The sequence below is a fragment of the Paracoccus rhizosphaerae genome (genome assembly GCF_026162645.1).
Lineage (GTDB): Bacteria > Pseudomonadota > Alphaproteobacteria > Rhodobacterales > Rhodobacteraceae > Paracoccus > Paracoccus rhizosphaerae.
Map to the genome: position 1 here is coordinate 1 of NZ_JAOTBE010000022.1, position 51,994 is coordinate 51,994.

Sequence of the window (51,994 nt, forward strand, 5' to 3'; positions counted from 1 at the left end):
CCATCAGCAAGCTGGACAGCTTGGGCTATGATGACGCGGCTGACGGACTGCGCGCGGCGTATGGCGAGATGCAGACGCTGGTCGAGGCCTTCCGCGACGGCGAGGTGTCTGGCGAGGACTTCACAGCCAAGCTGGGCGACATCGAGGACGCTGCGGCATCCGCCTTCGATCAACTGGACGCCGGCGATCGGGTGCAGTTCTCGGGCGTCATCAGTTAGCTTGAGCGCTTGGGCGGCGTGATCGGCGGCATCATCAGCCTGGCCAACAGCATGGGCGCAGCCCTCTCACGCGCCGCAGGGGTGGCCCCGGACCAGCAGGCGGCGCAGGCCATGCGTGATCGTCATGCAGCCGAGGCGGCCAGCCTGGAGAGCCTGGAGGCACAGCGCGCAGCCACGGAAAGCTTCACCGCGGCCGAGGAAGCCCGCAACAGCGCCACCGAGGAACAGCTGCGCCTGCAGCGTGAGGTCGAGGCCGTCAGGAAGCTCGCAGGCGAGCGCGGCGCCACCCTGACCACCCAGCAGGCCACCGACTTCGCAACCGCCTCTCTGGCTGCCGAGGAGGCCCGCAGAGCCGCAAGATCGGCCGGGGGCGGGGGTGGCGGCAGTCGGTCCCGTGGTGGCGGTGGGGGCGCTGCCCGCGAGCGGCTGGACGACTACCAGCAGGAGGCGCAGGCGATCCGCGACCGCACCCTCGCCCTGGAGGCAGAGGCTGCCAGCATCGTCGCGGCAGCCGCCAGCAACGAGCAATACGGCGATGCCCTGGAATACGCCCGCACCCGCGCCGAACTGCTGCACGCGGCCCAGCAGGCCGGCAAGGTCATCACCCCGGAACTGTCGGCCGAGATCGACCGCCTGGCGCAGGGCTACGTGACCGCCGGCCTCAACGCCGAGCAGGCGGCCGAGCGGCTGGAGAAGATCAAGGACCAGTCGGAACGGGGCAAGGCGGCGCTGTCGGATATGTTCGGCTCGATCAGCGACGGCTCCATGTCGGCCAAGGAAGCGGTCGGCAACCTGCTGATGCAGATCGCACAGGTGCAGATGATGAAGGCCGTGATGGGCCTGCCGGGCATGGGCGGCATCGCCAGCGGCCTCGGCGGGCTGCTGACGCCACGCTTCGCCACGGGTGGGATGCACCAGGGCGGGCTGCGCATCGTGGGCGAGAACGGTCCCGAACTGGAGGCCACGGGGGCGGCGCGGGTGTGGAACGCCAGCCAGACGCGCAACATGCTGTCTGGATCCGGCAGCAATGCTGGCGGCGGAACATCGTCCATCATGGTGGATCTGTCACCGGATTTGATCGCGCGGGTTCTGTCCGAAGCTGAGGGGCAGAGCGCGCGCATCAGCCAGAAGACGGCAGCGGCGCAGGGCCGGGCGTCCGCCAACATGATGAACCAGAAGACCGGCAGCAGGCGGAGGACATGATGAGCAAGCTCCAGAAGATCCTCTGCGCCGCGCTGGAAGCCAAGCTGCAGGGCAAGGCGCACCGGATGCCCGACGTGGGCGGCGACATCCTCGACGCCTTCCTGGCGCTGTCACGGGCGCGCAGCCACCACCCGCACGGCCCGAATTCGATCACCTGGGAAGCGCTGGCCGCATGGTCGCAGATGATGCGCCGCCCGCTGCCCCCGCATCATGCCGAGATCATCATGGCGCTGGACGAGGTGTGGATGCGCGATGCCGCCCGCCGGATGGGCAATGCCGCCTCGGGCGCATCTGCACAGCCGATGGTGAGCGACACACCGCTGTCGGCCGGACTGTTCGACGCGATCACCGGGGGATGACGAGATAGGGCCACCGGATCGGACCGTTGGCCGCCTGAAAGTTCATCGCTCAGTGATGCGATAGACGTCGTAGTTGCTACCGGTATTGCCGGTGCAGGAGGGAGAACCTTCAGTGCCCACACATGCTGCGCGCCCGACGAAAGCCGCAGCACAAAGAAGCGCAGACAAAATAGCTAACTTCATCGCATCCTCTGGGAAACAAACCCCACTGCCATACTTTGAAAAAGTTCCGCAGGACACGAAAAAGTGCGTCATGGTTAATGGCGCGCGTGATGCCGCCGGGGCCTTTAGCCGCGCACCGGGAGAGGAGGTGGCAGATCAAGTGCCACGAACAGCGCGACGAATATGGATGCAAGAATAAATGCAGTCATAATCCTAAATGAGTCTGTCATAGCTGCTGCCTTTCCGCTGCCTGACTGTCCCACGATCTTTTATATCACGGTCACCTGTCATCGGACCGTTACATATTTAGACAGGGTGAGGCATTCGACAGGAATGGCTCAGGCCTCAGCAGTCAATCTCTGACAACGACCTGGCCGCGCCGTTCCTCTAAGTAGATGCGCACCAACTCAGGCCGCGAAGGCTGAGGATCCAGCTTGCTTCGTTCGTCATCTATCCATGACAAAAGGTCTGGCTGCAGACGAACTCCAACAAGAGTACCAGTGACCGGCGGGCGTTTGGATGATTTCATGTTATCACGAGTTGACGGCAATATGTGTTCGTGTTAACACGAAAGCAGGCCGAATGAAAGGTGCAACTTCCACTCGGCCCTAACCGAAACCCGATCTTAGAGGAGATCGTGAATGGCTACTCATTGCCATAACACCCCCGGCACGTCTGATGAAGCCCTGCGCCAGCATTGTAGCGGCGTGCAGACGACTGCCCTGCAACTCTGTGGCGTCATTGAGGCGATCGAGATCCTGGACGATGCAGGCACTGCTGCAAACGCTGTCACCTGCCTGATCCGCATCGCCCGGTCATTGGCTGATCAGGTCAACAACGACTTGGACAGTGTGAACCTGCCGAAAGGCGGTGCAGCATGCTGACCGACCGCAAACTGGATGAGGTGCAGGCGGAGATCAGCAAGATCGAGCAGCTGATGTCGGCACTTAGCATCATTGTTGACGATGTCGACGAAGCCGCTACTGGCCATCGGCGACGTCAACTCGACGCTCTGATCGGGGTGACTGCCGCCGCGACGTCACAGGTGCAGAAGGCTCAAGACGCCTTCGAGACCCTCTTCGAAGCGCTGCGTGCAACGGAGAATGCAGCCTGACCCATCAACTATCTTCCCAGACCATCCCCTAGCTTCCTGTGCAAGGTGGGGGACGGCGCGGGGGATAATGCTCCACAGTCGTAGTCTAAGGTGCTGTAAACGCTATGGAAAACATGACAGATTGGCGCCCACGGGAGGACTCGAACCCCCAACAGCCCGATTAGAAGTCGGATATTCTATCCAGTTGAATTACGTGGGCGCGTCAGGGGATGTTTATCCCGCGGATGGTCGTGGCTGTCAATGAGCGCAACGACGTGCCTTGCCGTAGGGAAATGACGACCTTTCACGAGAGGAATGGTATCTACGGCGTATGGACGGCGGAGGAATAGATCAGTGCTATGGCCACTGCGACAACCACGGCCAGGATTATGTAGACTGCGTTCTTGTCGCGATTTTTCATGCTCACCTCATTTTTGCAAAGCTGTTCGGGGGCCGTCAAGCCGACCGATTGGCGACATAGCACCTGACGCGGGGAGTTTCGCCACGAGTGTCGCGGCTGATGTGCCCGGTAGCTTCGTCCCGCTGATGCGGGCGGACTGACGGGCTTTCATAGGTGTCGGCGTCATCGTCCCGCGGGTTGGTATAAGCCATGTCGCGCGTCGTGCCACGAACGGGGTCTGGCAAGGTGCCTTGGGAAAGCCCGGTCCAGCCGTCGTCACGCCATTCCGCCTCGCGCCTGTTCATGTCGACCGCAGGCATCGCGGACAGGATGGCGACGGCCTGGGTGGCCTCGGCGTTGGTCAGGCCCTCGGCCAGCACGGCTGCGGCACCGCGCGACAGCGCTTCGGTTAGGGCATGCTGATCCGCATCGGGAAAGGAAAGACCCGACGGGAGCGCAGGTTCGTCGGTTGCCGAGGGCGAAAGGTCTTGGGGCGCGCGCAGGATCTTCGCGGCGGGCAGGCCGGCCTCTCGAAGTGCGGCGCGTGCATCCTCGGCCTCCTGATATTCGTCGAAGACCGCCAGGACAAGGCGATCGCGGCCTGCCGTTGTGTCGGGATGAGAGCCGGCTGTCATTTCATGTCCTCCTTCGCGTGCGGTCGATGATGCGACCCCAGGCTGAACCGCGCGGGCGTCGCAATGTTCCTGAGATGATCACGGCGCCTTCACGCTGTCGGCTGCTGAGACCACGTCTCCGGGCGCCGGTGCGAACCCGGCACCGCTGCGGCGGCCGACGGTTTCCGTTGCCCCTGGCTGACGCTTCAGTCGCAAGCCGTCAGCGGCGCGGGAACGGCACCAGCGCCAGTCTGGTGCCGTCGTGGTCGGTCAGAGGGACTCGACTTGATCAAGGGCCGCCCGGCAGGCGTCTTCGTCACCGGCGGCAAGGGCGGAGCGGGCCTCCTCGATCAGCGCGTCGCGATCGGGCGAGGATCCGGAGGCCATGTCGGTTTCTGCATCCGCATCGCCGGCTTCGGCCTCTTGCGCGGCCGTCGGATTACCCTCTTGCTGCTGTGCCGCGTCCTGGGCGGACATGGCGACATCGGTTGACGCGTCACCGCCCTCGGTCTCCAGCGGCGCCAGCGATCCGTCCTTGGCGATCGCCTCTCCGCTGGCAGCGTCCTCATCCGACGCCATCGCGGCGCCGTCACCCGCTTCTGTGTCGGCATCCGATGCCATCGTGGCGCCATCATCCGCCTCAGCGCCGGCATCGTCGGCCATGTCGCCTGGATCCGACGCGGGCGTGGTCATGTCGGAACTGCTGCCCGACGCCGCCATGTCGGCGTCATCATTGGAATCGGCCTCCATGTCCGTCGCGGCCGTCGCCTCCGCAGTGTCCGGCGTCTCCAGCGGCGCGAGCGAGCCGTCCTTGGAGATGCCGGCGCTGTCGCCGGCCGTGGCGGGTTCGCCCGTCAGGCGGGCAAGATCCTCGGCACAGTCGGCCTGCGCGGCGGTGGCAAGGGCGCAGATCGCGCAGCCTGCCAGCATCGTCATCCTGAGTTTCATTCTTCTCTCCCGTGAAGCGACGTTCCCTCCTCCGGGAACAGGGCAAGAACCTGCGGCGGCGTTCGAATGTTCCCGCACCAAGCCTCGGACCATCGGATGAGAAACGCGGCAATGGCGGGTCGAGGAACCTCGCCGCGGCATTAGTTCTTGATCATGATGACAATCTGCGCCGTCATGGATCGACGGCAGGTTTCCGCCCGCCATCCCGATGAACAAAAGGTAACTGCATGGCCTCGATCCTCGTCTTCCTGCAGATCGCCGGGGCAGTCGCCTTGCTGCTGTTCGGGCTCGGGCTGGTGCGGGACGGCGTAACGACGGCGTTCGGGTTGCGGCTGAAGACAGCGCTTGGGCTTGGGACACGGACGGGGCCGCGCGCCTTCGCCTCGGGGCTGGTGGCGACTCTGGGGCTGCAATCGTCGACGGCGACCGCGCTGCTGACGGCATCATTCGTGGATCGCGGGCTGATCCGGGGGCGCATGGCGCAGATCGTGCTGCTGGGCGCAAACGTCGGCACGGCGATGACGGCGTGGATCGTGTCCGCAGGGATCGGAGCCGTCGCACCGGCACTGATCCTGATCGGCATGGGCGCGGCCCGCCGCGAAAGGCCCGCGATCAGCGGCAGCGGCCGGGCGCTGATCGGACTGGGCCTGATGCTGATCTCTCTGGAGCTGCTGGATCAGGCAACGGCCCCGCTGCGCGAGGCGCCGCAGATGGCGGCGTTCCTGGGCATGCTGGACGCGGCCTGGCCGGTGGCGCTGGTCTTCGCGGCAGGCATCGCGGCTGTCTGTTCATCCTCGCTGGCGGCGGTGCTGCTGGTCCTGTCGCTGGACGTGCCGGCGGCGCTGGCGGTGGTGCTGGTGCTGGGGGCTAATATCGGCGGCGCGATCCCGCCGGTGCTGGTCACGCAGCGGGCCGGGGTGGCCGCACGCCGGCTGACCGTCGGCAACCTGATCGTGCGCGGGGCGGGGTGCCTGGCGGTCCTTCCCTTTGCGGGTGCCGCCGCCGAGGCGCTGGCGCCGCTGCAGGTGACAGGCCTGGCGGTCGAGGCGCACCTGGCCTTCAACCTTGTGGTGGCGGCAGTGATCTGGCCCTTCGCAGGCGGCTTGTCGCGGATCGTGGCGCTGATGCTGCCGGACGAGGCGCCATCCAAGGATCCGTCCCCGCGCTGGCTGGACGACGCCGCGCTCGAGACGCCGCCCCTGGCGCTTGCCGGGGCCAGCCGGCAGGCGCTGGCCATTGGCGACGACGTGGCGCGGATGCTGGAGCAGACACGGCTGGCCTTTCGCAAGAACGACCTTGCCCCCCTGGCCGAGGTCACCAAGCTTGAAGATCGGGTCGACCTGCGCCAGCAGCAGGTCAAGACCTATCTGTCGCGGCTGGGTCGCGACGCCGATGAGGATGACCGCCGCCGGTCCATCGCGATCCTCGATTATGTGATCAACCTGGAACATGTCGGCGACATCATTGAAAAGGGGCTGGCGGCCGGGGTGCGCAAGAAGGTCGGACTGGGCTTGCGCTTCTCGGACGCCGGGTATCAGGAACTGGACGCCATGTTCCTGATGACCGAGGAGACCCTGGGCATCGCGCAGACCATCTTCATGACCCGCGACCGCAACCTTGCCCGTCAGATGATGGAGCAGAAGGTCGAGATCCGGAACTTCGAACGCCAATCGGCGCAGCGCCACCTGATCCGGCTGCGCGAAGGCCACAGCCAGAGCCGCGAGACCTCGTCCCTGCACCTGGACTTCCTGCGAGACCTCAAGCGGATCAACGCGCATTTCGGGGCGGTCGCCCATCCGATCCTGGACGAGGAAGGCCTGCTGACCGAAAGCCGATTGCGCGGCGGCTGACGCCACGGCGCCCCCTCTTGCAAGCCTGCGCGGGTTCGGTCAACCTGCAGGGCATGCAACCCTGCACCAAGCGGGGATCATCGAACAATGGGGATCTTCGACATGACATTCCATCTGACGACGCGGGCCGCGATGCTGGCCACGGCGCTGGCCATAGCTCCGGCGGCATTCGCCGAGACGCCCGCCGACACGCTGGTCGTGGCCCATACCATCGACGACATCATCAGCCTGGACCCGGCCCAGTCCTTCGAATTTTCAGGCAACGATGTCAACAACAACACCTATGACCGCCTTGTGGACTTCGATCCGCTGAACCCGGATGCCGGCTTCCAGCCCGCCCTGGCCGAAAGCTGGGAAGTGTCCGAGGACGGCCTGTCCATCACCTTCACGATGCGCGATGGCGTGACCTTCCATTCCGGCAACCCGGTCCGCGCCGAGGATGCCGCATGGTCGCTGCAGCGCGCGGTCAAGCTGGACAAGACTCCGGCCTTCATCCTGACGCAATTCGGCTTCACCCCCGACAATGTCGAGGAGAAGATCACCGCCGACGGCAACAAGCTGACGCTGACGCTGGACAAGCCCTATGCGCCGTCCTTCGTTCTGAACAGCCTCACCGGCAACGTCGCCAGCATCGTCGACAAGGAAACCGTGCTGGCCAACGAACAGGACGGCGATCTGGGCAATGCCTGGCTGAGCACGAATGAGGCCGGGTCCGGCGCCTACGAGCTGGCCGCATGGCGGCCGAACGAGGTCGTGCAGCTGACCGCTTATGAGGATTACTGGCAAGGCGCGCCCGAGATGAAGCGCGTGATCGTGCGCAACGTCGCTGAATCGAGCGCGCAGCGGCTGCTGCTGGAACAGGGCGACATCGACGTGGCCCGCAACCTGACGCCGACCGATGTCGAGGCGATCTCGGCCGCCGAGGGCGTCAAGATCCAAGAGGAGCCGCGCGGCCGCATCCTCTATATGGGCCTGAACCAGAAGGACGAACTGCTGTCGAACCCGGCGGTGATCGAGGCGATGAAGTATCTGGTCAACTATGAGGGGATGGAGCAGAGCTTCCTCAAGGGCCAGTTCATCACCCATCAGTCGTTCCTGCCACGCGGCTACCTTGGGGCGCTGGACGAGCAGCCCTGGACCTATGACGTCGAGAAGGCGCGCCAGATCCTGCAGGATGCGGGCATCGAGGGCGGCACGATCACGACCCGCGTGCGCGACCTGCGCGAGTATATCGACGTGGCGCAGACCCTGCAGGCCAGCATGGCCGAGGTCGGCCTGAACCTGGAGATCGAGCAGATGACCGGCGCGCAGGTGCTGGACGCCTATCGCGCGCGCGAAGTGCCGATCTTCCTTGGCGAATGGGGGCCGGACTATTCCGACCCGAACACCAACGCGGCGACCTTCGCCTATAATCCCGACAACAGCGACGAGGCGAATGCCGTGGGTCTTCTGGCCTGGCGCAACGCCTATGCCGTGCCAGAAGAGATGAACGAGGCCACCGTCGCCGCCACGTTGGAACAGGACACCGACGCCCGCGCCGAGATGTATCGCGAGATCCAGCGACAGTACCAGGCCGAGGCGCCCATCGTGCCGCTGTTCCAGCGGGTCGAACAGGTGGGCCTGCAAGACGACGTCCAGAACTGGTGGAGCGGCGGGGCCGTCACCTCGGTCATCTACCGCCAGGTGACGAAGGGCGAATAACCGGTGGCCATGACCGACACGACCGGCGCCGGGGGTACACCCCCCGGCGACGACCGTCCCGACCCCTCGGCGCGCCGGGCCTTGCGTCGGCGGCGTGCCCGCAGCGTGGCGGGCACCTTCATCTCGCTGGCGCTGACCCTGCTGGGGCTGCTGCTGGTGACCTTCATCATCGGCCGCGTGATGCCGATCGACCCGGTCCTGAAGGTCGTGGGCGACCGCGCGACGCAGGCGCAATACGACGCCGCCTATCAGGCGATGGGCCTGGACCAGCCGCTGATCGTGCAGTTCCTGCGCTATATCGGCGACGTGCTGACAGGCGACTTCGGCCGCTCGATCTCGACCGGGCAGCCGGTGGCGCAGGACATCGCGCGGGTCTTCCCGGCCACGGTCGAGCTGGCCGTGCTGGGCACCCTGGTCGGCGTCCTGATCGGCGTGCCGCTTGGCGTCATGGCCGCGGCGCAGCGGGGCGGCATCTTCGACCAGGTGGCGCGGGTCGTGGCACTGGTCGGATATTCGATGCCGATCTTCTGGCTGGGCCTCATGGGTCTTCTGATCTTCTACGGCAACCTCGGCTGGGTCGGTGGGCCCGGGCGGCAGGGGATCATCTATGACGGCATGGTCCCGTCGGTCACGGGGCTGATCCTGGTGGACAGCCTTCTGGCCGGCGACTGGGCCGCGTTCCGCGACGCCTTCAGCCATATCGTCCTGCCGGCCAGCCTGCTGGGCTATTACAGTCTGGCCTATATCAGTCGCATGACGCGCAGCTTCATGCTGGAGCAGTTGTCGGCCGAATACATCATCACGGCGCGGGTGAAGGGCCTGTCCGAAAGCGCGGTAATCTGGCGCCACGCCTTCCGCAACATATCGATCCCGCTGGTGACGGTGATCGCGCTGTCCTTTGGGTCGCTTCTGGAGGGGTCCGTCCTGACTGAGATCATCTTCAGCTGGCCGGGGCTTGGCAGCTATATCACCCGCGCGCTTCTGTCGGGCGACATGAACGCCGTCCTGGGCGGCACGGTCGTCATCGGCGTCTGCTTCGTGGTTCTGAACCTTCTCAGCGATATCCTCTATCGCATCCTTGATCCGAGGTCGAAATGAGCGCCGTTTCCCGTCGCGAGTGGCTGCTGTCGGACGCGCCGCAGACCCGCCGCCAGGCCCGGCTTGGTGCGATCTATCAAGGATGGCTGACCTTCCGGGGCAACAAGCTGGCGATGCTGGGCCTGATCATTCTGGTCCTGCTGATCGCCATGGCGATCTTTGCGCCGCTTCTGGCGCCGCAGAGCCCCTACGCCCAGAACCTGGCTGACCGGCTGCAACCGCCGTCGTCCGCGCACTGGCTGGGCACCGACGCGCTTGGCCGGGACATCCTCTCGCGCCTGATCCACGGGTCGCGGATCACGCTGTTCATTGTCGGCACCGTCGCGCTGATCGCGCCGGTCATCGGGCTGTTCATCGGCACCGTGGCTGGCTTTGCCGGGGGCTGGGTTGATCAGGTGCTGATGCGGATCACCGACATCTTCCTGGCCTTTCCCAAGCTGATCCTGGCGTTGGCTTTTGTCGCGGCGCTTGGTCCCAGCATCGGCAACGCGGTCCTGGCGTTGGCGCTGACCGCTTGGCCGCCCTATGCACGCCTTGCCCGGGCCGAGACGCTGACCATCCGCAACGCCGACTTCATCGCCGCCGCGCGACTGCAGGGGGCGGGGCGCTTGCGCCTGCTGATCCGGCACATCTGGCCGCTCTGCGTCAGTTCGCTGATCGTGCGGGTGGCGCTGGACATGGCGGGGATCATCCTGTCGGCGGCGGGCCTTGGCTTCCTGGGCTTGGGCGCGCAACCGCCGCTGCCGGAATGGGGGGCGATGATCTCGGACGGGCGGACCTACATCCTGGATTACTGGTGGGTGGCGGCGATGCCGGGCATCGCGATCTTCACCGTCTCGATGGCCTTCAACCTGCTGGGCGACGGGCTGCGCGACGTGCTGGACCCGAAGGGGGACAAGTCATGACCGAACCTCTTCTGTCGGTCCGCGACCTGCGGGTCACCTTCCCGACGCGCCAGGGCGAGTTCCAGGCCGTCCGCGGCATCAGCTTCGATCTAGGCCGCGAACGTCTTGGCGTCGTCGGCGAATCGGGCAGCGGCAAGTCGATGACCGGCCGGGCGATCCTTGGCCTCGTCCGGCCGCCCGGCCGGGTCGAGGCGGAGCGGCTGGACCTGGGCGGGAAGTCAATCCTGAATCTGCCCGACCGCCAGATGCGCAAGATCCGCGGCGGGCGCATCAGCATGGTCATGCAGGACCCCAAGTTCAGCCTGAACCCGGTGATGCCCATCGGCCAGCAGATCATCGAGGCCTATCGCCTGCACGCCGACGTACCCCGCAACCGGGCGCGGCAGAAGGCGCTGGAGATGCTGGAGGCCGTGCAGATCCGCGACCCCGAGCGGGTGATGAACGCCTATCCGCACGAGGTGTCGGGCGGCATGGGCCAGCGCATCATGATCGCCATGATGCTGGCCCCCGACCCGCAGATCCTGATCGCTGACGAGCCCACTAGCGCACTGGACGTCTCGGTCAGGACCGAGGTGCTGAACATCATGGACGGCCTGGTGCGCGACCGCGGCATGGGGCTGATCTTCATCAGCCACGATCTGAACTTGGTCGCGCAGTTCTGCGACCGCGTGCTGATCATGTATGCGGGCCGCGTGGTCGAGACGCTGCCGGCGCGCGATCTGCACCAGGCGCGCCACCCCTATACACGGGGCTTGCTGGACAGCCTGCCGCGTCTTGATGCGCCGGTGGACCGGTTGCCTGTCCTGCAGCGGCAGGACAGCTGGCGCGAGGGCGACGTGCTGTCTCCGCGCGCTGACACCGAACTTCCCGGAGGATTGTGACCATGCCGGTTCGCTCTCATGCAGGCGTTTTGCTGCCATCGGACCTCTCATGCTGACGGTTCAGGACCTCGATGTCTGGTTTGGCCATGCGCCCGATCGCGTGGATGCGGTGAAGGGGGCCGAATTCCGGGTAGCGCAAGGTGAAAGCTTTGGCCTTGTAGGCGAATCGGGGTCGGGCAAGTCGACGATCCTTCGCGCCATTGCCGGCCTGATCCCCAGCTGGTCCGGCCAGATAAAGGTCGACGGCAAACCGCTTGCCACCGACCGCCGTGACCGGGCGTTCTTCAAGACCGTCCAGATGGTCTTCCAGGACCCCTACGCCAGCCTGCATCCGCGCCATTCCGTCGACGCCGTCCTGGCCGAGACGCTGCGCCTGCAGGGCATGGACCGCATCGACCAGAGGATCGCTCAGCTGCTGGACGATGTCGGCCTGGGACGGGGCTTTCGCTTCCGCTATCCCCACCAGCTGTCTGGCGGTCAGCGCCAGCGCGTAGCCATCGCCCGCGCCCTCGCGGCCGAGCCGCGCCTGCTGCTGCTGGACGAGCCGACCAGCGCGCTGGACGTCAGCGTCCAGGCCGAGATCCTGAACCTGCTGGCCGACCTGCGGTCCGAACACGGGCTGACCTACCTGATGGTCAGCCACGACCTCTCCGTCGTCGGACACATGTGCGACCGGCTGGCCGTCATGCAGCACGGCCGGATCGTCGAAGTCATGGAGGTCGACGATCTTCGGGCTGGACGGGGCCAGCAGAACTACACCCGGCAGTTGATTGCCGCATCGGCAGGTTATAGCGCACCAGCCTGAGGAGTTTGCCAGCTGCTGTCGTAAAATGCGGCAGGTGAGAACGATCTGTGGTTGTGCCATGCCGCGCCCATATCCCCGAATACTATCTAAACATGCCCAAAAGGACAGGGTGACTTGGCAGTCAATGTCAGACAAAACGGGCCTATCGGTCGGGCGGCGAATTGTTGCTGGTTTACGAGTTGAGCCGCCCGGCCGTTGCAAATCCTGCAATCCTAACGTGCGTCCGCCGCCAGCATGGCTGGCGATGCAACCACCGGCCAGTCCGTGATCAAACATTCGCTCATCAGCGCACGATAGCCGAAAGGTCGCGGCACCGCCGCCTCCGTCGCTATTCGATGTTTTCCCGTCCGGAAGGAACATCCTCCCTCGTCCCAAGGTTTTCCTTGGCCCTCCGGCAGATCGGAGAGGCCAATCGCGGCCCGTGTTGCCCGCGGCTCTGACCACGGAGGATCGACGTGATGTCCAGCGCGACGCCCGCCGGCGCTGACCGGCACAGCACCCCATCAACAGGCAAGTTCTTTGCCGGTGTCGGTCGCGCGTTCGCGGGGGCGCTGCTGTTCGCGTTGCCGATGCTGATGACGATGGAAATGTGGTGGCTGGGCTTCACGCTAGAGCCGTGGCGGATCGTCGTGATGCTGCTGGCAATGCTGCCGCTGCTGATGGGCCTGTCGCGGTTTGGCGGCTTCCGCCGGACGGACCGGTTTCGCGACGATCTGGCCGACGTCCTGGTAGCGATCATGGTCGCCGCCGTAGCCTCGACCGTGGTGCTGTTCCTGTTCGCGGTCGCCACGATCGACATGCCGCCCCGAGAGATCGTCGGCAAGATCGCCATCCAGATGTTTCCTGCCAGCATCGGCGCGATGCTGGCCCGCAGCCAGATGGGCGAGACCTCTGAAAGCGACCGCGAAGAAAGCGAGCCGTCGTACCTTGGAGAGCTGTTCCTGATGGGCGTGGGGGCGCTCTATCTGTCGCTGAACATCGCACCGACCGAAGAGATCGTGCTGATTGCCCTCAAGATGTCGGTCTGGCACGAGGTCTCGCTGCTGGGACTGTCGCTGGTGCTGATGCACGGGCTGGTCTATTCGGTCGGCTTCAAGGGTGGGACGATCCGTGGCGACCGGTCCTTCATCGAGGTTTTCGCCCGCTTCACCTGCGTCGGCTATGTCGTGGTGGCGCTGGTCAGCCTTGGGGTGCTGTGGATTTTCGCCCAGACGGGCGAGTCGTCGCTTCAGGAGGTTCTGAGCACCGTGATCGTGATGTCTTTCCCTGGTGCCATCGGCGCGGCCGCAGCACGGCTGGTGCTCTGATGGCGGAAGGCTCCGGGCCGCCCGAGCGCACCTCGGCGCTGGAATGGGTCTTTGCGTTGCTGGGCGCCGCGATCATCGCCGCTACAGTCGGCTTCATGGTGCGTCACGGGCTGACGCATCCCGCCACCGCCCCCGACGTGGTGGTGGTGCCGGGGCCGCCGACGCGCGTCAGCCAGGGGTATCTGGTCCAGTTCACGGCCCTCAACCGCGGCAACAGCACGGCCGCGAATTTGACCATCAAGGGCAGCCTGACCGACGGTGACCGGACGATCGAGACGAGCGAGGTCACGTTCGACTATCTGCCTCAGCGCGCCAGCCGGAGCGGCGGGCTGTTCTTCCGAGAGGACCCGGCCCGGCACAAGCTGTCGGTGACCGCGGGGGGCTACGTCACGCCCTGAATGCGGGGCGGACGCCGGTGCGAAACGACCTCCGGCCACCCCGATTACCTCAACCAGTCATGCCCTGGAAGAGTTGAACGGTACGGCTGCTGCTTGCGCGCATCGGGCATTTCTGAACCCACGCAGCTACACCGTCAACTGACGGTCATAAGGCAAGCGCAGGATGCAGATGATCCCGGGGATACCCATGGGGCAAGGTTGGCGCTGCTGGCCGCGCCCCCGTCAGCATTCCGGCAGGTTGACGGCGATGCCGCCCTGAGACGTTTCCTTGTATCGGCTGTCCATGTCGCGGCCCGTCTGCAGCATGACGCGGATGCAGTTGTCCAGCGGCATGAAGTGCTGCCCGTCGCCGCGCAGGGCGAGGCTTGCGGCTGACACCGCCTTGATCGCGCCCAAGGCGTTCCGCTCGATGCAGGGGACCTGCACCAGGCCACCTGCGGGGTCGCAAGTCATGCCGAGGTGATGTTCCAGCGCGATCTCGGCGGCGTTCTCGATCTGCTCGTTGCTGCCGCCGAGGACCGCGCAAAGCGCCGCCGCCGCCATGGCGGCCGCCGATCCGACCTCGCCTTGGCAGCCGACCTCGGCGCCCGAGATCGAGGCGTTGGCCTTGATGATCCCGCCGATGGCCGCCGCCGTCAGCAGGAAGTGGCGCCGGGTTTCATCGGTGGCGCCGATATGGTCCTGCCAGTATCGCAGCACGGCCGGCAGGGTGCCGGCGGCGCCGTTGGTGGGGGCGGTGACGACGCGGCCGCCGGCGGCATTCTCCTCGTTGACGGCCATAGCGTAGACGCTCAACCAGTCATTAATGAGGTGCGGGTGGCGGTCGTTGCGGAACTTCTCGGCCTCCAGCGACCGGTGGATGCCGGCGGCGCGGCGGCGGACCTTGAGGCCCCCGGGTAGGATGCCCTCTTCCCTCAGGCCGCGATCGATGCAGGCGTTCATTGCCTGCGCCAGCCGGTCCAGCCGTGCGTCAAGATCGGTGACGCCCTGCGCCTCTTCGTTTTCACGCTTCATTCGGGCGATCGACTTGCCCGACGCTCGGCCCATCGCCAGCATCTGCGCGGCATCCGCAAAGGGATACGGGATTGTCGTGCGCCGGACGGGCTTGCCCGTTTGTTCGCGTTCGGCGACCAGCTGCGCCTCGGTCAGCACGAAGCCGCCGCCGATAGAATAGTAGACCTCGGCCAGGCAGCGGTTGCCGCGCGCGTCGAAGGCCTCGAAGGTCATGCCGTTGGCATGCAGCGGCAGGGCCGGGCCATAGTCGAAGACCAGATCCTGCTGCGGATCGAAGATCAGGGTCGGCAGGCCCGGCAGGTCGACCTGCCGGCTGCGGTGCAGCCCCGCAATCAACCCATCTGCGGCATCGGGGTCAAGGCTGTCGGGGCGCTGCCCCAGAAGCCCCAGCATGACGGCGCGGTCAGTCGCATGGCCCTTGCCGGTGAAGGCCAGGGACCCGTGCAGCGTCACCCGCAGCCGTGCGGGTTCGCCCGAGCCGGGGATCAGCTCGGCACCACCGCGCAGATCATCCAGGAACTGCGCGGCGGCGACCATCGGGCCCATCGTGTGCGACGACGAGGGGCCGATGCCATGCTTGAAGACCTCGAAGACCGAGATGAACATGATGCCTCAGCCGTAGATCGGGAAGCGGTCGCAGATCGCCTTGACCTCGGCGCGGACCTCGGCCTCGATCGCGGCATCACCCTCGGGGTTCTGGGCCACGGCCTTCAGGACGCGCAGGATCATCTCACCGATCTGGCGGAACTCTGCCTCGCCAAAGCCGCGGGTCGTACCGGCCGAGGAGCCAAGGCGGATGCCCGAGGTGACGAAAGGCTTCTCGGGGTCGAACGGGATCGCGTTCTTGTTGCAGGTCAGGCCCGCACGCTCCAGCGCGATCTCGGCGGCCTTGCCGGTGACGCCAAGCGGGCGCAGGTCGCACAGCACCATGTGGCAGTCGGTGCCGCCCGACACGATGCCCATGCCGCCTGCCGTCAGCGTGTCGGCCAGTGCGCGGGCATTGGCGATCACGTTCTTCGCGTAATCCTTGAACGACGGCTGCAGCGCCTCTCCGAAGGCCACGGCCTTGGCGGCGATCACATGCATCAGCGGACCGCCCTGGTTGCCGGGGAAGACGGCCGAGTTCAGCTTCTTGGCCAGATCCGGATCGTTGGTCAGGATGACGCCGCCGCGGGGGCCGCGCAGGGTCTTGTGCGTGGTGGAGGTGACGACGTGGGCGTGGGGGACCGGGTTCGGGTACTGGCCTGCGGCGATCAGGCCCGCGTAGTGAGCCATGTCCACCATCAGATAGGCTCCGACCTCGTCCGCGACGGCGCGGAAGGCGGCGAAGTCCATGTGGCGCGGATAGGCCGAGGCGCCAGCGACGATCAGCTTCGGCTTCTCGGCCAGGGCCTTCTCGCGGACCTTCGCCATGTCGATGAGGTGCGTGTCCTCCTCGACCTCATAGCTGACGACGTCGAACCACTTGCCGGACATGGTCACGGGCGACCCGTGGGTCAGGTGGCCTCCATGCGCCAGCGACAGGCCCATGATCTTGTCGCCCGGCTGCAGCAGGGCAAGGAACACCGCCTGGTTGGCCTGGGCGCCGGAATGGGGCTGCACGTTCACGTAATCGGCATCGAAGAGCTGCTTCAGGCGGTCGCGGGCGATGTCCTCGACCTCGTCCACGAATTCGCAGCCGCCGTAATAGCGCTTGCCGGGATAGCCCTCGGCATACTTGTTGGTCAGGACCGATCCTTGGGCGGCCAGCACGTCAGCCGAGACGATGTTTTCGGATGCGATCAGTTCGATCTGGTCCTGCTGGCGGACCAGCTCGCGACCGATGGCGTCGGCGATGGCGGTGTCCGAGATGGCGGGAGTCTTGAAGTCGAGCATGGGTGTTCCTTTCGGCAGGACGTGACGCTGCGGGACAGGTTCCGGGGAAGAGCGGTCAGAGACCCGATTTCAGCTCGACCAGCACCTGGTCGAGAATGGCGTGGACATGGGGCAGGAAGCTGCGCCAGACATCGATGCGGAACGACTGCCGGTCGTCGCGCCACAGGACGATAGTGGCGGTGTCGAACAGCGTCCGCGCACCGGTGCCCACGGGCATCGCCTCGACGTCGCGGGGGCAGCCGGTGGTCAGCGCGGTCAGCGCCTGCGCGCCGCTGATGCGCAGCGTGATCTCTCGGTCGCTGATCTCGACCAGGCTGTGCGGGATCTGGGCATAGGCCGCCGAGGACGCGGTGGTCAGCGCATCGGCGTCCTGCGCCAGGATCGTCCATTCGTCGGGGCCGAGGCACAGAACCTCGGTGCCCGCGGCGGTGCTGCGCTGGCCGACCTTGCTCGGCAGCTCAAGCGACAGCGCACCGGCCAGGGCCGCGCGGTGTTCGGGGCGCACCCGCAGAGAGAAGCGGGGGGCCCAGGGCAGTTCCTCGACCAGGAACGGGGTGGGGTCGAACTCGTGGCGTTGCGTGGTCATGGTTTCGCTCCTCAGGCCTTCAGCCGTTCGCCGGTCGGGTCATAGAAGTTGGTCGAGGTGACGGTCGCCCGGATGGTCCCGTTCGGCATCGGGATGTGCACCGTCTTGCCCATCATGCCGTGGCCGCCGGTGACGACCGCCATCGCGATCGGCCGCCCGAGCGCCACCGAGTCATAGGACGAGGTGACGTGACCGGCCATCGTCATCGGCAGGCTCTGGTTCGGGTCCAGCACGATCTGCGCGCCTTCCTCAAGCTTGGTGCCGTCCTCGGTCAGCAGGCCGACCAGCTGCTTGCGGTTCGGGGCGACGATGTCGGGACGCGACAGCGACCGCTTGCCGACGAAGTCCTTCTTGGCCTTGCCGATCGCCCAGTCCAGGCCCGCATCCTGCGGGGTGACGGTGCCGTCGGTGTCCTGGCCCACGATGATATAGCCCTTTTCGGCGCGCAGAACGTGCATCGTCTCGGTGCCATAGGGGCAGATGTCGTATTGCTGGCCGGCATCATGGATCGCCTTCCACAGCTGCAGGCCGTGGCGGGCGGGGACGTTCACCTCGAAGCCCAACTCTCCGGTGAAGCTGATCCGGAAGAGGCGCGCGGGCAGGCCCGCGACCGTGCATTCGGCGACCGACATGTGCGGGAAGGCCTCGTCCGAGAGGTCCTGCCCCTCGACCAGCTTCTCCAGCACCTTCCGGGCGTTCGGGCCGTTCAGCGCGACCGTTGCCCACTGTTCGGTGGTCGAGGTCAGCCAGACGTCCAGGTCGGGCCATTCGGTCTGGAGGTAGTCCTCCATCATGTTCATGACGCGCGCCGCACCGCCGGTGGTGGTGGTGACGTGGAACAGGTCCTGCGACATGCGGCCGATGACGCCGTCATCGCGGATGAACCCGTCCTCGCCCAGCAGGAGGCCATAGCGGCAGCGACCCGGCGCCAGCTTGGTCCACGGGTTGGTGTACATGCGGTTCATGAACTCGACCGCATCCGGGCCTGCGACCTCGATCTTGCCAAGGGTCGAGGCGTCGAACATGCCGACGGATGCCCGCGTCATCCGGCATTCGCGCGCCACGGCGGCGTGCATGTCCTCACCGGCCTGGGGGAAATACCAGGCGCGGCGCCACAGCGAAACGGGTTCGAACACCGCGCCTCGCGCCTCGGCCCAAGGGTCGATGGGCGTCTTGCGGGTGATCTCGAACGTGGCGCCCTTGTGATAGCCCGCAAAGGCGCCGAAGCTGGTCGGCGTATAGGGCGGGCGGAAGGTCGTCAGGCCCACCTGCGGAGGTTCCTTGCCCAAAGCGTCGGCGGCGATCATCAACCCGTTGATGTTCGACATCTTGCCCTGGTCGGTCGCCATGCCATTGGTGGTATAGCGCTTGACGTGCTCGATCGAACGCATCCCCTCGCGCACGGCCAGGCGGATGTCCTTGGCGGTCACGTCGTTCTGGTAATCGACGAAGGCCTTGGCCTTGCCGGGGCTCCGGTCGGTCGGCAGTTCCTTCTGGCTGCTGCCGGTGCCGGGGCGGTCGCCTTCGACCCGCGCATCAGACCCTTCGGCGCTGCGGCCTAGCGCCTGAGCGGCGGCCATGCCAGCCTTGACGCCATCCTCGAGTACCGGGCCGTAACCCCAGAGCCCGCGTCCGGCACCCGCAATCTGGCAGGCCTCGGTCTTGTGGTTCGGCAGGAAGGTGCGGCTGTCGGCGTCCCAGGTCAGCGAGCCCTTGGTGTGCGAGAAGAGGTGCAGCGACGGCGTCCAGCCGCCTGAGATCAGCAGCACGTCGCAGGCGATCTTGCGGCCCGCGCCAACCTGGCCGTTCCGGACCGGGTTCACGCGGACGGACTTGACGCGCAGGCGCCCCTCGGTCGCGGTGGCGGTGTGGCCGGTCAGCACCTGGATGCCGCGCTTGCGGGCCGCGTCCAGAAGGTCGGGTCGCACGCTGTCGCGGGTGTCGGCGATGGCCGCCACGCGGGCGCCGGCATCGACCAGGTCGAAGGCCGCATAGTAGGCGCTGTCATGGCTGGTCACGACGGCAGCATTGTCGCCGACCTTGACGCCATAGCGGTTCAGATAGGTCTGCGCGGCGCCGGCCAGCATAACGCCGGGACGGTCGTTGCCGTCGAAGACCAGCGGCTTTTCCAGCGCGCCCTGCGCCAGGACCACCTGTTCGGCGCGGACATGCCACATCCGTTCGCGCGGCGCGCCATGCGGCGGCTGGTCCAGGTGGTCGGTCACGCGTTCCACCAAGCCCACGAAGTTCTGGTGATAGTAGCCGATGGCCGTGGTGCGGGTCATCAGGCGGACGCCGACGGCGCGCAGCTGCGACAGCTGCTCGGCCAGCCAGGCCCAGGACCCGCGCCCGTCGATGCGGACCGACGGATCGGACAGAAGCGAGCCGCCCATCTCCGGGTTCTCGTCCACCAGCACGACGCGGGCGCCGGATTTCGCCGCCGTCAGTGCGGCCGAGATGCCGGCGGGGCCGCCGCCCACAACCAGCACGTCGGTATGCAGGTTGCGGTGTGCATAGCTGTCGGGGTCGACCTCGGTCGGCGACTTGCCCAGGCCCGCGGCGGCACGGATGAAGGGCTCGTACACCTTGTCCCAGAAGCTGCGCGGCCACATGAACGTCTTGTAGTAGAAGCCGGCCGAGAACAGCATGTAGGCCCGGTCATTCACGGCGCCGATGTCGAAGGACAGCCGCGGCCACTTGTTCTGGCTTTCCGTTGTCAGGCCGGCCCGCAGCTCCTGCACGGTGGCGCGGGTGTTCGGCTCGAAGCGGCCCTTGCCGCGCGACGTGCCGATCAGTGCGTTCGGCTCCTCGGACCCCGCCGTGACCACGCCGCGGGGCCGGTGGTACTTGAACGACCGGCCCATCAGGTGCACGCCGTTGGCCAGCAATGCGGATGCGACCGTGTCGCCCCGCAGGCCCTGATAGGTGCGGCCGTCGAAGGTGAAGCTGACCGTTGCCGCAGGATCGACGCGGCCCATGCCGGGGATGCGATAGCGGCTCATTCTGCGGCCTCCTTCACGGTCAGGTCTGGGCGGGCCTCACCGGCCTCGTAGGTCATCAGGAAGCGGTCGCTGACGGTGTCGCGAACGGCGTTGAAGAAGCGCCCGCAGCCGTGGATGTGCCGCCAGCGTTCATAATGGGGACCGCGCGCGTTGGTGCGGATGAACAGATAGTCGCGCCATTCCTCGTCCGACAGCGCCGAGGGGTCTGCGGGGCGGTTGATATGCGCCTCGCCGGCATAGGCGAACTCGGACTCGGGCAGGGTCTCGTCGCAATAGGGGCAGTGGATCAGAAGCATGGCGATGTCCTCAGTGCGCGACGGCGGCGGCGGCGGCTTCGTCGATCAGCCGGCCGGTGGTGAAGCGTTCAAGCGTAAAGGGCGCGTTGATCGGGTGCGGCTCGTCCTTGGCGACGGTCCAGGCCAGCGTGTGGGCAGCGCCCGGCGTGGCCTTGAACCCGCCCGTGCCCCAGCCGCAGTTGACATAGAGGCCCTCGACCGGCGTCTTGCCCAAGATGGCCGAGCGGTCGGGGGTCACGTCCACGATCCCGCCCCATTTGCGCAGCATTCGCATGCGGTTGAAGATCGGGAAGACCTCGCAGATGGCCGCCACGGTGTGCTCGATCAGGGGCAGGCCGCCGCGCTGGCTGTAGCTGGTATACTGGTCGGTACCCGAGCCGATGACCAATTCGCCCTTGTCGGACTGGCTGATATAGGCGTGAACGGTGTTCGACATGACGACGCAGGGGAAGATCGGCTTCACCGGCTCGCTGACGAGCGCCTGCAGCGGGAAGCTCTCCAGCGGCATCCGGACGCCCGCGCTGTCCATGACGACGCTGGTATTGCCGGCGGCCGAGACGGCGACCTTCTTGGCCTTGATGAAGCCTTTCGCGGTGTCAACGCCCTGCACAGACCCGTCTGGGCCGCGCCGGATCGCGATGACCGGGCAGTTCTGAATGATGTCGACGCCGCGCGCCGCTGCGGCACGGGCATAGCCCCAGGCCACCGCATCGTGGCGCGCCGTTCCGGCCCGCATCTGCAGCGCCGCACCCATCACCGGGTAACGCGCGTCGGGGCTGATGTTCAGCGGCGGGCAGAAGGCTTTGGCCTCTTCCTTGGTCAGCCAGCGGTTGTCGACGCCGTTGAGGCGGTTCGAATGGACGTGGCGCTGGAAGGACTGCACGTCATGGACGTTATGCGCCAGCATCATCACGCCGCGCTTGGAATACATGACGTTGTAGTTCAGCTCCTGGCTCAGGTTCTCCCACAGGTCCAGCGCGTGGTCGTAGAGCCGCGCGCTTTCGTCGTAGAGATAGTTCGAGCGGATGATCGTCGTGTTGCGGCCCGTGTTGCCGCCGCCCAGCCACCCCTTGTCGATGACCGCGACATTGGTGATGCCGTGTTCCTTGGCCAGGTAATAGGCCGCACCCAGGCCGTGGCCGCCGGCGCCGACGATGACGACGTCGTACTCCGCCTTGGGCTGGCTGTCGGGCCACTGCTCGCGCCAGTTCTTGTGGCCGGTCAGCGCGTTCCTAAGCAGGGACATCGCAGAGAAATGGGTCATGGCGCGGGTCCTTCGGCGGTATGGATTGCCCGATTTGTGACAGAAGATGACGGCGATTCACTGTATCTTTGCGTCATTGTCGTGTTATCTTTGCGCCATGCCCGAGAACGATCCCGCACCCGGCCTGCGTGTCGGCTTCATCCTGGCCCGTCGCTTCACGCTGTCGGCCTTTGCCAACTTCATCGACGTCCTGCGCCTGGCCGCGGACGAGGGCGACCGTTCGCGCCCCATCCGCTGCAGCTGGAGCGTGCTGTCCGCCAGCCGCGACCCTGTCCGTTCCAGCTGCGGCATCGCCGTGACCCCGGACGAGCGTTTGGGTGACCCGTCGCGCTTCGACTATGTCGTGGTGGTTGGCGGCCTGATCGACCAGGCCGAGACGCTTGACCCCGAGCAGACCGAGTTCTTGCAGCGTGCCGCCGGTGCCGGGGTGGCGCTGGTGGGGGTCTGCACTGGCGTCTTCCTGCTGCACCGGGCCGGGCTGATGAACGGCTATCGCTGCTGTGTCAGCTGGTTTCACCATGACGATTTCCTGGAACAGTTCGACGGGCTGGTGCCGGTGTCCGACCGCATCTTCGTGGTGGACCGCGACCGGCTGACCTGTTCTGGCGGCGCAAGTTCGGCGCATCTGGCCGCCTGGCTGGTCGACCGGCATATCGGCCGCGCCGCCGCGCAGAAAAGCCTGCACATCATGATCATCGACGCAGCCATGGCCGCCGACGATCCGCAGCCAGGCCTGCCGCTGGAGCTGAACAGCCGCGACCCGCTGGTCCGCCGCGCGCTGCTGCTGCTGCAGCAGAACCTGGACGACCCGCCCTCGGTCGCGCAGGTGGCCGAGCGTCTGCAGGTCAGCCGCCGCAAGCTGGAGCGTCACTTCACCGACCGCTTGGGCATGTCGCCGTCAGATGCCTTCCTGCGGGTCAGGCTGTCGCAGGTGCGGATGCTTCTGGGACGGTCCGACCGGACCATCAGCCAGATCGCGGCTGAAACCGGGTTCTGCGACGCGTCCCACCTGATCCGCATCTTCCGAGAGAAGATGGGCGTGACACCCGAGGCCTGGCGGCAGGGCGCCGCGCCGCTGGAGAAGGTCTAGCCTCGCCAGGGCAGGATCTGCCCGCCGCCACGCCGCCCCGCGATGTCGGCCAGAAGGCACAGCCCGAACAGCAGCAGCGTCGACAGGACCGATACGGCGGCTGCGGCGGTCGAGTTCCCCTCGTATTGCAGCGAGAATACCATCACGCCGATGGTTTCATGCCCCGAGGACCAAAGCAGCGCCGACAGCGTCAATTCGTTCAGGGCCGTCATCGCGATCAAAATCGCGCCCGCCAGCGCGGCGGGGAGGACCGAGGGCGCGAAGATGCGCGTCAGCCGCGCGGGCAGGGCGATGCCGGCGATGCGCGCGGCCTCGTCCAGGGCAGGGTCGTCACCCTGCGCCGCCGCCGCGACCGGGCGCAGCACCAGCGGCAGGAACCGCGCCAGATAGGCGATCAGGATGATCGCCGCCGTGCCATAGAGTGACAGGCCGATCATCGGCAGCGGCGGCAGGAAGGCCAGGATCATCGCCAGTGCGACGACGGTGCCCGGCACGACCCAGGGCGCCTCGGCCAGCAGGTCCATGGCCGCCACCGCCGGGCCGGGGCGATGCATCGCCAGATAGGCCAGTGGCAGCGCGACCAGCGTGCAGATCACCGCCGCCGCGCCCGAGAGCATGAGCGAATTCGCGAAGGCTCGCGCCACCGCGTCATTGGCCAGCACCTGCCGATATTGATCCAGGCTGGCCACCTGCAACGAAAACGGCACCCCGATGGCCGGGACCAGCGATGTCAGCACCAGCGCCAGAAGCGGCAGCACCGCAACGGCGAGCACGCTTGCCCAGACCAGCGCCTGCACCCAGACCGGCGCACGGCGCGCGGGAGTGAAGCGGCGCCCGTCCTCGATCCGCATCCGCAAGTGGCGCATCAGAAGCCCGCGCAGCGTCAGCGCCGCCACCGCCATCAGCGTCAGGATCAGCGCCAGCACCGCGACCTGCCCTGCGGCCGAGGGACCAAACGCGTTCAGCCGCTGATAGATCAGCGTCGTCAGCATTGGCACGCGGCCGGGGATCCCCAGAAGCGCCGGGACCCCGAAATTCCCGACCGCCGCCGTGAAGGCCAGCAGCGCACCCGCCAGGGCGGAGGGCAGGGTGATCGGCAGGACGATCCGCGCCAGCACCAGCCGGGGCGGGATGGCGGCGATGCGCGCCGCCTCGATCAGGTCGGCCGGCAGCGACTTCAGCGCGGCGCCGACGGCGATGAAGACCAGCGGCATGTGCTCGATCCCCATGATCAGCGCGATGCCGGGGCCTGAATAGAGGGGATTGCCGCTGCCCGGAGCCGGGGCCACGCCAAGCGGCGCCAGGATCGGCGACTGCGTTCCCAGAAGCTCGATCCAAGCCAGCGCGGTCACCTGCGACGGGATGATCAGCGGCATCAGCGCCAGGAAGGCCAGCACCGTCCGGAAGGGCATCCGCAGCAGGCCCACCGCCAGGGCCAGCCCCGCGCCAAGCGTCACCGATACCGCGACCGACAGCAGCGACAGGGTCAGTGTGTTCCAGAAGGCGCGGCCGGTTGCACGCGACGACAGCGTGTCGCGCATCACGCCCAGCATCCGGCCCTCGTCGCCGGGTGCGAAGGCGGTCAGCAGAAGTTGTCCCAGTGGCCAGATGGTGATCAGGCCGACCCAAGCGCAGAGCGCGATGGCAAGCATGCGCTCGCCACCGCCGGTCCTCGGGTCGCCGAACAGGCGCAGTTCAGCCGCCATAGAGGTCCGCGAAGGTCTGCTTGACCTCGTCGCCGTCAGACAGAAGCCTGGCGTTGTCGGCCTCGATCACCGTCAGCGTGGCGGGGTCGGGATAGCCTCCGGGCGCCTCCATCCCCTCCAGCAGCGGGAAATAGCCCTGATCGACCGACTGCGCCTGGGCTGCCTGCGACAGCTGCCAGTCGACAAAGGCCTTTGCGGCTTCGGGCGCGTCGGTGCCGGCCATAATTGCGACCGGCTGCGTCACCGCCGTCACGCCCTCGGACGGGAAGACGAAGTCCACCGGAGAACCTTGGTCCTTCGCGTTCATCGCCATGTATTCGACCAGCACGCCATAGGCCTTTTCGCCGCGCGCCACGGCCTCGAGGACGGTGCCGTTGCCTTGGCCGGCAACCGCGCCGCCATCAGCCATCGCCTCGATAAATTCCCAGCCCATGTCGGGCTGCTGCACCAGCGTTCCCACATGGATCGCCGCGGCCCCGGAATAGAGCGGCGAGGGCATGATCGTCCGGCTGGCGACATCCGGCTTTGCCAGATCCGCCCAGGACGTCGGCGGCGTGTCCACCAGATTGGCGTTATAGACGATGCCGGTGGTGATCAGCTTCGTGGGGAAGAACATCTGGTCGTCGTCCAGCAGCGCGGGCGAGATGCCGTCGGTCGGCGCCTGAGGATAGGCCATCAGGCGGTCGTCCTGCTTCAGCTGCGTCATGGCGACCGCATCGGCGATCAGAAGCACGTCGGCGGGCGATCCACCGGCGGCGAATTCGGCCTGAAGCTTGGCCATCACCTCGGTCGTGCCGCTGCGGAACAGCTCGACTTCGATCTCGGGGTGCTCCTCGTTGAAGGCGGCGATCACCTCGGTCATCTGGTCCTGCGGCTGCGAGGTGTAGACGGTCAGCGTCTCGGCCTGGGCCGACAGCGCAAAGCCGGTCAGGGCGGTCGTCAGAAGAAGGGTGCGGGTCATGCGATCCTCTTGGAGTTGGAAGCGGGGGTGTCCGGGGTCGGCCGCGGCGGCGTGGCCGACCAGGTGCCGCGGTCGTCGCGCGACAGGGTCAGCAATTCGCAGTTGCGGGGGCGGTGGAACGGCAGGGCCAGCAGGGCCATGATCTCTCTGACGGTGCCGGAATGGGCGACGATCAGCGGCGGGTCCTCAGGGACGGCGGGGGCGGCGATGGCGATCAGGCCGGCGCGGATGCGGTCGCGGAAGGCCAGGGGGCCCTCGCCGCCGTAAGGCGTCGCGTCGCGGGCCAGGACGGCGCGGGGCTGGCCCTCCCATGCGCCCCAGTCGCGTTCCGCCAGCAGCGGCGCAACCTCGACCCGCAGGCCGGGGCGCTGTCGGACAAAGGCGTCGGCCGTCTGGCGCGCGCGCAGCAGGGGGGACACGATCAGGCGGCCGATCGGCAGGTTGCGCCAGGCCCGCGCAGCATCGTCTGCCTGGCGGCGGCCAAGGCTGGTCAGCGGGATGTCGGTTGCACCGCAGACCAGCTCTGCCGCGTTCAGCGCCGTCTGACCGTGCCGCAGAAGGTGGATCACGGGATGGTCCAGAAGGCTCACCAGGTCAGCCTTTCGCCCTTGGCGATGGGCCAGCCGCTGGCCGTGCGCAACCGGTCCAGCGTACCGGGATCGCAGAAGGCGGCGATCATGGTGCGGGGCGCGCAGGCGGTGACGATGTCACTGGCGCCGCTGAAGGACGGATGCACGTTCCAGCGGTGGAATTCGGCCTTGCCGGCGGCTAGCAGATCCTCGGCCTGGCTGCCCCGGCCGACATGTCCGGTCAGCACGATCCGGGCGCCACCGTCCTGCACGATCCGCTGCGCCAGCGGGCGCGCGGTGCCGCCGTCGAGGTTCGGACTGGCCGCGACCATGATGCCGCGCAGACGCGAATCCTCGTCCAGCTGACCGGTGTGCTGCAGCAGGTGGTCCAGCGCCTCGGCGCTGCCGGCGTTCAGCCAGTCGGTGAAGTCGCGCAGCCGCGTGGCGACCTGACGGTGCGACGAGCAGATCGAGACCGGAAGCCCGTGTCGCAGGAAGGTCCAGGCAATCTCCAGCCCCCGGCCGCCTGCGGGGCAGGGGAACAGGACCGGCCCGTCGGCCAGCGCCAGGATCGTCTGCATCTGCCGCCCCAAGGCCTCGCCCAGGGCGCCATAAGCACTGTCCAGGATCAGCGCTTGCGCGGCAGGCGGCTGGCGATAGCGGAAAAGGACGCTCTCGGCGCTGATGTCTCCGGTATAGAGCAGCCCCTGCGGGCCGCCGATGCGCATCCAGACGGCGCCGGGGGCATGGCCGGCGGGGCCGGTCTCCAGCGGCAGGCCGCAGATCTTGTCCAGCGTCTCAAGGGCAATGGCCTGTTGCAGGGCCGGCTGCCGGGCCAGCGCGATGGTGGGCGAGGTGGCGAAGAGCGGCGGCTTGCCCAGGTCTTCCCACAGCTCCAGCCCGCCGGTGTGGTCGGCATGGCCGTGGCTGAAGAGGATCGCGTCGATCGGGGGCAGGCCCTGCAGGTCCGGCAGTGTCGCGCCGTCGGGACCGCGCCCCAGGTCCAGCAGCAGGTTGCGACCCTGCATCCGCAGCAGGAAGCACGCCGGTCCCTTGACCCCCACGCCCGAAATGGCGACCAGCTCAGGCATCGGCTTGCTCTTTCGCGGTAGCGTCATGGCCCTGGGCGCAGGTCCCGTCGCCGATGACCCACCCGCCAGTGATGTCGATGCCGATCTGCGCATGTGCGGGCAGCGGGCGATCCACCGCCAGCGACAGCGAATCGATGTCGATGCCGCGCGGCAGGACATGCGTCAGATAGCGTCCGTGCAGGAAGGTCTGCGACAGGACCTCGGCCCGCAGATGCCCTGCGCCGGCCGAGAGGCGCAGGTCCGGGCGGTGCAGGCACAGCCAGCCGCGCCCCGGTCGTGCATCGCCCGGCAGAGAAAGCGACGTGCCGCCAAGGACCAGATCGCAGCGACCCTCGTGCGTCGCCGTGATCGCGACCGGCAGCGTGATGCCGTGGTCGATGAAGCGCGCGACTATCGGCGTTGCCGGACGACGGTAGAGGTCTTCGGGCGTGCCGACCTGCTGGATGCGACCGGCATCCATGACGGCGATATGGCTGGCCACCGCCATCGCCTCGTCCTGATCGTGCGTGACAAGGACGAAGGTCGTCCCGGTCGCGGCGTGCAGGCGCCGGAACTCGGCCAGCATGCGGTGGCGCAGATGCGCGTCCAGGTTCGCCAGCGGCTCGTCCAGCAGCAGCAGCGACGGGCGCAGCGCCAGTGACCGTGCCAGCGCGACCCGTTGGCGCTGGCCGCCGGACAGCTGATGCGGTCGCCGGTCGGCCAGATGGGCCAGACCCACGGCCTGCAGCATCTCATCGACCCGGGCCGCGCGTTCCGCATGGGGCAGGCGACGCGCCTTCAGCGCAAAGTCCACATTGCCGCGCACCGTCATGTTGGGCCACAGGGCATAGGACTGGAAGACCATCCCCAGGTCGCGATCCTCGGGCGGCACGAAGCGGCCCGGCCCCAGGATCATCCGGTCGCCGAAATGGAGACTGCCCGAGTCTGGAACCTCGAGCCCGGCGATCAGGCGCAGAAGCGTGGTCTTACCGCAGCCCGAAGGCCCCAGCAGCGCCAGGAACGCCCCGCCAGGCAGGTCCAGGTCGATATCATGCAGCACGCGGGTACTGGAGAATGATTTTGCCAGACCGCTGGCACGGATATTGCGCATTGCCGACACCTTTCGCCGCGGACCTACGGGTGAAACATGTACGGCCTGCGACATGAACATGAAACTCTGGTGACAGGTCGCATGGTTCCCGCGGAATTACACAGGAACTTCGGGGCGCTGCCTTGGTTCAGGGACCTCAAACAGCAGGGGGCGCGGGGTGACGACGATCTATCAAGCGATGTTGCTGCTGGCGGTGGTGCCGCTGTTGCTGGGGATGATCTCGGCCAAGTTGGAGCGGAGCGTGATTTCGATCCCGATCCTGGCGATGTCTGCGGGCATCCTGGCGGGGCCGGCGGTCCTCGGCTGGATCCGACCTCAGGATTGGCCGAACCTGCATGTCATTCTGCGAGAGATTGCGCGCATCACCATCGCGATCAGCGTCCTGGGCATCGCCATCCGCACCCCGCCCGACAGCTGGAAACGGGTCCTGAGGCCGACGGCGGTGCTGCTGACGCTGGGCATGGCGGGGATGTGGGCCATGTCCAGCCTAGTCGCCTGGGGGGTGCTTGGGGCAGGGGCCGCGACGGCGCTGCTGATCGGGGCGATCCTGACGCCTACCGACCCTGTCGTCGCGACCTCGATCGTGACGGGACCGTTTGCAGAAAACATCCTGCCGGACAGGTTGCGCAGCACGCTGTCGCTCGAATCGGGCGCGAATGACGGGCTGGGCTTTCTGTTCGTCATGCTTCCGCTGACGGTGCTGATGGACGGACAGACGCTTGACGGCATGCGGGTGGCCGAGATCCTGTTCAAGGAAGTGCTGGGCGCGGTCCTTCTGGGCCTGGGGGCCGGCTGGCTGGTGGCGAGGGCGCTGAAGATCTCGGACCGGTACAAGCTGGCCGAGCAGCATTCCCTACATGGGCTGACCCTTGCGCTGTCGCTGGCGGCACTGGGCCTGTCGCGCACGATCGGGGTCGACGGCATCCTGACCGCCTTCTCGGCAGGCGCGGGCTTCTGCTTCTTTGCCGACCGGCGCGAGGACTTCGAGGAGCAGTCGGTGCAGGAGACGATCAGCAAACTGCTGACGGTGCCGATCTTCTCCCTGTTCGGCCTGGCGATCCCGTGGAGCGGCTGGGCATCCCTCGGGTGGCCGCTCCTGGTGCTGGTGGCGGGCATCCTGGTGCTGCGACGTCCGCCGGTCGTGGCGGTGCTGGCCCCGTGGCTGGGGGGCGGCCTCTGCCGGCGCGACCTGCTGTTCGCGGGCTGGTTCGCCCCCATCGGCGTGGCCGCGATCTTCTACAGCCTCGACGCATCCGAGAAAACGGGCGACATGATCTTCTGGCACGTCGCCAGCGCGATGGTCGCCACATCGATCGTGATCCACGGCGTCACGGCGGCGCCCGCCGTGCGGCGCTACGGCGCCTCGTCGCGCTCGTGCAGTTCCGGGGGGGACAGCCGGAAGAGATAGGCCGCCATGTCGGCCGCCACGTCTCGCGACACGTCGAGATTCGGCATCGCGCTCAGCGGATCGACCTTCTGCGGGTCCATGATCCAGCGGATCATGTTCTCGGGCGTGTTCGGCAGCACGCCGGCGATATAGCGCCGCGAGCCTGCACGTTCCAGAGACGGCCCCACGTGAACCTTTCGTCCCACCAGGCCGGGGATGATGTGGCAGGACCGGCAGGCATATTGCTGCATCAGCAACGGGGCGCGGTCGGGATCGGCGTCCAAGGAGGTCGGGGCCGCAGGTTCCGGGCGGGGCTGTGGCGCGGACGCCAGCAACGCCTGGTATTCCGCGGGGGACAGGTCCGGAAGCGCCTCGACCAGCGCGGTGACGTCCCACATCTCGTCCTCGGTCATGCGCTGCTGCCAGGCGGGCATGCCGCTCATCTTCAGGCCCTCGCTGACAAAGCGATAGATCTGTTCCGGCGACCGGTTCATCGCCATGTCCACCGGGTTCGTCGGCACCGGCAGCATGGCCAGCGCGAAATCCTCGGGCGGCAGGCCGGGTGCGCCGTGGCAGCGCGCGCAGTTGTCCTGAAACATCGCAGCGTTCTGCGGCGTGGCAATGGGGGTGAAACCGTCGGGCAGGTCGATGCCGCTGCTGTCCAGCGCGATCACCGCGTCGCGGCCAAGCGCGATCGCGCCATAGACCCAGGCCGGGTGCTGCCGGACGGCGGAAAGGTTGTAGAACTCTCCCAGCAGCAGCACGCCCGCACCTGCCGCGGCGATGGAGCCGGTCGAGACCAGGAATGCGCCAAGCCAGCGTCTCATCATGTTCCCCCGTGGGCGAGAAGATAACGGGCGATCAGCTGCGCCTCGTCCCCCGAGAGGCCGAGGTCAGGCATCGCGCTGCGCGGGTCGATGGCCTGCGGATCAAGGATGAAGGCCGTCAGCATGTCGAGCGTGTTCGGCGCCACACCCGCGACATAGGCCTTTTCGGCCTGACCCGTCAGCGGCGGGCCGGTGTTGGGCGCCGGCCCGGCCATGCCCGGCACGGTATGGCAGGACCAGCAGCCATGCGCGCGGATCAGCGCCTGCGCGCGCGCGGTTTCGTCCTGCGACAACTGGCCGGGCGGCTGGCAGAAGCTTAGGGCAAGGGAAAACAGCAGCGGCGTCCTCATCTGGCGGTCCTCTGCATCCGGCGGTCGGTGTCCGACAGCAGCCGCGCCATCAGCGACACCGCCGTGCCGATGAAGATCGCGCAGCAGGGGACCCACATGATCAGCCCGCCCAGCTGCTGGTCCTGCATCCGGTCCAGCCCCCAGGCGCCGCCGCGATAGGCCGGATACCACAGCACCTGCGACGTCGTCAGCAGCGCCGCCAGCGCGCAGGAATGGACGGCGGTCGCGAAGACCGCGAAGAAGGCGCCGACCCGGCCCTCGGCCCGCGGACGTTCCAGCACGGCATGCCAGAACAACATCGCCGCGCCGAGAAAGCTGAAATGCTGCGCCGCGTGGACCCCGTCCGACAGCAGCGCCGCCTGATGCAGCGGCGGCAGGTGCCATCCCCACAGGACCACGAAATAGGTGATCCAGGCCCCGAGAGGATGCGACAGCCAGCGCCAGGGCCGCGCGTCGCCCGCCCGCGCCAGCGGCTCCCGCCACGATTGCGGCATCGCCCACAGCGCGACCAGACCGGGGCGACCCAGGACCATCAGCGGCGCGGCGATCAGCATCAGCGCGAAGTGCTGGATCATGTGTGCCGTCAGCAACAGCCGGGTCAGGTCCGACAGGCGCGACAGCAGCAGCCCGGCCGCCAGCAGGTATCCCGCCGCGAACAGCGCGACCCGTATGCGGCTGATCCCGCGCCCGACGCCCCCCTGCCGCCATATCCGCAGAACACCCAAGGCGTAGATCGCGCCGCCCACAGACAGCGGCACCAGCGCCCAGATGTCGTTGACCGGGGCGGCATGACCATCATGCGCCAGCGCGGTCGTTGGCAGGAACAGCAGGGCAAAGAAGAGCGCTCTCATCTTCAGACTCCCGTGCAGAGCTCGATCCAGAAGGAACCGGCATATTCGACGACGATCCCGCCGCAGGCGGCGGCGCACAGCATGAAGCCCACCAGCGCCATCATGCGCAGACGCTCGGCACTGCGATGGGGGCGGACCTTGCGGCCGCGGCGCAGCGCATGGAGTGCCGCACCAAAGCCCGCCGCGCACATGGTCAGCACAACTGCGGTCAGAACATGATAGGGCCAGCGGACCTGGAATTCGCACAGCCACGGTGCCATTGCATAGCCGCCGCCCTGGTGCAGCGCCCAGGCCATCGGCGCCAGGAACCAGCCGACCCAGGGGGTCAGCGCCTCGCGCCCCTCCTGCCGGGCCAGGATCAGGTCGCTGTCCTCGTCCTTCGTCTCGGGCGGGCGATGGCTTTCGGGCTTGCGGGTCATGAGAGCACCCGCGGCACCCAATAAAGCACCAGGTAGATCGGCAGGAACACCGCCGCGACGAAATACCAGTAGAGCGTGTCGACCACGACGCCCAGCTGCCGCTCTGGTGTGAAATAGCCGCGCCAGGCCAGGACCGACACGACCGCTGTACCCAGGATGGCTGACACGATGTGGGTGTAGTGAAACCCCGTGATCGTCCACAGCATCGACCCATAGGCGTGATCGTCCCACCGGATGTCCAGTTCGGTGAACTGCACCGACCGCGCCACCAGCGCGAGTGACGCGATGGCGACGCTGGCGGTCACGCCGATCGCCAGCTGCCGCTTGCGGCCTGCGTCCGATCCCTTGCCGGCCCACCACATCGTCCAGCTGCTGGCGGGCAGCAGGCACAGCACGATCGTCGGCCACAGAAGGTCCGGCGGATCGACGCCCTCGGGCGGCCAGGCCGGCGACTGCAGCGCCAGATAGAAATAGCTGGTCAGCAGCGTGGCGACCACTGCGGCCTCGATGGCAACGGCGCCCAGGACCCCCCACCACAGGGGGTGATGATGCGGGTCGTAGGAGGGATGTTCGGACGCATCGACGGTCACGCGGACATGCATGTTCACTCCTCCCGATAGGGGTGGCGGGGCCAGAACCACAGCACGAAGGTCGCGAAGACGGCCAGGATGCCCACGACATAGAACCACGGGCTGAAGATCAGTCCGATGAAGCCGACCGAGGCCGCGACGGCTGACACGAAAGGCCAGGGCGTCGGCCCCGGCAGCACCTGGACCATCGCCGGGCGCGCATCCAGCAGCGTGGTCACCAGCGTCTCGCGGCGATCGTCGCGCAGGCCGCCCACCACCGGGCGTTCGTCGTCCTGCTGCCAGTCCCAGATCGGCGTGTGGCTGTCGATGACCGGCGGCTGCGGAAAGTTGCTGTTCAGGGGCGGCGAGGCGGTGGCCCATTCCAGCGTGGTCGCATTCCAGGGGTTGTCGCCCGCAACCTCTCCGCAAAACACGCTGCGGATCGCGTTGATCAGCGTCAGCCCGAAGCCCGCCGCCAGAACGAAAGACCCCGCCGTCGCCAGCTGGTTCAGGAACTGCCAGCCCATTTCGGGTACGTAGGTATAGACGCGGCGCGGCATCCCCTCCAGCCCCAGCTGGTGCATGGGAAAGAAGGTCAGGTTGAATCCCAGGAAGATCAGCAGCGCGCTCCACCAGCCGAGGCGCTCGGACATCATCCGGCCGGTCATCTTCGGAAACCAGTAGTAAAGCCCCGCCATCAGCGGAAAGACCGCGCCGCCGACCAGGACATAATGGAAATGCGCCACGACGAAATAGCTGTCATGCACCTGCCGGTCGAAGGGCACCGACGCGACCATGACCCCGGTCAGGCCGCCCGCGATGAAGACCGCGAAGAAGCACAGCACGAACAGCATCGGCGTGGCGAAGCGGATCTTTGCCCCCCACATGGTCGCGATCCAGCAATAGACCTGCACGCCTGAAGGAATGGCGATCATCGAAGATGCCGCCATGAAGAAGCTGCGCCCCATCAGCGGCAGGCCGGTCGTGTACATGTGGTGGACCCAGAGGCCGAAGGACACCATCCCGATGCCCACCATCGCCAGCACCAGCGCGGTGTATCCGAAGACCGGGCGCTGCGTGAAGGTCACGATGATCGTGGTGACGATGCCGAGCGCGGGGACCAGGATGATATAGACCTCGGGGTGGCCGAAGAACCAGAAGAGGTGCTGCCACAGAAGGGGCGACCCACCGCCCTCGGTCACGAAGAACTGCGTGTCCACCAGCCGGTCCATCATCAGCATCGCGGATGCGACGATGACCGACGGCATCGCGAACAGCATCATGAAGGACATGACCAGAACCGCCCAGACGAAGATCGGCAGCCGGTTCAGGGACATGCCCGGTGCGCGCAGCTTGAAGATCGTCACGATCAGCTCGACCGCGGCGGTCAGGGCGGATACCTCGATGAAGGTGATCATCGTGGTCCAGATGTCGACGCCATAGCCGGGGGCGAATTCCTTGTTCGACAGCGGGACGTAATTGAACCAGCCGGCAGCCGGCGCCATGCCTAGGAACAGCGACAGGAAGAAGGCAGATCCGCCGATCAGGTAGACATAGTACCCGAAGGCATTGAGGCGCGGAAACGCCATGTCGCGGGCGCCGATCATCAGGGGCGCGACATAAATCGCCACCCCCTCCATCGCCGGAATCGCGAACAGGAACATCATCGCCGTTCCGTGGACGGTCATGATCTGGTTGTACTGGTCCGGCGTCAGCAGGTCGTTCAGCGGCACCAGAAGCTGCAGCCGCATGGCCAGCGCCAGAACGCCCGACAGGAGGAAGAACACGAAGGACGTGACGATGAACCGCCGTCCGATCGCCGTGTGGTTCACCGGCATGAACCAGCCCAGGAACCCCGTGGGCGATGCCCAGGTCCGCTCGATCCGGGCCAGGCGCTCTCGGCCTTCGTCGTCGGTGCGTTCCCGCAGGTCCAGCGCAGGTGTCGCGTCGGTCATTCCAGCGCCTCCAGATAGGTCAACAGGGCGTCGAGGTCGTCGGATGGCGGGGCGAAGGCGGGCATCAGCGCGCCGGGCTTGATGTCCTGCGGGCTGGTGATCCAGCCGCCCAGGTTCCCGCGGGAGTTCGGGATCGTCGCTGCCGCCAGCGTGCGGCGCGAGGCCAGGTGGGTCAGATCGGGGCCCTTCTGGCCATCGGCCGCAGTGCCGCGGATCGCGTGGCATTCGCCGCAGCCCAGGTCCATGAAGACCTGAAGCCCACGGCCTTCCCTGACCACGGCGCCGGCGGCCTGCGCCTGCAACCAGCGGTCGAAGTCCTGCGGCGCGTCGGCCTGGACGACAAACCCCATCAGCCCGTGCTGCAGGCCGCAGAACTCGGCACACTGGCCGCGCCAGCGCCCGGCGACGTCGGGTTCGGCATAAAGCGTGTTGACCTTGCCGGGGACCAGGTCGGTCTTGCCCTGAAGGTTCGGCGCCCAGAAGCTGTGAATCACGTTGTCCGACATCAGCCGAAGCGTGGCGCGCTGGCCGACCGGCAGGTGCAGCTCGTTCGCGGTGGTGGCGATGACGCGGCCGTCGCGGTCCAGATACCGGAACTCCCACCACCAGCGCTTGCCGTGAACCTCGATGACGGGGCCAGAGCTGCCGGCGTCGCCCTCGACCTCGTCGCCGATCATCACGCCCGACAGGCTGACCGCGACAATGGCGGCGATGGGGGCGATGACGCCGCCGATCACCACCATGACCGTCGCGTTGCGAAACGAGATCCGGCGCGCCTCGCGCTTGTGGCGCAGCGCAACCCCGGTGATCAACAGGCCCATGGTGACGACGAAGATAAAGGTCGCCGTCGCGAACATCCACCAGGCCAAGTCCGCGACCATCCGCGCGTCATCGCTGGCGGGCGACAGGACGGACTGCACCCCCTCGCATCCCGACAGCGCGGCTGCCATGGTGGCGCCAAGAACGACCCTTCGTGGCCTCGCGTTGATGCGGCGCTCAGGCCGCATGGGGGTCCCTGTCCCGCGCGGGGGCATGTCTGTCCGGTCCGTGGCGGACCGCGGCGGCTGTCATGCTGACGCTCCCTCTGTCTGACCGGACCGGACCGGCGCCCGTCGTCCGGCTGCCTAAACAAGCAACCGCGCCGGTTGTTCCTGCACCGGCCGCACATGCACATCGCTTGACCCGGCCGATAGTTTTTTTACTGTCAACGAAATTCATGCGGCCGCAGGTGGTCCGTGCGGTTTACCGACGCGCCGATCGGTGATGCTGGATCGTGACGGTTCCGCGCCATGTCGCCGAACCGCAGGTCATTAGGAGGGAGATCCCATGCCGACTTCACTGGTTCTCGAACGCAAGGGTCAGCTGTCGCTGCGCGACTTCCCGCTGGACACGAACCTCGGTCCGACCGACGTGCGCATCGCGGTCCGCACTGTCGGCGTCTGCGGGTCTGACGTGCACTATTACACCCACGGCAAGATCGGCCCCTTCGTCGTGAACGAGCCCATGGTCCTCGGCCACGAGGCTTCGGGCGTCGTGATCGAGGTCGGCCAACAGGTTCGCCACCTGTCCGTGGGCGACCGCGTCTGCATGGAGCCGGGGATCCCCGACCCGCAGTCGCGCGCCTCGAAGCTGGGCATCTACAACGTCGATCCGGCGGTGCGCTTCTGGGCGACGCCGCCCATCCACGGCTGCCTGACGCCAGAGGTCGTGCATCCCGCCGCCTTCACCTATCGGTTGCCGGATCATGTGTCCTTCGCTGAAGGCGCGATGGTCGAACCCTTCGCGATCGGGATGCAGGCTGCCATGCGGGCGCGCATCCAGCCGGGCGACATCGCAGTCGTCACCGGCGCGGGGCCCATCGGCATGATGACGGCGCTGGCGGCGCTGGCCGGCGGGTGCTCCAAGGTCTATGTCAGCGACCTGGCCCAGCCAAAGCTGGACATCATCGGCGCCTATCCGGGCATCGAGACGATCAACATCCGCGAGACCCCGGCGGCCGAGGCAATCGCCAAGGCCACCGACGACTGGGGCGCCGATGTCGTGTTCGAATGTTCCGGCGCGGCGCCTGCCATTCTCGGCGTGCCGCAGCTGGCGCGTCCCGGCGGGACCATCGTGCTGGTCGGCATGCCGGTCGATCCGGTGCCCTTCGACATCGTGGGTCTGCAGGCCAAGGAGCTGCGGGTCGAGACGGTGTTCCGCTATGCCAACGTCTATGACCGAGCGATTTCCCTGATCGCGGCCGGCAAGGTGGACCTGAAGCCGCTGATCTCTCTGACGGTGCCATTCGCAGACAGCATCGCCGCCTTCGACCGCGCCGTCGAGGGACGCGAGACCGACGTCAAGATCCAGATCGAAATGCCGGTGGAATAAGGGGGCAGGGATGTATCTTGGACTGGATATCGGCACCTCGGGGGTCAAGGCGATCCTCTTGGACGGCAGCTTCGCCGAGATCGGCGCCGCGCATGCGCCCCTGACCGTATCGCGCCCCGCGCCCGGCTGGTCCGAGCAGGACCCCGACAGCTGGATCGCCGCCTGCGAGGCGGTGATCGGCGAGCTGGCCGCATCCCGGCCCGAGGCGATGGCCACGTTGCGCGGCATCGGCCTGTCGGGCCACATGCACGGTGCCACCCTGCTGGACGCGTCGGACCGTCCGCTGCGCCCCTGCATCCTGTGGAACGACGGACGGTCTGGCGACCAATGCGCCGAATTGGAATCACGGGCCGACTTCCGTGGCATCGGCGGCAACATCGTCATGGCCGGTTTCACGGCGCCCAAGCTGCTGTGGGTCGCGCAGAATGAGCCTGTTATCTTCGAGCGCACAGCCAAGGTCCTGCTGCCCAAGGACTATGTCCGGTTGTGGCTGACCGGAGAGCACGTGTCTGACATGTCAGATGCCGCGGGGACGCTGTGGCTGGACGTCAAGCGCCGCGACTGGTCGGACGACCTGCTGGCCGCGACCGGCTTGTCGCGCAACCACATGCCCGCTCTGGTCGAGGGGACCGCGCTTTCCGGTCATCTGCGGCGCGATCTGGCGCAGCGTTGGGGCGTTCCGCAGGTGCCGGTGGCTGGCGGCGGCGGCGACAATGCCGCGACCGCCTGCGGCATGGGCATCGTCGCACCGGGGACGGGGTTCCTGTCACTGGGAACCTCGGGCGTGTTGTTCGCGGCCACCGACAGCTTCGCCCCAAACACGCAGGACGCGGTGCATGCCTTCTGCCACGCGGTGCCGGAAACCTGGCATCAGATGGGCGTCTTCCTGTCCGCGACCGACGGCTTGACCTGGCTGTCCGAAATCGTGGGTCGTCCGGTCGCTGATCTGGCTGCGTTGCTGCCCACGCAGATCACCGCCCCTGCGTGCTCAGGCTTCCTGCCCTATCTGTCCGGCGAGCGGACGCCTCACAACGACCCCGGTGCCACCGGCGCCTTCTGGGGCCTGACGCGCGCGGCAGGTTTGCCCGACCTCGTACAGTCTGTAATGGAGGGCGTGGCCATGGCCTTCGCCGACTGCGACCGTGCCATGCGGGCCGCCGGATCGGGCCTCGACGCGGCCTATGTCGTCGGCGGCGGTGCGCGGTCCGACCAATGGCTGCAGATCATCGCGGCGGTGACGGGGCTCACTCTGCTGAAGCCGCGCTCGGGCGATCTGGGCGCCGCGCTGGGCGCCGCACGGCTGGCTGCGGCTTGCGCCGAAGATGACATCTCTGACCGCATATTCGCCGCGCCGGCAGTCGGTGCAGAGGTTCGGCCCGAACCGGAACTGGCCGCGCTGTACGCAGAAAAGTACGACACGTTCCGCCGCGCCTACCCGCAGTTGCGCAGCCTGAGCTGAGACTTTTTGCCAGCGTTGACCGGGTAATCCTGGGTGAAGGTCGGGCAAAGGCACGCTGCATTGCAGCGTGCCTTTGCAGTTGCATCATCGCCCTCTGCGTGTGGGCTGATGAAATACGGGCGCATCATGTAAAAAAAGTATTGGAAGAAAGTCTCTGCCGTCGTGGCCTGGCATATTGCCAGGATGCTACCTTGGATCGGCGCCGACAGGAGGGTGGCACCGCGATAGCGGGCCGCGCCGGCGGGAGAGGGGGACATGATGCAGCCGGATCTGGAGCTGGTGCATATCCGCAAGGGTGAATCCTTTGCCGCCTGGAAGCATGGCTATCCGTTTCGGACGGTGCGCTGGCATTTCCACCCCGAATACGAAATCCATCTGGTCGTGGCGACGACCGGCAAATACTACATCGGCGACCATGTCGGCGAATTCGGCCCGGGCCAGTTGATCATGACCGGCCCCAACCTGCCGCAGAACTGGATCAGTGCCACCGCACCCGACGAGGTCGTGCCGCAGCGGACCGAGGTCATCCAGTTCCCAGAAAGCTTCATCGAAAGCGCTCGTGCTGCATTCCCAGAAATGTCCGGTGTGCAGCATCTGCTGGAACGCAGCCGCCGGGGCATCCTGTTTGACGACACGACCAGCCGGGCGGTGCGGCCGCTGATCGGTGCGCTGATCGAGTCGCGCGGCGTCCAGCGGCTGGGGCTGTTCTTCCAGATCCTCGACCTGCTGGCGAACGCGCCGCGGTCGCAGACGCTGGCCAGTCTCAGCTTCGTTCTGGACCTTGAGCGGGCCGAGGACTCCGACATGAACCGCGCGATCGGTCACCTGCGGGAAAACCTGCACGAGCCGCTGAGCGAAGGCGAGCTGGCCGAGTTGACCGGCCAGAGCACAAGCGCCTTCTCGCGGTCGTTCAAGCGCCACACCGGCACGACGCTGGTGCGCTATCGCAACCAGCTGCGCATCGACCTGGCGTGCCACATGCTGCTTTCAGACCCCGACGCCAAGGTGGCCGACATCTGCTTCGAGGTCGGCTTTTCGAACCTGTCGAACTTCAATCGGCATTTTCTCAAGCTGAAGAAGATGTCGCCGTCAGAGTTTCGCGCGACTTTCGCGGCCAACCGCACGATCCGCATGGCAGGTTGACCGTGACACCGATCCCCTGGCCCAAGCCGGGGACCACCAGCTTCATCAAAGGGAGGACCCACATGAAGACCCTGCTCAAGTCCGTATCCATCGCCGCGCTTGGCGTTGCCGCCTCGGCGGGCCTTGCCGCGGCCCAGGACGATCAGCTGAAGATCGGCATGACGTTCCAGGAAATGAACAACCCCTATTTCGTCTCCATGCAGGAGGCGCTGAACGAGGCCGCCGCATCGATCGGCGCCGAGGTCATCGTGACCGACGCGGGTCACGACGTCGCCAAGCAGATCTCGGACGTCGAGGACATGCTGCAGCAGAACATCGACATCCTGCTGCTGAACCCGACCGACAGCGCCGGCGTCGAATCCGCCGTGCGCATGGCCAAGGACCAGGGCGTGGTCGTGGTGGCGGTGGACGCCAACGCAAATGGCCCGGTCGACAGCTTCGTCGGGTCGAAGAACCGCGACGCGGGCTACCAGTCCTGCAAGTATCTTGCCGAAGCCCTTGGCGGCGAAGGCGAGGTCGCGATCCTGGACGGCATCCCCGTCGTTCCGATCCTGGAGCGGGTCGAAGGCTGCAAGGCCGCGCTGGAGGAACACGAGGGCATCACCCTGGTTGACACCCAGAACGGCCGCCAGGACCGTTCGGTTGCCCTGGGCGTGGTCGAGAACATGATCCAGTCGCACCCGAACCTGGCCGGCATCTTCTCGGTCAACGACGGCGGCGCGATGGGAGCGCTGGCCGCCATTCAGGGCTCGGGCCGCGACATCAAGCTGACCTCGGTCGACGGTGCGCCGGAAGCGGTGCAGGCCATCGCCCAGGGCGGCCCGTTCATCGAGACCACCGCGCAGTTCCCGCGCGACCAGATCCGCGTTGGTCTGGGCATGGCGCTGGCCCAGCATTGGGGCGCCAGCGTGGTCCCGAAAGAGGTGCCGATCGACGTCCAGGTCGTCGATGCGGAAAACGCAGCCGACTTCAGCTGGTAATGCGCTTGAACCCGCCGCGCCCCCACCGGGGTGCGGCACCATCGTACGGCAGGGGGGCGACATGCTTGAACTGAAGGATATCCGAAAAAGCTTCGGGCGGATCGAGGTCCTGCACGGCGTCGACCTGCAGGTGAAGGCGGGCGAGGTGCACGCCCTGCTGGGCGAGAACGGTGCCGGAAAATCCACGCTGATGAAGATCGTGTCGGGCATCATCCAGCCCAGCAGCGGCACCATCATCGTGGACGGACAGGAGCGCCATTTCGCCAACTATGACGAGGCCATCGCTGCAGGCGTCGGCATCGTCTTTCAGGAATTCAGCCTGATCCCCTATCTGAACGCCGTCGAGAACATGTTCCTGGCGCGCGAGAAGAAGACCGCGCTTGGCCTTCTGGACCGCAAGGCCATGCGCGAACGCGCCGCCGCGATCCTGCGCAAGCTGGAGGTCGACCTGCCGCTGGACGTTCCGGTCGCGCGCCTGTCGGTCGCCGAACAGCAGTTCGTCGAGATCGCCAAGGCGCTGTCGCTGGACGCGCGCATCCTGGTTCTTGACGAACCCACCGCCACCCTGACGCCCGCCGAGGTCGAGCACCTGTTCAAGGTCATGCGCGAATTGCGCGCCGCCGGCGTGGCGATCGTCTTCATTTCTCATCACCTGGAAGAGATCTTCGAGATCTGCGACCGGATCACCGTCCTGCGCGACGGAGAATATGTCGGCAGCAGCACCGTGGCCGAGACCAACATCGACCAGCTGGTCGAGATGATGGTCGGCCGCCGGATCGAGAACAGCTTTCCAGCGAAGCCCGCCGCGAAGCCCGACGCCAAGGTCGTCCTTGAGGTCGAGGAGGTGCAGCTGCGCCGTGGCGGCCCCGTGTCGTCCTTTCAGCTGCGCTCTGGCGAGATCCTGGGTTTTGCCGGACTGGTCGGATCGGGGCGGACGGAAACTGTGCTGTCGATCCTTGGCGCCTATCCGGCAGCACGTTGCAAGGTCCGCGTCGGCGGCGTCGAAAAGCGCCTGCGCGACCCGGCCGACGGGCTTGCCCACGGCATCGGCCTGCTTCCGGAAAGCCGTAAGGAGCAGGGGCTGGTGACCGACTTCTCGATTCTGCAGAACGTGTCGCTGAACAATTACGGCAAGTACCGGCAGGGCCACTGGTTCATCGACTTCAAAAAAGAACTGGCCTGCACCGAGGACGCCATGTCGCAGGTCCGCGTCAAGGCGCAGGGACCGCGTGCGCGCGTCGACACGCTGTCGGGCGGCAACCAGCAGAAGGTCGTGATCGCCCGCTGGCTGAATCATGACATGCAGATCCTGATCTTCGACGAGCCGACGCGCGGCATCGACGTCGGCGCCAAGGCCGAAATCTATCAGCTGATGCGCGACTTCACCGCGCGCGGCTATGCCATCATCATGATCTCATCGGAGCTTCCGGAAGTCATCGGCATGTCCGACCGCGTATGCGTCTTCCGTTCTGGCGGCATCGTCGCCACGGTCGAGGGCAGCGCCATCAACTCCGAGGAAATCATGACCCACGCAACCACCGGGAGGGTTCAACATGTCGCATGACGCCAACCTAGACGCCGCGTCGGCGGGCAGGGGCCGCAGGGCCGCCCTCGACTGGCTGTTCCATTCGCCGCTGGCCCTGCCGCTGGTCGGGCTGATCGTCGTATCGGTCCTGATGGGCTTTGCCAGCGACAACTTCTTCACCATCGACAACCTGCTGAACGTGCTGCGGCAGGTGTCGGTGGTGGGCATCCTGGCCGTAGGCATGACCTTCGTTATCCTGACCGGCGGGATTGACTTGTCGGTGGGCGCCGTCATGGCGCTGGCCGGCACCATGGCCGCGGGCGTCATGGTCAACATGGGCCTGCCCGGCGGCGTTGGGCTGCTGGCCGCGCTGCTGGTCGGGCTGGGGCTCGGCCTCTTCAACGGGTTCATGGTTGCCTGGGGCAAGATGCCCTCGATCATCGTGACGCTGGCGACGATGGGCATCGCGCGCGGCCTGGGCCTGATTTATTCGGGCGGCTACCCGATCAGCGGTCTGCCGGGCTGGGTATCGTGGTTCGGCGTCGGCCGCATCGGCATCATCCCGGTGCCCGTCATCATCATGCTGGTCATCTATGCCGTGGCCTGGGTGGTGCTGCAGCGCACGCCGTTCGGTCGCCACGTCTATGCCATCGGTGGCAACGAGACTGCCGCGCGCCTGTCGGGCGTCCGCACGCGGTCGGTCAAGCTGGCGGTCTTCGCCATTTCCGGCGTGACGGCGGCGTTGGCTTCGATCGTGCTGACGGGGCGACTGATGAGCGGCCAGCCCAACGCCGGCGTGGGGTTCGAGCTTGATGCCATTGCCGCCGTCGTGCTGGGCGGCACGGCCATCGCCGGCGGGCGGGGCCTGATCCTGGGCACGCTGATCGGCGCGGTGCTGCTGGGCATCCTGAACAACGGTTTGAACCTGGTTGGCATCAACCCCTACATGCAGGACGTCATCAAGGGTCTGATCATCCTGCTGGCCATCTATATCGGTCGGGAATGGCGCTGATGCCGGGGCACTTCATCGGCATCGACGTCGGCACCGGATCGGCGCGGGCAGGGGTCTTCGACTCGGCGGGCACGATGCTGGCCAGCGCCAAGCGCGACATCGATCTCTACCGCCCGTCCGGCGACATCGCCGAACAGAGCAGCGAGCAGGTGTGGTCCGCCGTCTGCCAATCCGTGGAGGAGGCCGTGAAGCGGTCCGGCATCGACGCCAGTGATGTTCAGGGCATCGGCTTCGACGCAACGTGTTCTCTGGTGGTGCGTGGCGACACCCCTTTGGGTGTGGGCGATGCCGCCCATCCCGAACGCGACATCATCGTCTGGATGGATCATCGCGCAGTCGAACAATCCGCCCGGATCAACGCCGGCGGTCACGATGTGCTACGCTATGTCGGGGGCCGCATCTCTCCGGAAATGGAGACGCCGAAACTGTTGTGGTTGAAGGAGAACCGGCGCGACGTCTTCGACGCGGCGCGGCATTTTTTCGACCTGACGGATTTCCTGACCTGGAAGGCGACAGGCAGCACGGCGCGGTCCACCTGCACCGTGACCTGCAAATGGACCTATCTGGCGCATGAGGGCCGGTGGGATGCAGATTACTTCCGCAGCATCGGGCTGGCGGAACTGGCCGAGGAAGGCTTTGCCCGCATCGGGACCGTGGTCGTCGAACCCGGCACGCCGCTTGGTGCGGGGCTGACACGGGACGCGGCCGAGGCGATGGGCCTGCCGGCCGGGATCGCCGTCGCGGCGGGGCTGATCGACGCCCATGCCGGCGGCGTGGGCACCGTCTGCGCCAAGGGCGGCGCAGAGGATGCGACGGCGTCGCTCGGCTATGTCTTTGGCACGTCCTCCTGCACGATGACGACGACGCGCGAACCGGCCTTTGTACCGGGGGTCTGGGGCCCCTATTTCTCGGCCATGGTGCCCGGCGCCTGGTTGAACGAAGGAGGCCAGTCGGTGGCCGGTGCGGCCATCGACCATCTGGTGTCGATGCACCCGGCCCATGGTCATGCCCTGGCCGCCGCGCGGGCCGATGGCAAGTCGCTGCCCGAATGGCTGGCCGACGCGGCGCTGACCCATGCGGGCGGCGCATCGCAGGCGGTGCGCCTGGCCGCCCATCTGCATGTCGTGCCCGAATTTCTTGGCAACCGCGCGCCCTTCGCCGATCCTCATGCCCGCGCGGTCATTTCCGGCGTAGGTGCGGATACCGACGTGAATTCGCTTGTCGCACTTTATGTCGCGGGGATCTGCGGGCTTGGCTATGGCCTGCGCCAGATCGTCCAGACGCAGCGTGCGCATGGTGCCGGCGTCGATCGCATCGCGATCAGCGGCGGCGCGGGGCGGCACCCGCTGATCCGCCAGGTTCTGGCCGACGCGACCGACCTGCCCGTGGACGCCACCGCCAGCGAGGAACCCGTCCTGCTGGGATCGGCGATGTTGGGCGCCGTCGCGGCGGGGGCGTTCCCTGACCTGGCCGCCGCCATGCCCGCCATGTCGTCTGTCCAGACGACCTATCGGCCCGATGACGGAACGCGGGCGCTGCACGCCGCACGCTTCGACGCCTTCCTGGCGCTGCAGTCCACCGCACGCGACATCCGCATGGCGACCGACGCGGCGCTGGCTGGCTGACCTGAAACATATCAAGAGGCATCAGATGCAATTCGAAGGCAAATCCGTCATCATCACCGGGGCGGGCAAGGGCATCGGCCGCGCCACTGCGCAGATTTTGGCGGCGCGGGGCGCCAAGGTCGTAGCGATCAGCCGCACGCAGTCCGACCTGGACAGCCTTGCGGCTGAAACCGGCGCCACCGGCATTGCGGCCGATCTTTCCACCGCAAAGGGCGCACGCGAAGCGATGGCCAGGGCCGGAACCTGCGATTTCCTGGTCAACTGTGCCGGAACCAACGTTCTGGAGAGCCTGCTGGACATGACCGACGACGGCTATGACACCGTCATGGACATCAACCTGCGCACGGCCCTGGTCTGCGCGCAAGAATTTTCCCGCGCCCGTATTGCCGCCGGTGGTGGCGGGGCCATCGTCAACGTGACTAGCATCGCAGGTCATCGCGGCTTTCCAGATCATGTCGTCTATGCCGCCTCGAAGGCGGGGCTCGAGGGCGCGACCCGCGTGATGGCCAAGGAACTTGGCCCCCACGGCATCCGCGTCACCGCCATCGCCCCGACCGTCACCATGACCGAACTGGCCGCCGCCGCCTGGAGCGATCCGGCCAAGTCCGCCCCGATGATGTCGCGCCACCCGATGGGCCGCTTTGCCGAGGCCGAGGACGTCGCCCGCAGCATCGCGCTGCTGCTGTCTGACGACGCCGCGATGGTCACGGGGGCCGTGTTGCCGCTGGACGGCGGCTTTCTGGCCGTCTGAACGCCAAGGAATTCGCGGGTCCGCCCGCAGGACGAAGGAGACTGACATGTCCATCAAACTTGACGGCAAGCTCGCCGCGATCACCGGGGCGGCCTCGGGGATCGGCCTCGCCACCACCCGCGCGTTGCTGGATGCGGGCGCCACCGTAGTGCTGGTCGACCGCAACAAGGACGCGCTGGACCAGCTGGTGGCCGAACTGGGCGACCGCGCCGTCGCGCAGGTGACCGATCTGCTGGACGCCGACAGCTGCAATGCCATGGTCCCCGAGATCCTGCAGAAGGTCGATCACATCGACATCATGATCTGCAATGCCGGCAGCTATATCGGCGGCGATCTGGCCGACACCGACCCGGCGGCGATCGACCGGATGCTGAATCTGAACGTCAATGCGGTGATGAAGAACGTTCACGCCGTCGCGCCGCACATGACGGAACGCAAGACTGGCGACATCCTGGTGACCTGCTCGATCGCGGGGCACGCTCCGATCCATGTGGAGCCGGTCTATTCCGCGTCGAAATGGGCGGTGACCTGCTTTGTCCAGACCATGCGCCGCCAGCTGATGGGCCACGGTATCCGTGTGGCCCAGGTCTCGCCGGGGCCCGTCATCTCGGCGCTGCTCTCGGACTGGGAGCCCGAGCGCCTGCAGCGCATGAAGGACGCGGGCGCCCTGATGGAGCCGACCGAGGTGTCGGATGCGCTGATGTTCATGCTGACGCGCCCGCGCAACGTCACGATCCGCGACATGATCGTGCTGCCCAGCAACTTCGACATCTGACGGTGCTGCCCGGCCTGCGCAGCCGGGCAAACCCTTATTCGCCGCGGGGGAAGCGCTTGTTCTCCTCCAGTACGTTCAGGTCCATGTGGTTGCGCATGTAGCGTTCGGACGCCTTCTGCAGCGGCTGGTGGTCCCACGGGTAATAAGCCCCGTTGCGCAGCGCCTCATAGACGATCCAGCGCCGCGCCTGACTTTCGCGCACGGCAGCGTCGAAGTCGGACAGGTTCCAGCGTTCGGCCGCCTTAGCAGTCAGCCGCTTCAGCGTGTCGGTATGGGCGGGGCTGCCCCCCAGGTTCGTCAGCTCATCCGGGTCGGCGTCCAGGTCGAACAGCATCGGCGGGTCGGCTTGGCAGAGGACCAGCTTCCACTGTCCGTCCCGCAGGCCGACCAGCGGTGCGATCGAACCTTCGGCGGCGTATTCCATCGGCACCGGGCCGCGACCGCCCGTGCCGGTCGCCAACGGGGCCAGATCCTCGCCCTCGGTCCACGGCGCCAGCGCGGCGATGTCCAGACCGGCCAGCCCAGCCAGTGTCGGCACCACATCCATCGTGGACACCGGCTGCGTCACCAGCCCCGGCCGCCATCCCGGCGCAGCGATCATCAGGGGCACCCGGGCCGAGCCTTCAAAGAAGCTCATCTTGAACCACAGCCCACGGTCGCCCAGCATGTCGCCGTGATCGCTGACGAAGAGGATGATCGTGTCCTCCTCCATCCGGCCGCGCTTCAGGACGTCCAGGATCTCTCCGATCTTCTCGTCGACATAGGAGATGCTGGCGAAATACCCCTGGCGGGCGCGGCGGACGTCTTCGGCGGTAATGTCGAAGGCTTCGTGATCGCAGGCCTCCAGCAGGCGCTGCGAATGGGGGTCCATGTCGTCGAAGGGCAGAGCGGGGACGGCGGGGTCCAGCGCCGGGCAGTCGTCATACATGTCCCAGAACCGCCGCCGCGCGACATAGGGGTCGTGCGGATGGGTGAAGCTGACGGTCAGGCACCAGGGCCGGTCGTCCAGCCGCCGCGACAGATCATAGAGTTTCTGCGTCGCCTGATGGGCGACGTCGTCGTCATATTCCAGCTGGTTGGTGATCTCGGCCACGCCGGCGCCGGTGACGGACCCCAGGTTGTGGTACCACCAGTCGATCCGCTCGCCGGGCTTGGTATAGTCGGGCGTCCAGCCGAAATCGGCGGGATAGATGTCGGTGGTCAGACGCTCCTCGAACCCGTGCAGCTGGTCGGGGCCGACGAAGTGCATCTTGCCGGACAGGGCGGTATGATAGCCCGCCCGGCGCAGGTGATGTGCATAGGTCGGGATGTCCGACGCAAATTCTGCGGCGTTGTCATAGACGCGCGTGCGGCTTGGCAGCAGGCCCGACATGAAGCTGGCACGGCCCGGCGCGCAAAGCGGGCTGGCCGTATAGCTGTTGGCGAACCGCACCGAGCGGTCCGCCAGCGCCCGCAGGTTCGGCGCGTGAAGGAAGGGGGCCGGGCCGTCGGGGAACAGCGTCCCGTTCAGCTGGTCGACCATGAGGATCAGGATATTCGGTCGGCTCATTACGTGATGCGACCTTACAAGCCAAGCGCCGCGCGTACGGCGGGTTCGGCGGGCTCGCCCTCCAGCGTGGTGACGCCGTCCAGCCAAGGGGTCAGAGCGTCGGGATTGGCGGCCAGCCATTCCTTCGCGGCGTCCTTGGCGTCGGCACCGTCAAGGATCTCACCCATCAGGGTGTTCTCCATCTCGATATCGAAGGTCATGTTCGTGAACAGCTGCGCGGCGTTCGGGCAGGCTTCGGGCCACCCCTTGCGTGCCAGCGTGCGGACTTCGGCCCCGCCGAAATTCGGCCCGAAATATTCGTCACCGCCTTCAAGGTAGGTGATGTCGTGGTTCGTGTTCATCGGGTGCGGCGCCCAGGCCAGGAAAACGATGCCATCCTCGGACCGTTCCATCCGCGACACCTGCGCCAGCATCGCCTGTTCGCCGGATTCAACCAGTTCCCAGTCGCCAAGGCCAAAGTCGTCGGCGGCAATCATCCGGGCGATGTTCTGGTTCGCGGGCGCGCCGGGTTCGATCCCATAGATCTTGCTGTCGAATGCCTCGGCATTGGCGTCCAGGTCGGCAAAGCTGGTGATGCCCTGATCGGCCATGTAGCTTGGCACCGCCAGCGTGAACTTGGCGCCGGTGAGGTTGGTGTTCAGCACCTCGATGGCGTCGGCGGCCTGCAGATCCTCGATGAAGGCGGTCTGGGCCGGCATCCAGTTGCCCAGGAACACGTCGATTTCGCCGTTCTTCATCGACTCGTAACCGATGGGAACCGACAGAAAGCTGATCTCGGGCGCATACCCCAAAGCCTCCAGCACCACGCTGGCGACGCCGTTGGTGGCGTTGATGTCGGTCCAGTTGGGATCCGACATGCGGATCGCGCGGCAGGTGGCGTCATCGGCCAACGCGGAACCCGCGCCGGCCACGATCGCGATCACGCTCAGCGCGCCGCAAAGAATTGCCTTGGTGTTCATGTCCGTTTCCCCTGTTCTGTCGCCGATGGCGTTGCGGGCCCATCGAAAGTCATTCGCGCCGCAATGTATACAGGGATTTTCACCCCAACCCTCGGAAATCCGGCGGGGGGCGATTCGTCTTCGTCTGTCAACTGTCGGGAACAACAGCGGCACAATTTGGTTGAGATGGCCCAAGGCATCGAATGGCAACAGCCGGAGGATGCCCAAGCAACCTGAACACCTCAGGAGGACCGAAATGAGCGCCGAATACACATCTGACACGGCCAGGACCCAGCAAACCTCCTCGACCATGAAGGACCTGAAGGACCAGGCTGGTTCGCAGGCCAACCGCCTGGCCGAGGGCGTCAAGGACGAGGTCTCGCGCCGCAGCGAGGAGATGCGCGGCAGTCTTGCCGAACGCGTCGACAATCTGGCCTCGGCCTTCCGGTCGGCCAAGTCCGAAGTCGGCGAGGAATCGCCGTTCGCCCGCATGTTCGACTATGCCGCCGAAAACGCGGAAGGCTTCGCCGACACACTGGAAGGCGCCAACGTCGTCGACAGCGTTCGCGAATTTGCCCGAGAACGCCCCGGCACGTTCCTTGGTCTCTCGGCCGTGGCGGGCTTCGCCGCAGCGCGCTTCCTGCTGGCAGGCAAGCCCGGACGGACCTATAGCAGCGGCGGGTCGAGCGCCTATCGCAGTGGCGGGTCGAGCGTCTATGGTGGCAGCTCCACCGGCGGCATGCCGAGCGGACGCCCGGCCACGCGTCCCGGTGCCGCGACCACGGCGGGCAGCGCCTGGGAAAGCACCACTTCGGCCTCCAGGACCGGGGCAGCCACCGGCAGCGGCGCGGGCCTGAGCACCGGGGCGGCATCGTCCACAGGCGCCAGCCGTCCGGGTGGCGCGGCAGGCACGACCGGCAGCGGCGCGGGCCTGGGCACCGGGGCGGCATCGTCCACGGGCGCCGGCCATCCGGGTGGCGCTGCAGGCACGACCGGCAGCACCGCCGGCGAAGGCTCGGGCAGCGGCGGCCCCACGACTGGCGTGACGAAGCCCGGCTACGGAGGCAACCGCAATGTCTGATCCCGTTCGTACCGATCCGGCCCCGCGGAGCGAAGGACCAGCATCGCTCGTATCGGACGTGATGCGACTGTCCAGCGACCTCGTTCGCAAGGAGATCGCGCTGGCCAAGGCCGAGGTTGGTCAGAACCTCAGCCGGGCCGGCAACGCGGTGGGCTTTATTGCAGTGGCCGGCGTTATCGGCCTTGTCACGCTGAATGTCCTTGTCGCCGCGCTTGTGGCTGCCCTGGCCGAGACGGACCTTGGTCCGATCTGGAGCGCCGTTATCGTCGGCGTGGTCCTGGCGCTCATCGCGTTCATCCTGCTCAAGAAAGGGCTGAACGACCTGAAGCTGAAGTCCCTGATGCCCACGCGCACGGTGGACAGCGTCCAGCGCGACGCCCACGCGATCAAGGAGGCGTATCATGACAAGTGATCCGGACAGCCCCGAGCATATCGAGCGTGAAATCGAGCGCGATCGGAATGCCCTGCGCGAGACGCTGAACGAGCTTCAGGACGAACTCTCCTGGGACGGCCTGTCGCGTCGTGTCAGCGACCAGTTCCGCGAGCATGGGGCCGAGTGGGCCAATGCCGCCAGCGATGCGGCTCGGTCGAATCCGGTCGCGCTCGCGCTGACGGGCATCGGCCTGGCGTGGATGATCTTTGGACGCGGCTATGATCCGACTCACCGGGCCATGACGCGGCGCCACCAGCCCGCCCGCCCGCGCTACCGCAGCCCGACCTATCACTCGGATGATATCGATACCGAGATGCCCGAGGGGCAGTCCTTCGTGTCGTCTTCCAGCTATGGCCGCGCATCGACGTCGGGTCCCCACGCGGACAGCCCCGGCCTTGGGGCATCGGGCATGTCCGCATCGCCTGCCGGCGTCGCGACGTCCTCGGGCGCCTCGTCGCGCGGGACCGCAACTTTAGACACAACCGCGCGGTCCGAACCGGGCTGGGCGCGCCGCACCATCAGCCGTGCACGCAGCCGCCTGCACCACACAGACCATCAGGAGAGCAGCATGACCGACCAAATGAAAGACCGGGCTCGCCACCTGCGCGACCGGCTGAGCGAAGGCACCGAGGATTTCAGTGAGGAAGCGCGCCGCCGTGTGCAGGATGCGCGCCAGCGCGCCCTTCGCGCCCGTGACGCCGCCAGCCGCCGGTTCAACGACAGCTCGCGGTCCGTGTCCGACGGCTATGAGGCCGAGCCGCTGATCTTTGGCGCCGCCGCGTTCCTGGTCGGTGCAGGCCTGGCGACGCTGCTGCCTCGCACCCGCCGTGAAGAAGAACTGTTCGGCAGCTACAGCCAGCACCTCTTCGAGGAGGCCGAAGCCATCTATGAAGAGGAAAAAGCCAAGGTTCGCCGCGCCGTCGATGCCGGCCTGGAGGAAGCGAAGTCTTCGGTCTCTGACGTGAAGAACGCGGCCGCGGACGAGCTGTCCTCGAGCTCGGAGAGCGACAAGACCAAGGCCAAGGCTAGCGGCCAGAGCACCAGCGCCTGACGCCACAACATAGACTTTCACAAGGCCCCGCTTGCGGGGCCTTGTGTTGCATCAGGTGCCGAGGGTCCAAACGTGACGGTACGGTCCCGGGGCATGTTTGGCAGGGTCTAAATGCTCTTCGATTTAGAAAGCGAGACACCAACGCTGCTGCATTGGCTTACTAAGCTTTAGACAGAATGATCTTGAGCTTTTAGTATGGTTCAGGCTCCGCGACCTGAACGATAAGCGATTTCTCGGGCAGGGCGACGCCCAGATGGACCGTCTGAAAATCGTTCTTTCCGAATGGCAAGCTCCACGCCGACGATTGTCGAGTCCTCAGCGGCATGATTTCATTAATTAGTCCGGCCTGAACAACTCCTACCGTTTTGATCTGATGTGCTGAAGCCGCGGTTCTGCTCGCTTCGGATTGCGGGGTTTAGTATGCTCTGCAGGATGGCCTGCTCCGTCCACGATTGGTC

General features: G+C 66.7%; 49 protein-coding genes and 1 tRNA gene. 27 read left to right on the forward strand and 23 right to left on the reverse strand.

Going from position 1 to position 51,994, the window contains the following annotated elements:
* From OC184_RS09680 to OC184_RS09700, 5 genes are all read left to right on the forward strand, one after another.
* On the forward strand, positions 1-218 hold a 218-nt coding region (locus OC184_RS09680; RefSeq protein WP_265506997.1), incomplete at its 5' end, for a hypothetical protein.
* A 9-nt stretch (positions 219-227) separates the two neighbouring features.
* Positions 228-1,421 carry a hypothetical protein gene (locus OC184_RS09685; protein ID WP_265506998.1) on the forward strand — a complete coding sequence of 398 codons (1,194 nt, stop codon included), beginning with the start codon at positions 228-230 and terminating at the stop codon, positions 1,419-1,421.
* A complete protein-coding gene (locus OC184_RS09690; protein ID WP_265506999.1) occupies positions 1,421-1,780 on the forward strand; it encodes a phage tail assembly chaperone in 360 nt (119 codons plus the stop codon). The genes OC184_RS09685 and OC184_RS09690 overlap by 1 nt, the downstream gene beginning before the upstream one ends.
* Positions 1,781-2,583: 803 nt before the next feature.
* Complete coding sequence (locus tag OC184_RS09695) at positions 2,584-2,826, forward strand: hypothetical protein (RefSeq protein ID WP_265507000.1); 243 nt, start codon at positions 2,584-2,586, stop codon at positions 2,824-2,826.
* A complete protein-coding gene (locus tag OC184_RS09700; RefSeq protein WP_265507001.1) occupies positions 2,820-3,056 on the forward strand; it encodes a hypothetical protein in 237 nt (78 codons plus the stop codon). Before OC184_RS09695 ends, OC184_RS09700 begins: the two co-directional genes overlap by 7 nt.
* A 122-nt stretch (positions 3,057-3,178) precedes the next feature.
* On the opposite strand, the gene OC184_RS09705 is transcribed toward OC184_RS09700, so the two are convergent.
* The 3 genes from OC184_RS09705 to OC184_RS09715 all read right to left on the reverse strand — a co-directional run bounded on the left by OC184_RS09705 (position 3,179) and on the right by OC184_RS09715 (position 4,997).
* Positions 3,179-3,255, reverse strand: a tRNA-Arg gene (locus OC184_RS09705).
* A 236-nt stretch (positions 3,256-3,491) separates the two neighbouring features.
* Positions 3,492-4,070, reverse strand: coding sequence for a hypothetical protein (locus tag OC184_RS09710; RefSeq protein WP_265507002.1), 579 nt, complete (start codon positions 4,068-4,070; stop codon positions 3,492-3,494).
* Positions 4,071-4,319: 249 nt separating this feature from the next.
* Positions 4,320-4,997 (reverse strand): hypothetical protein, encoded by a 678-nt coding sequence (locus OC184_RS09715; RefSeq protein ID WP_265507003.1) that lies wholly within the window; start codon positions 4,995-4,997, stop codon positions 4,320-4,322.
* Positions 4,998-5,224: 227 nt separating this feature from the next.
* Here OC184_RS09715 and OC184_RS09720 point away from each other — a divergent pair, with 227 nt between their 5' ends.
* The 8 genes from OC184_RS09720 (at position 5,225) to OC184_RS09755 (ending at position 13,942) form a co-directional block, all read left to right on the forward strand.
* Positions 5,225-6,847 (forward strand): Na/Pi cotransporter family protein, encoded by a 1,623-nt coding sequence (locus OC184_RS09720; RefSeq protein ID WP_265507004.1) that lies wholly within the window; start codon positions 5,225-5,227, stop codon positions 6,845-6,847.
* Between the two features lie 102 nt (positions 6,848-6,949).
* Positions 6,950-8,548, forward strand: coding sequence for an ABC transporter substrate-binding protein (locus OC184_RS09725; RefSeq protein WP_265507005.1), 1,599 nt, complete (start codon positions 6,950-6,952; stop codon positions 8,546-8,548).
* A 9-nt stretch (positions 8,549-8,557) separates the two neighbouring features.
* A complete protein-coding gene (locus OC184_RS09730) occupies positions 8,558-9,646 on the forward strand; it encodes an ABC transporter permease (RefSeq protein ID WP_265507006.1) in 1,089 nt (362 codons plus the stop codon).
* Positions 9,643-10,551 carry a nickel transporter permease gene (gene nikC, locus OC184_RS09735; RefSeq protein ID WP_265507007.1) on the forward strand — a complete coding sequence of 303 codons (909 nt, stop codon included), beginning with the start codon at positions 9,643-9,645 and terminating at the stop codon, positions 10,549-10,551. The genes OC184_RS09730 and nikC overlap by 4 nt, the downstream gene beginning before the upstream one ends.
* Complete coding sequence (locus OC184_RS09740) at positions 10,548-11,432, forward strand: ABC transporter ATP-binding protein (RefSeq protein WP_265507008.1); 885 nt, start codon at positions 10,548-10,550, stop codon at positions 11,430-11,432. The genes nikC and OC184_RS09740 overlap by 4 nt, the downstream gene beginning before the upstream one ends.
* Before the next feature lie 49 nt (positions 11,433-11,481).
* Positions 11,482-12,237: an ABC transporter ATP-binding protein gene (locus tag OC184_RS09745; RefSeq protein WP_265507009.1), complete on the forward strand. Its 756-nt coding sequence runs from the start codon at positions 11,482-11,484 to the stop codon at positions 12,235-12,237.
* Between the two features lie 458 nt (positions 12,238-12,695).
* Positions 12,696-13,544 carry a TIGR02587 family membrane protein gene (locus OC184_RS09750; protein WP_265507010.1) on the forward strand — a complete coding sequence of 283 codons (849 nt, stop codon included), beginning with the start codon at positions 12,696-12,698 and terminating at the stop codon, positions 13,542-13,544.
* Complete coding sequence (locus OC184_RS09755; RefSeq protein ID WP_265507011.1) at positions 13,544-13,942, forward strand: hypothetical protein; 399 nt, start codon at positions 13,544-13,546, stop codon at positions 13,940-13,942. Before OC184_RS09750 ends, OC184_RS09755 begins: the two co-directional genes overlap by 1 nt.
* 222 nt (positions 13,943-14,164) lie before the next feature.
* Here the strand turns inward: OC184_RS09755 and OC184_RS09760 are convergent, their stop codons facing one another.
* The 6 genes from OC184_RS09760 to OC184_RS09785 are packed head-to-tail and all read right to left on the reverse strand — an operon-like array spanning position 14,165 to position 21,979.
* Positions 14,165-15,562, reverse strand: a complete 1,398-nt coding sequence (locus OC184_RS09760; protein WP_265507012.1) for an L-serine ammonia-lyase — start codon at positions 15,560-15,562, stop codon at positions 14,165-14,167.
* Positions 15,563-15,568: 6 nt separating this feature from the next.
* Entirely contained in the window at positions 15,569-16,831 is a 1,263-nt protein-coding gene (glyA, locus tag OC184_RS09765) for a serine hydroxymethyltransferase (protein ID WP_265507013.1), read from the reverse strand.
* Between the two features lie 55 nt (positions 16,832-16,886).
* Entirely contained in the window at positions 16,887-17,417 is a 531-nt protein-coding gene (locus tag OC184_RS09770; RefSeq protein WP_265507014.1) for a sarcosine oxidase subunit gamma, read from the reverse strand.
* Positions 17,418-17,428: 11 nt separating this feature from the next.
* Positions 17,429-20,419, reverse strand: a complete 2,991-nt coding sequence (locus OC184_RS09775) for a sarcosine oxidase subunit alpha (RefSeq protein WP_265507015.1) — start codon at positions 20,417-20,419, stop codon at positions 17,429-17,431.
* The gene (locus OC184_RS09780) at positions 20,416-20,715 is read right to left on the reverse strand and encodes a sarcosine oxidase subunit delta (RefSeq protein WP_265507016.1); all 300 of its coding nucleotides are present in this window, start codon (positions 20,713-20,715) and stop codon (positions 20,416-20,418) included. Before OC184_RS09780 ends, OC184_RS09775 begins: the two co-directional genes overlap by 4 nt.
* A gap of 10 nt (positions 20,716-20,725) precedes the next feature.
* Positions 20,726-21,979 (reverse strand): sarcosine oxidase subunit beta family protein, encoded by a 1,254-nt coding sequence (locus OC184_RS09785; RefSeq protein ID WP_265507017.1) that lies wholly within the window; start codon positions 21,977-21,979, stop codon positions 20,726-20,728.
* 97 nt (positions 21,980-22,076) lie between these two features.
* Between OC184_RS09785 and OC184_RS09790 the strand changes: the two genes are divergently transcribed.
* Positions 22,077-23,069 carry a GlxA family transcriptional regulator gene (locus tag OC184_RS09790; RefSeq protein WP_265507018.1) on the forward strand — a complete coding sequence of 331 codons (993 nt, stop codon included), beginning with the start codon at positions 22,077-22,079 and terminating at the stop codon, positions 23,067-23,069.
* Here OC184_RS09790 and OC184_RS09795 read toward each other — a convergent pair.
* From OC184_RS09795 to OC184_RS09815, 5 genes are read right to left on the reverse strand one after another with little or no spacing between them, the layout of a single operon-like run.
* Positions 23,066-24,775, reverse strand: a complete 1,710-nt coding sequence (locus tag OC184_RS09795) for an ABC transporter permease (RefSeq protein WP_265507019.1) — start codon at positions 24,773-24,775, stop codon at positions 23,066-23,068. The two genes, OC184_RS09790 and OC184_RS09795, sit on opposite strands and share 4 nt — an antisense overlap.
* Positions 24,765-25,736 carry an ABC transporter substrate-binding protein gene (locus OC184_RS09800; protein WP_265507020.1) on the reverse strand — a complete coding sequence of 324 codons (972 nt, stop codon included), beginning with the start codon at positions 25,734-25,736 and terminating at the stop codon, positions 24,765-24,767. Before OC184_RS09800 ends, OC184_RS09795 begins: the two co-directional genes overlap by 11 nt.
* Positions 25,733-26,326, reverse strand: coding sequence for a histidine phosphatase family protein (locus OC184_RS09805; protein ID WP_265507021.1), 594 nt, complete (start codon positions 26,324-26,326; stop codon positions 25,733-25,735). Before OC184_RS09805 ends, OC184_RS09800 begins: the two co-directional genes overlap by 4 nt.
* Complete coding sequence (locus OC184_RS09810) at positions 26,323-27,396, reverse strand: MBL fold metallo-hydrolase (RefSeq protein ID WP_265507022.1); 1,074 nt, start codon at positions 27,394-27,396, stop codon at positions 26,323-26,325. The genes OC184_RS09805 and OC184_RS09810 overlap by 4 nt, the downstream gene beginning before the upstream one ends.
* A complete protein-coding gene (locus tag OC184_RS09815) occupies positions 27,389-28,486 on the reverse strand; it encodes an ABC transporter ATP-binding protein (RefSeq protein ID WP_265507023.1) in 1,098 nt (365 codons plus the stop codon). Before OC184_RS09815 ends, OC184_RS09810 begins: the two co-directional genes overlap by 8 nt.
* Before the next feature lie 157 nt (positions 28,487-28,643).
* Between OC184_RS09815 and OC184_RS09820 the strand changes: the two genes are divergently transcribed.
* Positions 28,644-29,894, forward strand: a complete 1,251-nt coding sequence (locus OC184_RS09820) for a cation:proton antiporter (RefSeq protein ID WP_265507024.1) — start codon at positions 28,644-28,646, stop codon at positions 29,892-29,894.
* Here OC184_RS09820 and OC184_RS09825 read toward each other — a convergent pair.
* Genes OC184_RS09825 through OC184_RS09855 form a run of 7 tightly spaced genes read right to left on the reverse strand, consistent with a single transcriptional unit; the run spans position 29,840 to position 35,851 of the window.
* A complete protein-coding gene (locus tag OC184_RS09825) occupies positions 29,840-30,700 on the reverse strand; it encodes a c-type cytochrome (protein WP_265507025.1) in 861 nt (286 codons plus the stop codon). The two genes, OC184_RS09820 and OC184_RS09825, sit on opposite strands and share 55 nt — an antisense overlap.
* Entirely contained in the window at positions 30,700-31,050 is a 351-nt protein-coding gene (locus tag OC184_RS09830) for a c-type cytochrome (protein WP_265507026.1), read from the reverse strand. The genes OC184_RS09825 and OC184_RS09830 overlap by 1 nt, the downstream gene beginning before the upstream one ends.
* On the reverse strand, positions 31,047-31,901 hold the full coding sequence (locus tag OC184_RS09835) for a cytochrome c oxidase assembly protein (protein WP_265507027.1): 855 nt from the start codon (positions 31,899-31,901) through the stop codon (positions 31,047-31,049). Before OC184_RS09835 ends, OC184_RS09830 begins: the two co-directional genes overlap by 4 nt.
* A gap of 2 nt (positions 31,902-31,903) precedes the next feature.
* The gene (locus OC184_RS09840) at positions 31,904-32,320 is read right to left on the reverse strand and encodes a hypothetical protein (RefSeq protein ID WP_265507028.1); all 417 of its coding nucleotides are present in this window, start codon (positions 32,318-32,320) and stop codon (positions 31,904-31,906) included.
* Positions 32,317-32,922 carry a cytochrome c oxidase subunit 3 gene (locus tag OC184_RS09845; protein WP_265507029.1) on the reverse strand — a complete coding sequence of 202 codons (606 nt, stop codon included), beginning with the start codon at positions 32,920-32,922 and terminating at the stop codon, positions 32,317-32,319. The genes OC184_RS09840 and OC184_RS09845 overlap by 4 nt, the downstream gene beginning before the upstream one ends.
* Positions 32,923-32,924: 2 nt before the next feature.
* Positions 32,925-34,844, reverse strand: a complete 1,920-nt coding sequence (gene ctaD, locus OC184_RS09850) for a cytochrome c oxidase subunit I (protein ID WP_265507030.1) — start codon at positions 34,842-34,844, stop codon at positions 32,925-32,927.
* Positions 34,841-35,851 carry a cytochrome c oxidase subunit II gene (locus OC184_RS09855; protein ID WP_265507031.1) on the reverse strand — a complete coding sequence of 337 codons (1,011 nt, stop codon included), beginning with the start codon at positions 35,849-35,851 and terminating at the stop codon, positions 34,841-34,843. The genes ctaD and OC184_RS09855 overlap by 4 nt, the downstream gene beginning before the upstream one ends.
* Positions 35,852-36,170: 319 nt before the next feature.
* Here OC184_RS09855 and OC184_RS09860 point away from each other — a divergent pair, with 319 nt between their 5' ends.
* The 9 genes from OC184_RS09860 (at position 36,171) to OC184_RS09900 (ending at position 46,484) form a co-directional block, all read left to right on the forward strand.
* Positions 36,171-37,214 (forward strand): NAD(P)-dependent alcohol dehydrogenase, encoded by a 1,044-nt coding sequence (locus OC184_RS09860; protein WP_265507032.1) that lies wholly within the window; start codon positions 36,171-36,173, stop codon positions 37,212-37,214.
* Between the two features lie 10 nt (positions 37,215-37,224).
* The gene (xylB, locus tag OC184_RS09865; protein WP_265507033.1) at positions 37,225-38,673 is read left to right on the forward strand and encodes a xylulokinase; all 1,449 of its coding nucleotides are present in this window, start codon (positions 37,225-37,227) and stop codon (positions 38,671-38,673) included.
* A gap of 258 nt (positions 38,674-38,931) precedes the next feature.
* Positions 38,932-39,816 (forward strand): AraC family transcriptional regulator, encoded by an 885-nt coding sequence (locus OC184_RS09870; RefSeq protein WP_265507034.1) that lies wholly within the window; start codon positions 38,932-38,934, stop codon positions 39,814-39,816.
* 62 nt (positions 39,817-39,878) lie between these two features.
* The gene (locus tag OC184_RS09875) at positions 39,879-40,796 is read left to right on the forward strand and encodes an ABC transporter substrate-binding protein (protein WP_265507035.1); all 918 of its coding nucleotides are present in this window, start codon (positions 39,879-39,881) and stop codon (positions 40,794-40,796) included.
* Positions 40,797-40,857: 61 nt separating this feature from the next.
* Positions 40,858-42,360 (forward strand): sugar ABC transporter ATP-binding protein, encoded by a 1,503-nt coding sequence (locus tag OC184_RS09880; RefSeq protein WP_265507036.1) that lies wholly within the window; start codon positions 40,858-40,860, stop codon positions 42,358-42,360.
* Positions 42,350-43,333, forward strand: a complete 984-nt coding sequence (locus OC184_RS09885; RefSeq protein ID WP_265507037.1) for an ABC transporter permease — start codon at positions 42,350-42,352, stop codon at positions 43,331-43,333. Before OC184_RS09880 ends, OC184_RS09885 begins: the two co-directional genes overlap by 11 nt.
* The gene (locus tag OC184_RS09890; RefSeq protein WP_265507038.1) at positions 43,333-44,958 is read left to right on the forward strand and encodes an FGGY-family carbohydrate kinase; all 1,626 of its coding nucleotides are present in this window, start codon (positions 43,333-43,335) and stop codon (positions 44,956-44,958) included. The genes OC184_RS09885 and OC184_RS09890 overlap by 1 nt, the downstream gene beginning before the upstream one ends.
* Before the next feature lie 25 nt (positions 44,959-44,983).
* Positions 44,984-45,709, forward strand: a complete 726-nt coding sequence (locus tag OC184_RS09895; RefSeq protein ID WP_265507039.1) for an SDR family oxidoreductase — start codon at positions 44,984-44,986, stop codon at positions 45,707-45,709.
* 46 nt (positions 45,710-45,755) lie between these two features.
* On the forward strand, positions 45,756-46,484 hold the full coding sequence (locus OC184_RS09900) for an SDR family oxidoreductase (protein WP_265507040.1): 729 nt from the start codon (positions 45,756-45,758) through the stop codon (positions 46,482-46,484).
* A gap of 34 nt (positions 46,485-46,518) precedes the next feature.
* On the opposite strand, the gene betC is transcribed toward OC184_RS09900, so the two are convergent.
* Together betC and choX are read right to left on the reverse strand one after the other, a co-directional pair.
* Complete coding sequence (gene betC, locus OC184_RS09905) at positions 46,519-48,033, reverse strand: choline-sulfatase (RefSeq protein WP_265507041.1); 1,515 nt, start codon at positions 48,031-48,033, stop codon at positions 46,519-46,521.
* Positions 48,034-48,047: 14 nt separating this feature from the next.
* Positions 48,048-48,992 (reverse strand): choline ABC transporter substrate-binding protein, encoded by a 945-nt coding sequence (choX, locus tag OC184_RS09910; protein ID WP_265507042.1) that lies wholly within the window; start codon positions 48,990-48,992, stop codon positions 48,048-48,050.
* Between the two features lie 235 nt (positions 48,993-49,227).
* Here choX and OC184_RS09915 point away from each other — a divergent pair, with 235 nt between their 5' ends.
* Genes OC184_RS09915 through OC184_RS09925 form a run of 3 tightly spaced genes read left to right on the forward strand, consistent with a single transcriptional unit; the run spans position 49,228 to position 51,536 of the window.
* The gene (locus OC184_RS09915) at positions 49,228-50,052 is read left to right on the forward strand and encodes a hypothetical protein (protein WP_265507043.1); all 825 of its coding nucleotides are present in this window, start codon (positions 49,228-49,230) and stop codon (positions 50,050-50,052) included.
* Complete coding sequence (locus OC184_RS09920) at positions 50,045-50,464, forward strand: phage holin family protein (RefSeq protein ID WP_265507044.1); 420 nt, start codon at positions 50,045-50,047, stop codon at positions 50,462-50,464. Before OC184_RS09915 ends, OC184_RS09920 begins: the two co-directional genes overlap by 8 nt.
* Positions 50,454-51,536, forward strand: coding sequence for a DUF3618 domain-containing protein (locus OC184_RS09925; protein WP_265507045.1), 1,083 nt, complete (start codon positions 50,454-50,456; stop codon positions 51,534-51,536). The genes OC184_RS09920 and OC184_RS09925 overlap by 11 nt, the downstream gene beginning before the upstream one ends.
* Positions 51,537-51,994: the final 458 nt, after the last annotated feature.

Excerpts from the sequence above, each read along its gene's own strand:
- OC184_RS09690 (WP_265506999.1), top strand. The coding sequence starts at position 1,421 with ATGAGCAAGCTCCAGAAGATCCTCTGCGCCGCGCTGGAAGCCAAGCTG.
- OC184_RS09695 (WP_265507000.1), top strand. The coding sequence starts at position 2,584 with ATGGCTACTCATTGCCATAACACCCCCGGCACGTCTGATGAAGCCCTG.
- OC184_RS09700 (WP_265507001.1), top strand. The coding sequence starts at position 2,820 with ATGCTGACCGACCGCAAACTGGATGAGGTGCAGGCGGAGATCAGCAAG.
- OC184_RS09710 (WP_265507002.1), bottom strand. The coding sequence starts at position 4,070 with ATGACAGCCGGCTCTCATCCCGACACAACGGCAGGCCGCGATCGCCTT.
- OC184_RS09715 (WP_265507003.1), bottom strand. The coding sequence starts at position 4,997 with ATGAAACTCAGGATGACGATGCTGGCAGGCTGCGCGATCTGCGCCCTT.
- OC184_RS09720 (WP_265507004.1), top strand. The coding sequence starts at position 5,225 with ATGGCCTCGATCCTCGTCTTCCTGCAGATCGCCGGGGCAGTCGCCTTG.
- OC184_RS09725 (WP_265507005.1), top strand. The coding sequence starts at position 6,950 with ATGACATTCCATCTGACGACGCGGGCCGCGATGCTGGCCACGGCGCTG.
- OC184_RS09730 (WP_265507006.1), top strand. The coding sequence starts at position 8,558 with ATGACCGACACGACCGGCGCCGGGGGTACACCCCCCGGCGACGACCGT.
- nikC (WP_265507007.1), top strand. The coding sequence starts at position 9,643 with ATGAGCGCCGTTTCCCGTCGCGAGTGGCTGCTGTCGGACGCGCCGCAG.
- OC184_RS09740 (WP_265507008.1), top strand. The coding sequence starts at position 10,548 with ATGACCGAACCTCTTCTGTCGGTCCGCGACCTGCGGGTCACCTTCCCG.
- OC184_RS09745 (WP_265507009.1), top strand. The coding sequence starts at position 11,482 with ATGCTGACGGTTCAGGACCTCGATGTCTGGTTTGGCCATGCGCCCGAT.
- OC184_RS09750 (WP_265507010.1), top strand. The coding sequence starts at position 12,696 with ATGTCCAGCGCGACGCCCGCCGGCGCTGACCGGCACAGCACCCCATCA.
- OC184_RS09755 (WP_265507011.1), top strand. The coding sequence starts at position 13,544 with ATGGCGGAAGGCTCCGGGCCGCCCGAGCGCACCTCGGCGCTGGAATGG.
- OC184_RS09760 (WP_265507012.1), bottom strand. The coding sequence starts at position 15,562 with ATGTTCATCTCGGTCTTCGAGGTCTTCAAGCATGGCATCGGCCCCTCG.
- glyA (WP_265507013.1), bottom strand. The coding sequence starts at position 16,831 with ATGCTCGACTTCAAGACTCCCGCCATCTCGGACACCGCCATCGCCGAC.
- OC184_RS09770 (WP_265507014.1), bottom strand. The coding sequence starts at position 17,417 with ATGACCACGCAACGCCACGAGTTCGACCCCACCCCGTTCCTGGTCGAG.
- OC184_RS09775 (WP_265507015.1), bottom strand. The coding sequence starts at position 20,419 with ATGAGCCGCTATCGCATCCCCGGCATGGGCCGCGTCGATCCTGCGGCA.
- OC184_RS09780 (WP_265507016.1), bottom strand. The coding sequence starts at position 20,715 with ATGCTTCTGATCCACTGCCCCTATTGCGACGAGACCCTGCCCGAGTCC.
- OC184_RS09785 (WP_265507017.1), bottom strand. The coding sequence starts at position 21,979 with ATGACCCATTTCTCTGCGATGTCCCTGCTTAGGAACGCGCTGACCGGC.
- OC184_RS09790 (WP_265507018.1), top strand. The coding sequence starts at position 22,077 with ATGCCCGAGAACGATCCCGCACCCGGCCTGCGTGTCGGCTTCATCCTG.
- OC184_RS09795 (WP_265507019.1), bottom strand. The coding sequence starts at position 24,775 with ATGGCGGCTGAACTGCGCCTGTTCGGCGACCCGAGGACCGGCGGTGGC.
- OC184_RS09800 (WP_265507020.1), bottom strand. The coding sequence starts at position 25,736 with ATGACCCGCACCCTTCTTCTGACGACCGCCCTGACCGGCTTTGCGCTG.
- OC184_RS09810 (WP_265507022.1), bottom strand. The coding sequence starts at position 27,396 with ATGCCTGAGCTGGTCGCCATTTCGGGCGTGGGGGTCAAGGGACCGGCG.
- OC184_RS09815 (WP_265507023.1), bottom strand. The coding sequence starts at position 28,486 with ATGCGCAATATCCGTGCCAGCGGTCTGGCAAAATCATTCTCCAGTACC.
- OC184_RS09825 (WP_265507025.1), bottom strand. The coding sequence starts at position 30,700 with ATGAGACGCTGGCTTGGCGCATTCCTGGTCTCGACCGGCTCCATCGCC.
- OC184_RS09830 (WP_265507026.1), bottom strand. The coding sequence starts at position 31,050 with ATGAGGACGCCGCTGCTGTTTTCCCTTGCCCTAAGCTTCTGCCAGCCG.
- OC184_RS09835 (WP_265507027.1), bottom strand. The coding sequence starts at position 31,901 with ATGAGAGCGCTCTTCTTTGCCCTGCTGTTCCTGCCAACGACCGCGCTG.
- OC184_RS09840 (WP_265507028.1), bottom strand. The coding sequence starts at position 32,320 with ATGACCCGCAAGCCCGAAAGCCATCGCCCGCCCGAGACGAAGGACGAG.
- OC184_RS09845 (WP_265507029.1), bottom strand. The coding sequence starts at position 32,922 with ATGCATGTCCGCGTGACCGTCGATGCGTCCGAACATCCCTCCTACGAC.
- ctaD (WP_265507030.1), bottom strand. The coding sequence starts at position 34,844 with ATGACCGACGCGACACCTGCGCTGGACCTGCGGGAACGCACCGACGAC.
- OC184_RS09855 (WP_265507031.1), bottom strand. The coding sequence starts at position 35,851 with ATGCGGCCTGAGCGCCGCATCAACGCGAGGCCACGAAGGGTCGTTCTT.
- OC184_RS09860 (WP_265507032.1), top strand. The coding sequence starts at position 36,171 with ATGCCGACTTCACTGGTTCTCGAACGCAAGGGTCAGCTGTCGCTGCGC.
- xylB (WP_265507033.1), top strand. The coding sequence starts at position 37,225 with ATGTATCTTGGACTGGATATCGGCACCTCGGGGGTCAAGGCGATCCTC.
- OC184_RS09870 (WP_265507034.1), top strand. The coding sequence starts at position 38,932 with ATGCAGCCGGATCTGGAGCTGGTGCATATCCGCAAGGGTGAATCCTTT.
- OC184_RS09875 (WP_265507035.1), top strand. The coding sequence starts at position 39,879 with ATGAAGACCCTGCTCAAGTCCGTATCCATCGCCGCGCTTGGCGTTGCC.
- OC184_RS09880 (WP_265507036.1), top strand. The coding sequence starts at position 40,858 with ATGCTTGAACTGAAGGATATCCGAAAAAGCTTCGGGCGGATCGAGGTC.
- OC184_RS09885 (WP_265507037.1), top strand. The coding sequence starts at position 42,350 with ATGTCGCATGACGCCAACCTAGACGCCGCGTCGGCGGGCAGGGGCCGC.
- OC184_RS09890 (WP_265507038.1), top strand. The coding sequence starts at position 43,333 with ATGCCGGGGCACTTCATCGGCATCGACGTCGGCACCGGATCGGCGCGG.
- OC184_RS09895 (WP_265507039.1), top strand. The coding sequence starts at position 44,984 with ATGCAATTCGAAGGCAAATCCGTCATCATCACCGGGGCGGGCAAGGGC.
- OC184_RS09900 (WP_265507040.1), top strand. The coding sequence starts at position 45,756 with ATGTCCATCAAACTTGACGGCAAGCTCGCCGCGATCACCGGGGCGGCC.
- betC (WP_265507041.1), bottom strand. The coding sequence starts at position 48,033 with ATGAGCCGACCGAATATCCTGATCCTCATGGTCGACCAGCTGAACGGG.
- choX (WP_265507042.1), bottom strand. The coding sequence starts at position 48,992 with ATGAACACCAAGGCAATTCTTTGCGGCGCGCTGAGCGTGATCGCGATC.
- OC184_RS09915 (WP_265507043.1), top strand. The coding sequence starts at position 49,228 with ATGAGCGCCGAATACACATCTGACACGGCCAGGACCCAGCAAACCTCC.
- OC184_RS09920 (WP_265507044.1), top strand. The coding sequence starts at position 50,045 with ATGTCTGATCCCGTTCGTACCGATCCGGCCCCGCGGAGCGAAGGACCA.
- OC184_RS09925 (WP_265507045.1), top strand. The coding sequence starts at position 50,454 with ATGACAAGTGATCCGGACAGCCCCGAGCATATCGAGCGTGAAATCGAG.